Source organism: Mesorhizobium prunaredense, assembly GCF_900156895.1.
Lineage (GTDB): Bacteria > Pseudomonadota > Alphaproteobacteria > Rhizobiales > Rhizobiaceae > Mesorhizobium > Mesorhizobium prunaredense.
Window position 1 is genome coordinate 77994 of the sequence record NZ_FTPD01000034.1, and the last position, 57109, is coordinate 135102.

Annotated in this window: 49 protein-coding genes and 1 pseudogene (1 of these 50 running past the window's edge); 23 read left to right on the forward strand and 27 right to left on the reverse strand. The window is 63.6% G+C overall.

Features of this window, described 5'->3' with window-relative positions:
• Window positions 1–149: 149 nt before the first annotated feature.
• The 6 genes from BQ8794_RS21935 to BQ8794_RS21960 form a co-directional block, all read right to left on the reverse strand.
• Window positions 150–557, reverse strand: coding sequence for a F0F1 ATP synthase subunit epsilon (locus BQ8794_RS21935; protein ID WP_077380753.1), 408 nt, complete (start codon window positions 555–557; stop codon window positions 150–152).
• 98 nt (window positions 558–655) lie between these two features.
• Window positions 656–2227: a F0F1 ATP synthase subunit beta gene (atpD, locus tag BQ8794_RS21940; RefSeq protein ID WP_167378807.1), complete on the reverse strand. Its 1572-nt coding sequence runs from the start codon at window positions 2225–2227 to the stop codon at window positions 656–658.
• A gap of 72 nt (window positions 2228–2299) precedes the next feature.
• The gene (locus tag BQ8794_RS21945; RefSeq protein ID WP_077380754.1) at window positions 2300–3184 is read right to left on the reverse strand and encodes a F0F1 ATP synthase subunit gamma; all 885 of its coding nucleotides are present in this window, start codon (window positions 3182–3184) and stop codon (window positions 2300–2302) included.
• A 33-nt stretch (window positions 3185–3217) separates the two neighbouring features.
• On the reverse strand, window positions 3218–4747 hold the full coding sequence (gene atpA, locus BQ8794_RS21950; protein ID WP_077380755.1) for a F0F1 ATP synthase subunit alpha: 1530 nt from the start codon (window positions 4745–4747) through the stop codon (window positions 3218–3220).
• The gene (locus BQ8794_RS21955; protein WP_077380756.1) at window positions 4747–5307 is read right to left on the reverse strand and encodes a F0F1 ATP synthase subunit delta; all 561 of its coding nucleotides are present in this window, start codon (window positions 5305–5307) and stop codon (window positions 4747–4749) included. The genes atpA and BQ8794_RS21955 overlap by 1 nt, the downstream gene beginning before the upstream one ends.
• A gap of 246 nt (window positions 5308–5553) precedes the next feature.
• Window positions 5554–5949, reverse strand: coding sequence for an AGROH133_08824 family phage infection protein (locus BQ8794_RS21960; protein ID WP_077380757.1), 396 nt, complete (start codon window positions 5947–5949; stop codon window positions 5554–5556).
• A 210-nt stretch (window positions 5950–6159) separates the two neighbouring features.
• On the opposite strand from BQ8794_RS21960, the gene BQ8794_RS21965 reads away from it, so the two are divergent.
• A complete protein-coding gene (locus BQ8794_RS21965; protein ID WP_077380758.1) occupies window positions 6160–6405 on the forward strand; it encodes a type II toxin-antitoxin system Phd/YefM family antitoxin in 246 nt (81 codons plus the stop codon).
• Between the two features lie 223 nt (window positions 6406–6628).
• Here the strand turns inward: BQ8794_RS21965 and BQ8794_RS21970 are convergent, their stop codons facing one another.
• On the reverse strand, window positions 6629–8812 hold the full coding sequence (locus BQ8794_RS21970) for a primosomal protein N' (RefSeq protein ID WP_077380759.1): 2184 nt from the start codon (window positions 8810–8812) through the stop codon (window positions 6629–6631).
• Window positions 8813–8904: 92 nt separating this feature from the next.
• On the opposite strand from BQ8794_RS21970, the gene fsa reads away from it, so the two are divergent.
• The gene (gene fsa / locus BQ8794_RS21975; protein ID WP_077380760.1) at window positions 8905–9558 is read left to right on the forward strand and encodes a fructose-6-phosphate aldolase; all 654 of its coding nucleotides are present in this window, start codon (window positions 8905–8907) and stop codon (window positions 9556–9558) included.
• A 126-nt stretch (window positions 9559–9684) separates the two neighbouring features.
• Here the strand turns inward: fsa and lptE are convergent, their stop codons facing one another.
• Both lptE and leuS read right to left on the reverse strand, forming a co-directional pair.
• Window positions 9685–10272: an LPS assembly lipoprotein LptE gene (gene lptE, locus BQ8794_RS21980; RefSeq protein ID WP_077380761.1), complete on the reverse strand. Its 588-nt coding sequence runs from the start codon at window positions 10270–10272 to the stop codon at window positions 9685–9687.
• A complete protein-coding gene (gene leuS, locus BQ8794_RS21985) occupies window positions 10259–12883 on the reverse strand; it encodes a leucine--tRNA ligase (RefSeq protein ID WP_077380762.1) in 2625 nt (874 codons plus the stop codon). Before leuS ends, lptE begins: the two co-directional genes overlap by 14 nt.
• A 146-nt stretch (window positions 12884–13029) precedes the next feature.
• Between leuS and BQ8794_RS21990 the strand changes: the two genes are divergently transcribed.
• The 4 genes from BQ8794_RS21990 to BQ8794_RS22005 all read left to right on the forward strand — a co-directional run bounded on the left by BQ8794_RS21990 (window position 13030) and on the right by BQ8794_RS22005 (window position 15587).
• On the forward strand, window positions 13030–13692 hold the full coding sequence (locus BQ8794_RS21990; RefSeq protein ID WP_077381001.1) for a YggS family pyridoxal phosphate-dependent enzyme: 663 nt from the start codon (window positions 13030–13032) through the stop codon (window positions 13690–13692).
• 75 nt (window positions 13693–13767) lie between these two features.
• Window positions 13768–14022, forward strand: a complete 255-nt coding sequence (locus BQ8794_RS21995; RefSeq protein WP_077380763.1) for a type II toxin-antitoxin system Phd/YefM family antitoxin — start codon at window positions 13768–13770, stop codon at window positions 14020–14022.
• Window positions 14022–14423 (forward strand): type II toxin-antitoxin system VapC family toxin, encoded by a 402-nt coding sequence (locus BQ8794_RS22000; protein WP_077380764.1) that lies wholly within the window; start codon window positions 14022–14024, stop codon window positions 14421–14423. The genes BQ8794_RS21995 and BQ8794_RS22000 overlap by 1 nt, the downstream gene beginning before the upstream one ends.
• Window positions 14424–14537: 114 nt before the next feature.
• Window positions 14538–15587, forward strand: coding sequence for an aldo/keto reductase (locus BQ8794_RS22005; RefSeq protein WP_077380765.1), 1050 nt, complete (start codon window positions 14538–14540; stop codon window positions 15585–15587).
• Between the two features lie 52 nt (window positions 15588–15639).
• On the opposite strand, the gene BQ8794_RS22010 is transcribed toward BQ8794_RS22005, so the two are convergent.
• Window positions 15640–16548: a LysR family transcriptional regulator gene (locus tag BQ8794_RS22010; RefSeq protein ID WP_077380766.1), complete on the reverse strand. Its 909-nt coding sequence runs from the start codon at window positions 16546–16548 to the stop codon at window positions 15640–15642.
• 137 nt (window positions 16549–16685) lie between these two features.
• Between BQ8794_RS22010 and BQ8794_RS22015 the strand changes: the two genes are divergently transcribed.
• Both BQ8794_RS22015 and BQ8794_RS22020 read left to right on the forward strand, forming a co-directional pair.
• Window positions 16686–17864, forward strand: coding sequence for an MFS transporter (locus BQ8794_RS22015; RefSeq protein ID WP_077380767.1), 1179 nt, complete (start codon window positions 16686–16688; stop codon window positions 17862–17864).
• A gap of 38 nt (window positions 17865–17902) precedes the next feature.
• Window positions 17903–18937 carry an aldo/keto reductase gene (locus BQ8794_RS22020; RefSeq protein ID WP_077380768.1) on the forward strand — a complete coding sequence of 345 codons (1035 nt, stop codon included), beginning with the start codon at window positions 17903–17905 and terminating at the stop codon, window positions 18935–18937.
• Between the two features lie 128 nt (window positions 18938–19065).
• Here the strand turns inward: BQ8794_RS22020 and BQ8794_RS22025 are convergent, their stop codons facing one another.
• A complete protein-coding gene (locus tag BQ8794_RS22025) occupies window positions 19066–19338 on the reverse strand; it encodes an usg protein (RefSeq protein ID WP_077380769.1) in 273 nt (90 codons plus the stop codon).
• 305 nt (window positions 19339–19643) lie between these two features.
• Here BQ8794_RS22025 and acs point away from each other — a divergent pair, with 305 nt between their 5' ends.
• Window positions 19644–21599: an acetate--CoA ligase gene (gene acs, locus BQ8794_RS22030; protein WP_077380770.1), complete on the forward strand. Its 1956-nt coding sequence runs from the start codon at window positions 19644–19646 to the stop codon at window positions 21597–21599.
• Window positions 21599–22345, forward strand: coding sequence for an MOSC domain-containing protein (locus BQ8794_RS22035; protein WP_077380771.1), 747 nt, complete (start codon window positions 21599–21601; stop codon window positions 22343–22345). Before acs ends, BQ8794_RS22035 begins: the two co-directional genes overlap by 1 nt.
• A 219-nt stretch (window positions 22346–22564) precedes the next feature.
• Here the strand turns inward: BQ8794_RS22035 and BQ8794_RS22040 are convergent, their stop codons facing one another.
• The 4 genes from BQ8794_RS22040 to BQ8794_RS22055 form a co-directional block, all read right to left on the reverse strand.
• The gene (locus BQ8794_RS22040) at window positions 22565–23956 is read right to left on the reverse strand and encodes an FAD-binding oxidoreductase (protein ID WP_077381002.1); all 1392 of its coding nucleotides are present in this window, start codon (window positions 23954–23956) and stop codon (window positions 22565–22567) included.
• Window positions 23957–24352: 396 nt separating this feature from the next.
• Complete coding sequence (locus tag BQ8794_RS22045) at window positions 24353–25621, reverse strand: SAM-dependent methyltransferase (RefSeq protein WP_077380772.1); 1269 nt, start codon at window positions 25619–25621, stop codon at window positions 24353–24355.
• A 433-nt stretch (window positions 25622–26054) separates the two neighbouring features.
• Entirely contained in the window at window positions 26055–27416 is a 1362-nt protein-coding gene (locus BQ8794_RS22050) for a pilus assembly protein (RefSeq protein ID WP_077381003.1), read from the reverse strand.
• A 336-nt stretch (window positions 27417–27752) separates the two neighbouring features.
• Complete coding sequence (locus tag BQ8794_RS22055) at window positions 27753–28622, reverse strand: transglutaminase-like domain-containing protein (RefSeq protein WP_077380773.1); 870 nt, start codon at window positions 28620–28622, stop codon at window positions 27753–27755.
• Window positions 28623–28794: 172 nt separating this feature from the next.
• Here BQ8794_RS22055 and BQ8794_RS22060 point away from each other — a divergent pair, with 172 nt between their 5' ends.
• The gene (locus BQ8794_RS22060) at window positions 28795–29460 is read left to right on the forward strand and encodes an HAD-IA family hydrolase (protein ID WP_077380774.1); all 666 of its coding nucleotides are present in this window, start codon (window positions 28795–28797) and stop codon (window positions 29458–29460) included.
• A gap of 6 nt (window positions 29461–29466) precedes the next feature.
• On the opposite strand, the gene BQ8794_RS22065 is transcribed toward BQ8794_RS22060, so the two are convergent.
• Window positions 29467–29706 carry a DUF1674 domain-containing protein gene (locus tag BQ8794_RS22065; protein ID WP_077380775.1) on the reverse strand — a complete coding sequence of 80 codons (240 nt, stop codon included), beginning with the start codon at window positions 29704–29706 and terminating at the stop codon, window positions 29467–29469.
• 140 nt (window positions 29707–29846) lie between these two features.
• Between BQ8794_RS22065 and htpX the strand changes: the two genes are divergently transcribed.
• The 4 genes from htpX to purH all read left to right on the forward strand — a co-directional run bounded on the left by htpX (window position 29847) and on the right by purH (window position 35814).
• Window positions 29847–30857, forward strand: a complete 1011-nt coding sequence (gene htpX / locus BQ8794_RS22070) for a zinc metalloprotease HtpX (protein WP_077380776.1) — start codon at window positions 29847–29849, stop codon at window positions 30855–30857.
• Window positions 30848–32248 carry an RsmB/NOP family class I SAM-dependent RNA methyltransferase gene (locus BQ8794_RS22075; RefSeq protein WP_167378808.1) on the forward strand — a complete coding sequence of 467 codons (1401 nt, stop codon included), beginning with the start codon at window positions 30848–30850 and terminating at the stop codon, window positions 32246–32248. Before htpX ends, BQ8794_RS22075 begins: the two co-directional genes overlap by 10 nt.
• 133 nt (window positions 32249–32381) lie before the next feature.
• Window positions 32382–34106 carry a heparinase II/III family protein gene (locus BQ8794_RS22080; RefSeq protein WP_077380778.1) on the forward strand — a complete coding sequence of 575 codons (1725 nt, stop codon included), beginning with the start codon at window positions 32382–32384 and terminating at the stop codon, window positions 34104–34106.
• Between the two features lie 91 nt (window positions 34107–34197).
• The gene (gene purH / locus BQ8794_RS22085; protein WP_077380779.1) at window positions 34198–35814 is read left to right on the forward strand and encodes a bifunctional phosphoribosylaminoimidazolecarboxamide formyltransferase/IMP cyclohydrolase; all 1617 of its coding nucleotides are present in this window, start codon (window positions 34198–34200) and stop codon (window positions 35812–35814) included.
• Between the two features lie 45 nt (window positions 35815–35859).
• Here purH and BQ8794_RS22090 read toward each other — a convergent pair whose 3' ends face one another.
• Both BQ8794_RS22090 and BQ8794_RS22095 read right to left on the reverse strand, forming a co-directional pair.
• Window positions 35860–37239 (reverse strand): MFS transporter, encoded by a 1380-nt coding sequence (locus tag BQ8794_RS22090; RefSeq protein WP_077380780.1) that lies wholly within the window; start codon window positions 37237–37239, stop codon window positions 35860–35862.
• A gap of 92 nt (window positions 37240–37331) precedes the next feature.
• On the reverse strand, window positions 37332–42140 hold the full coding sequence (locus BQ8794_RS22095; RefSeq protein WP_077380781.1) for an NAD-glutamate dehydrogenase: 4809 nt from the start codon (window positions 42138–42140) through the stop codon (window positions 37332–37334).
• Between the two features lie 135 nt (window positions 42141–42275).
• Here BQ8794_RS22095 and BQ8794_RS22100 point away from each other — a divergent pair.
• Together BQ8794_RS22100 and BQ8794_RS22105 are read left to right on the forward strand one after the other, a co-directional pair.
• Window positions 42276–42398 (forward strand): annotated as a pseudogene (locus BQ8794_RS22100) (peroxidase-related enzyme); the annotation flags it as partial.
• A gap of 123 nt (window positions 42399–42521) precedes the next feature.
• The gene (locus tag BQ8794_RS22105) at window positions 42522–42845 is read left to right on the forward strand and encodes a YciI family protein (protein ID WP_077380782.1); all 324 of its coding nucleotides are present in this window, start codon (window positions 42522–42524) and stop codon (window positions 42843–42845) included.
• 9 nt (window positions 42846–42854) lie between these two features.
• Here BQ8794_RS22105 and BQ8794_RS22110 read toward each other — a convergent pair whose 3' ends face one another.
• On the reverse strand, window positions 42855–43469 hold the full coding sequence (locus BQ8794_RS22110) for a LysE family translocator (protein WP_077380783.1): 615 nt from the start codon (window positions 43467–43469) through the stop codon (window positions 42855–42857).
• Window positions 43470–43894: 425 nt separating this feature from the next.
• Window positions 43895–45724, reverse strand: coding sequence for a translational GTPase TypA (typA, locus tag BQ8794_RS22120; RefSeq protein ID WP_027154593.1), 1830 nt, complete (start codon window positions 45722–45724; stop codon window positions 43895–43897).
• Between the two features lie 200 nt (window positions 45725–45924).
• On the opposite strand from typA, the gene BQ8794_RS22125 reads away from it, so the two are divergent.
• Complete coding sequence (locus BQ8794_RS22125) at window positions 45925–46206, forward strand: hypothetical protein (protein ID WP_077380785.1); 282 nt, start codon at window positions 45925–45927, stop codon at window positions 46204–46206.
• Between the two features lie 272 nt (window positions 46207–46478).
• On the opposite strand, the gene BQ8794_RS22130 is transcribed toward BQ8794_RS22125, so the two are convergent.
• Together BQ8794_RS22130 and BQ8794_RS22140 are read right to left on the reverse strand one after the other, a co-directional pair.
• Window positions 46479–48047 (reverse strand): alkaline phosphatase D family protein, encoded by a 1569-nt coding sequence (locus BQ8794_RS22130; RefSeq protein WP_077380786.1) that lies wholly within the window; start codon window positions 48045–48047, stop codon window positions 46479–46481.
• A gap of 278 nt (window positions 48048–48325) precedes the next feature.
• Window positions 48326–49609 (reverse strand): MFS transporter, encoded by a 1284-nt coding sequence (locus BQ8794_RS22140; protein ID WP_077380788.1) that lies wholly within the window; start codon window positions 49607–49609, stop codon window positions 48326–48328.
• Window positions 49610–49691: 82 nt separating this feature from the next.
• On the opposite strand from BQ8794_RS22140, the gene BQ8794_RS22145 reads away from it, so the two are divergent.
• Both BQ8794_RS22145 and BQ8794_RS22155 read left to right on the forward strand, forming a co-directional pair.
• Window positions 49692–50297 carry a TetR/AcrR family transcriptional regulator gene (locus tag BQ8794_RS22145; RefSeq protein ID WP_077380789.1) on the forward strand — a complete coding sequence of 202 codons (606 nt, stop codon included), beginning with the start codon at window positions 49692–49694 and terminating at the stop codon, window positions 50295–50297.
• A gap of 533 nt (window positions 50298–50830) precedes the next feature.
• Window positions 50831–51421 carry a hypothetical protein gene (locus BQ8794_RS22155; RefSeq protein ID WP_077381004.1) on the forward strand — a complete coding sequence of 197 codons (591 nt, stop codon included), beginning with the start codon at window positions 50831–50833 and terminating at the stop codon, window positions 51419–51421.
• Window positions 51422–51660: 239 nt separating this feature from the next.
• Here the strand turns inward: BQ8794_RS22155 and ppa are convergent, their stop codons facing one another.
• The 5 genes from ppa to BQ8794_RS22185 form a co-directional block, all read right to left on the reverse strand.
• Window positions 51661–52194: an inorganic diphosphatase gene (gene ppa / locus BQ8794_RS22165; protein ID WP_023800478.1), complete on the reverse strand. Its 534-nt coding sequence runs from the start codon at window positions 52192–52194 to the stop codon at window positions 51661–51663.
• Window positions 52195–52306: 112 nt separating this feature from the next.
• Window positions 52307–52813 (reverse strand): GNAT family N-acetyltransferase, encoded by a 507-nt coding sequence (locus tag BQ8794_RS22170; RefSeq protein ID WP_077380791.1) that lies wholly within the window; start codon window positions 52811–52813, stop codon window positions 52307–52309.
• A gap of 117 nt (window positions 52814–52930) precedes the next feature.
• Window positions 52931–53569: a TPM domain-containing protein gene (locus BQ8794_RS22175; protein WP_077380792.1), complete on the reverse strand. Its 639-nt coding sequence runs from the start codon at window positions 53567–53569 to the stop codon at window positions 52931–52933.
• An 8-nt stretch (window positions 53570–53577) separates the two neighbouring features.
• A complete protein-coding gene (locus BQ8794_RS22180; RefSeq protein WP_244555069.1) occupies window positions 53578–54375 on the reverse strand; it encodes a TPM domain-containing protein in 798 nt (265 codons plus the stop codon).
• A 100-nt stretch (window positions 54376–54475) separates the two neighbouring features.
• A complete protein-coding gene (locus BQ8794_RS22185) occupies window positions 54476–55108 on the reverse strand; it encodes a LemA family protein (RefSeq protein WP_023800481.1) in 633 nt (210 codons plus the stop codon).
• Between the two features lie 162 nt (window positions 55109–55270).
• Here BQ8794_RS22185 and BQ8794_RS22190 point away from each other — a divergent pair, with 162 nt between their 5' ends.
• The 3 genes in view from BQ8794_RS22190 to BQ8794_RS22200 are tightly spaced (at most 7 nt apart) and all read left to right on the forward strand, a layout consistent with a single transcriptional unit that may run on beyond the window.
• Window positions 55271–55513: a hypothetical protein gene (locus BQ8794_RS22190; RefSeq protein WP_077380793.1), complete on the forward strand. Its 243-nt coding sequence runs from the start codon at window positions 55271–55273 to the stop codon at window positions 55511–55513.
• Window positions 55514–55520: 7 nt separating this feature from the next.
• On the forward strand, window positions 55521–56405 hold the full coding sequence (gene pdxY / locus BQ8794_RS22195; protein ID WP_077380794.1) for a pyridoxal kinase PdxY: 885 nt from the start codon (window positions 55521–55523) through the stop codon (window positions 56403–56405).
• On the forward strand, window positions 56402–57109 hold the 5' portion of the coding sequence (locus tag BQ8794_RS22200) for a DUF429 domain-containing protein (RefSeq protein ID WP_077380795.1). The gene runs 48 nt beyond the window's last position; 708 of the gene's 756 nt are visible here — the first part of the coding sequence; the start codon lies at window positions 56402–56404; its stop codon lies off the right edge, out of view. Before pdxY ends, BQ8794_RS22200 begins: the two co-directional genes overlap by 4 nt.

Sequence of the window (57109 nt, forward strand, 5' to 3'; positions counted from 1 at the left end):
GGATCAGTCTCCCCACCTGTGGGGGAGATGTCCGGCAGGACAGAGGGGGGCGCGAAGGATCGCTGCAGAACACTCATTCTGCGCGACCAATCGCATGTATCCCAAGAGCTGCTCTCCGCCTTGGCATGGCTAAGGGATGGCCCTGCCCTCTATGCCGGCAGGATGGCGCCTTCGAGTGTGGTGAGCTGGCTAAGGAACTGCTCGGCCTTGCTGCGGGTCTCGTCGTCCTTCGCGTCGGCGACGTCTTCCCTGGCTTCCTGGATGCGGCGGGCGAGGTCGGCGCGGTCGATGTCGCCGACGGCTACAGCCGATTCCGCGAGCAGCGTGCAACCCGCCGGAACGATGTCGGCGAAGCCGCCGAACACGACGTAGCGCTCTGCCCTGCCTTCCGCGGTCTTCACGGTGACGACGCCGGGCTTGATCGTGGTCATGACCGGCGCGTGATGGGCCATGACGGTCATTTCGCCTTCGGCGCCAGGAATGACGACGGCTTCGACCTGCTCGGAGACCAGCAGGCGCTCCGGCGAGACCAGTTCGAATTGGAAAGCTTCAGGCATGATCAACTTAGCGAATAGCGAGTAGTGAGTAGCGAATAGACAAAAACGCTCGGCTCACATCGCCCCTATTCGCTACTCCCTATTCGCTATTCGCTTGATTATGCCGCTTCGGCCGCGAGGCGCTGTGCCTTCTCGACTGCTTCCTCGATGCCGCCGACCATGTAGAAGGCAGCTTCCGGAAGATGGTCGTAGTCGCCGTTGCAGAGACCCTTGAAGCCCTTGATGGTGTCGGCGAGGTCGACCAGCTTGCCCGGCGAACCCGTGAACACTTCGGCGACGAAGAACGGCTGCGACAGGAAGCGCTCGATCTTGCGGGCGCGGGCCACCGTCTGCTTGTCCTCTTCCGACAGTTCGTCCATGCCCAGGATGGCGATGATGTCCTGCAGCGACTTGTAGCGCTGGAGGATCGACTGCACCTGGCGCGCGACCTGGTAGTGCTCCTCGCCGACCACGATGGGGTCGAGCATGCGCGAGGTCGAATCCAGCGGATCGACAGCCGGGTAGATGCCCTTCTCCGAGATCGCACGGTTGAGCACGGTCGTCGCGTCCAGGTGGGCGAACGAGGTCGCCGGCGCCGGGTCGGTCAGATCGTCGGCTGGCACGTAGATCGCCTGCACTGAGGTGATCGAACCCTTGGTCGTCGTGGTGATGCGCTCCTGCAGCGCACCCATGTCGGTGGCCAGCGTCGGCTGGTAGCCCACGGCCGAAGGAATACGGCCGAGCAGCGCCGACACTTCCGAACCCGCTTGCGTGAAGCGGAAAATGTTGTCGACAAAGAACAGCACGTCCTGGCCCTGGTCGCGGAAATATTCGGCAACCGTCAGCCCGGTCAGGCCGACGCGGGCGCGCGCGCCCGGCGGCTCGTTCATCTGGCCAAAGACAAGTGCTGCCTTGGAGCCTTCGCCGCCGCCCTTCTTGTTGACGCCGGACTCGATGAACTCGTGATAGAGATCGTTGCCCTCGCGCGTGCGTTCGCCGACGCCGGCAAACACCGAGAAGCCGCCATGCGCCTTGGCGACGTTGTTGATCAGTTCCTGGATCAGCACCGTCTTGCCGACGCCGGCGCCGCCGAACAGGCCGATCTTGCCGCCACGGGCGTAGGGTGCCAGCAGGTCGAGAACCTTGATGCCGGTGACCAGGATCTGCGCTTCCGTCGACTGCTCGACATAGGACGGCGCCGGTTGGTGGATCGCACGCATCTCGATGCCATCGACCGGACCTTCCTCGTCGACCGGCTCGCCGATGACGTTGATGATGCGGCCGAGCATGCCCGGGCCGACCGGCACGGTGATCGGCGCGCCGGTGTCATAGACATCCTGGCCGCGGACCAGACCTTCGGTCGAATCCATGGCGATGCAGCGCACCGTGTTCTCGCCAAGATGCTGGGCGACCTCGAGCACCAGGCGGTTGCCGACATTGACCGTCTCCAGCGCGTTCAGGATCGCCGGCAGATGTTCGCCGAACTGCACGTCGACAACGGCGCCGATGACCTGGCGGACCTTGCCGGCAAGGCCGGTTTTCTTGATGGAAACGCTCGGCGCCTTGGATGCGGCGGCCTTGGCGGGCGCGACCGCCTTCGTGGCCGGTGCGGCCTTCGCTGCTGCTGCCGGTGCCACTGCCTTCGCGGCGGCCTTCGGAGCCGCCTTCTGGGGGGTCGCTGCTTTCGCCATCGTCTTTACCCTTCTCGTCCTTTGTTTCTCACGCGATCCGCTTGAAGGCCGGTGACCTTCATCGGAGCGCGGCTAGAGCGCCTCGGCGCCCGAAATGATTTCGATCAATTCCTTGGTGATCTGCGCCTGCCGCTGGCGATTGTAGGTGATCGACAGTTTGTTGATCATGTCGCCGGCATTCCGCGTCGCATTGTCCATGGCGCTCATCTTGGCGCCCATCTCGCCGGCGGCGTTTTCGAGCAGAGCGCGAAAAACCTGGACGGAAATGTTGCGCGGGATGAGGTCGGAAAGGATTTCGCCCGGCTCCGGCTCATATTCATAGACGGCGTTGCCGCCATTCGTCGTCTCGGCGGCGGCCGATGGCACGCCGGCCGGAATGATCTGCTGCGCCGTCGGGATCTGGCTGATCACCGACTTGAACTGCGAATAGAACAGCGTGCAGATGTCGAAGCCACCCTCGTTGAAAAGTTGGATGACTTTCTTGGCAATGGCATCGGCATTGACGAAGCCGAGCGTCTTCACTTCGCGCAAGTCGACACGCTCGAGGATCAGCGCCGCGTAGTCGCGACGCAGGATGTCGAACCCCTTCTTGCCGACGCAGATGATCTTGACCTGCTTGCCGTCGGCCAGAAGCTTGCGGATGTGGTCGCGGGCAAGGCGCGCGATCTGCGAATTGAAGCCGCCGCACAGACCACGCTCGGCGGTGCAGACGACGAGCAGATGCACATCGTCCTTGCCGGTGCCGGTCATCAGCGCCGGGGCCTCGCCGCCGCCGCCGATCGCCTGGGTGATGTTGGCCAGCACCGCGCCCATGCGCTCCGAATAGGGGCGCGCGGCTTCCGCCGCCTCCTGCGCGCGGCGCAGCTTCGCCGCGGCGACCATCTGCATCGCCTTGGTGATCTTCTGCGTCGCCTTGACCGAGGCGATACGGTTACGAAGGTCTTTTAGTGAAGGCATGCTTCAAACCTGATCCCGTCCATCCGGCCTCGTTCAAGCAAAGGTCTTGGCGAAGGTATCGATCTCCGCCTTCAGCTTGGCGCGCAGATCGTCCGACAGTGCCTTCTCCTTGCGGATGCCGTCGAGCACCGCCTTGCCAGCCGAGCGCATGTGGCTGAGCAAACCATGCTCGAATTTGCTGACCTGGTCGATTGCCAGCTTGTCGAGATAGCCGTTGACGCCGGCGAAGATCACCGCGACCTGTTCTTCGACCTTGAGCGGCGAGAATTGCGGCTGCTTCAGGAGTTCGGTCAGGCGCGCACCGCGGTTGAGCAGGCGCTGCGTGGCGGCGTCGAGATCGGAGCCGAACTGGGCGAAGGCCGCCATTTCGCGATACTGCGCGAGCTCGCCCTTGATCGAGCCGGCGACCTGCTTCATCGCCTTGATCTGCGCGGAGGAGCCGACGCGCGACACCGACAGGCCGACATTGACCGCCGGGCGGACGCCCTGGAAGAACAGATTGGTTTCCAGGAAGATCTGGCCGTCGGTGATAGAGATGACGTTGGTCGGGATGTAGGCCGACACGTCGTTGGCCTGGGTCTCGATGATCGGCAGCGCAGTCAGCGAACCACCGCCATTTTCGTCATTGAGCTTGGCGGCCCGCTCCAGAAGGCGCGAGTGCAGGTAGAACACGTCGCCCGGATAGGCTTCACGGCCAGGCGGGCGGCGCAGCAACAGCGACATCTGGCGATAGGCGACCGCCTGCTTCGACAGATCGTCATAGGAGATCAGCGCGTGCATGCCGTTGTCGCGGAAATATTCGCCCATGGTGCACGCGGTGAACGGCGCCAGGTACTGCATCGGCGCCGGGTCGGACGCGGTGGCGGCGACGATGATCGAGTAGTCGAGCGCGCCGCGCTCTTCGAGAACTTTCACGAACTGCGCGACGGTCGAGCGCTTCTGGCCGATGGCGACGTAGACGCAGTAGAGCTTTTCCTTCTCCGGGCCGTGCTCGTGCACCGATTTCTGGTTGAGCATCGTGTCGAGGATGATCGCGGTCTTGCCGGTCTGGCGGTCGCCGATGACCAGCTCGCGCTGGCCGCGGCCGACCGGGATCAGCGCGTCGATGGCCTTGAGGCCGGTCGACATCGGCTCGTTCACCGATTTGCGCGGAATGATGCCGGGCGCCTTGACGTCGACGCGCTTGCGCTCGGTCGCCTGGATCGGGCCCTTGCCGTCGATCGGGTTGCCGAGCGCATCGACGACACGGCCGAGCAGGCCCATGCCGACCGGCGTGTCGACGATGGCGCCGGTACGCTTGACGATATCGCCTTCCTTGATGTCGCGGTCGGCGCCGAAGATGACGACGCCGACATTGTCAGCTTCGAGATTGAGCGCCATGCCGCGGATGCCGCCGGGGAACTCGACCATCTCGCCGGCCTGGACATTGTCGAGGCCATAGACGCGGGCGATGCCGTCGCCCACGGACAGAACCTGGCCGACTTCGGAGACCTCGGCCTCCTTGCCGAAATTCTTGATCTGATCTTTCAGAATTGCGGAAATTTCCGCGGCGCGGATGTCCATCAGCCGACCTCTTTCAGTGCAAGCTTGAGCGAATTGAGTTTTGTTTTGAGCGACGTATCGATCTGGCGCGAGCCTATCTTGACCACCAGCCCGCCGAGCAGCGACGGATCGACGGTCACGGTGATCGCGACATCCTTGCCGGCAACGCTTTTCAGCGCCGCCTTCAGCTCGGTTTGCTGGGCGTCGGTCAGCGCATGCGCCGAGGTCACTTCAGCGGCGGTCTCGCCACGATGCTCGGCGGCGATCTGGCGGAATGCCTTGATCATGCCGGGGATGGCGAAAAGCCGGCGGTTCTGGGCGACGACGCGCAGGAAATTGCCGGTGAGGCCGGTGATCCCTGCCTTGTCGGCGATCGCCGCAATGGCCTTGGCCTGGTCCTCGCTGGAGAACACCGGGCTATTGATCAGGCGGGTCAGATCCGCACTGCCTTCGAGCATCGCCGCGAAACTGTTGAGGTCGGCCTCGACCTGGGCGACCGAATTCGCCTGGAGCGCGAGTTCGAACAGCGAACCCGCATAGCGCTCTGCGACACCTGAGATTGGCGATGACGATTGGGCCACGGACCGTCTTTTCTCTTGTCTGACAGGCCGCAGATTATTGGCGCGAGCGAAAACTCTGGCTAAATCTTTGACCTTACTGCATTTTTCCAAGCACGAAGACGCGGCTTCCGCTATCCCCGGCCGAAAGTCGATTGCCGTCTAGCACAGGCATTTTAAGACCGCAATGCGTCGTCCTGCATGGTTTTCAGGCACTATTGTCGCATCCGGCGGCGCGGTTCGACCGCCGGTCCCGAATTAGCCTTTGATTCAAGGCACAAAGCCGAAGGCGAAGGCAAGCGGCAGCGCCGCCAGCACCAGTTCCACCACGATGGAAGCCCAGTTGAAAGGCGTATTGGCGCCATCCGACATCATCGACAGCAAACGGCCGAAGGCGGTGAACAGCCAGGAAAAGCCAAGCGCCATGTAGAGCAGCGGTTGCGCCAGCAGAATGCAGCACAGGCCGACGCCGAGATAAAAACCCGACATCCTGCCGCGCCCTTCGGCGATCGCCGCCGCCTTTTCGGGCTTGACCTGCAGCCTGAGAATTCGGAAGCCAAGCCTTGGCGCCAGGAACAGCAGCAGGCCCAGCAGCAAGGTCACGACCGCGCTCGACCACGCCAGCCATTCGCCCTGGCTCATCGGCCACGGAAACGCAAATTCCATACTGTCCCCTCGCAAATGGCTGTTTCGAAATTTCGGGCATTCTAGCGAAGCAAGAGACATGCGCCAGATGGCCTCGCGAATTACGGGCGCGCATCAGTCCAACGCGAACGCGACCGCTGCCTCGACCGGGCTAACAGAACGTACAAGATGGGCTGTTTTTTCTGCACAATTCCCATACTATGACTACATGGGACCACAAGGGTTCGGCGCATGAAGACGCTGCAACTACGTGAGGCAAAGGCCAGCCTTTCCGCGCTCGTGGAGGCTGCTGAGAACGGTGAGCCCACGGTAATCACCAAGCACGGCAAGCCCGCAGTCATGGTGGTGCCAATTGGCGAGGGACGGAAACTTTATCCGCAGAACAGCCAAAAAGACTTCGTGGATTTCCTGCTTCAGTATCCAGGCGGCATCGAGCTTGAGCGAAACGAATCGCCGTCGCGGGAAGTGGAGTTTTGACCGGCTATCTGCTTGATATTTTTCGCTCGGCCTTTGCACCTGGTCGGCCTCTGCTTCCGTCACACGTGCAGAACTGGCGGGTCTGGCGGATATCCTGATCGCAGCCACTGCCCGTTTGAACGGCCTGTCAGTTTTGACGGCCGACACCCGGCATTTCGCGATTCTCGACGTGCCTTACCTGAACCCATTCACCGAACGCGCCTCGGAAGCATAATTCGACGCCTCACAAAAAGCTCTGCGGGTCGATGTCGACCTGCACGCGCACCGAGCCCCGTAGCTTCGGTCCGTCGGCCAGCATGGCGCGAATGAACCCCTGCATGTCGGCGCGCCGCTCGGCTTGGATCAGCAGGCGAAAGCGATGGCGGCCGCCGATCAGCGACAGCGGCGCCTCGGCCGGGCCGAGCACGAACAGGTCGGCGGCCTGAGGCGCGGCGCGCCGCAAACCCCGCGCATGGCCCTCCGCTTCCGCTCGTGTCGCCGCACTGATGATGACGCCGGCGAGCCGGCCGAAAGGCGGCAGCACCGCCCGCTCGCGCTCAGCGATTTCGCGCTCGTAAAAAGCCTCGGCGTCGCCGGAGACGATCGCCCGCATCACCGGGTGGTCAGGCTGGAAGGTCTGCAGCAGGCCAAGGCTCTTCTTGCCGGTGCGGCCGGCGCGGCCGGTCACCTGGCTGAGCAGCTGGAAGGTGCGTTCGGCGGCGCGCGGATCGCCATTGGCCAGGCCGAGGTCGGCGTCGACCACGCCGACCAGCGTCATGTCAGGGAAATTGTGACCCTTGGCGACGAGTTGCGTGCCGATGACGATGTCGGCCTCGCCATTGGCGATGGCTTCAAGCTCCAGCCTCAGCCGCCGCACGCCGCCCATCAGGTCGGACGACAGGACGATGGTTCGGGCGTCGGGGAAATGCGCGACGACCTCTTCAGCGATGCGCTCGACGCCCGGCCCGCAGGCGACCAGATGGTCGAGCGTGCCGCATTCCGGGCAGGCCTCGGGCCGCCGCTCATTGTGCCCGCAATGGTGGCAGACGAGCTGGCCGCGAAAGCGGTGCTCGACCAGCCAGGCCGAGCAGACCGGGCAACCGAAGCGATGGCCGCAGACCCGGCACAGCGTCAGCGGCGCATAGCCGCGTCGGTTGAGGAACAGCAGCGACTGTTCCTTCTTCTCCAACGTCTGCCGCATATGGCCAAGCAGCACCGGCGACAGGAAGCCGCCGCGAGCCGGCGGGGCGCGGCGCATGTCGATCGTCTTCAGGTCGGGAAGCGCCGCCTCGGCAAAGCGCGCCGAAAGCACCGCCCTGTTGTAGCGGCCCTGGCTCGCATTGACCCGGCTTTCGACCGACGGCGTCGCCGAGGCAAGCACCACCGGAAAGCCGCCGATATGGCCACGCACCACCGCCATGTCGCGGGCATTGTAGAAGACGCGGTCCTCCTGCTTGTAGGCCGGGTCGTGCTCCTCATCGACAACGATCAGCCCGAGTTCCCTGAACGGCAGGAACAGCGCCGAACGCGCGCCGGCAACGACACGCACGCCACCTTCCGCCACTTGCCGCCAGACACGCTCGCGCATCCTTGGCGGCAGGTCCGAGTGCCATTCCGCCGGCTTGGCGCCGAACCGTTCCTGGAAGCGCTCGAGGAAGGCGTGGGTCAGCGCGATCTCCGGCAGCAGGATCAGCACCTGCTTGCCGCGGTCGAGCGCCGCCGCCACCGACTCGAAATAGACCTCCGTCTTGCCTGACCCAGTCACCCCGTCGAGCAGCGTGACGCCGAATACGCCGGCCGCGACATTGGTGCGCAGCATCCCGGCCGCATCGCTCTGGTCCGGCATCAGCGAAGGCTGGGCGTAATTCGGATCGGGTGCTGCGACCACCGGTCGCGGCGGGATCATGACGGTCTCGAACACGCCTTGCGCCTTCAGCCCATCGATGACGGTCGACGACACGCCGGCCGCATGCGCCAGCCCGGACCGCGTCCAGGCGAGCCCGCCTTCGGCTGTTTCCAGCACGCGCATCCTCGCGCTCGTCATCCGGTCGGGGTTGGCGAAGGTGCGTTGCAGCCCTTCGATCCACGGTTCCGGGTCGAAGGCCTCCGGCGCCCGCAGCAGCATGCGCGCCACCATGCCGGGCGGCGACAGCGTGTATTGCGCGATCCAGTCGACGAAGCGGCGCATAGCGCGGTCGATTGGCGGGCAGTCGAAGACCTGCTCGATCGGGCGCAGTTTCTTGGCATCGACCTTTTCGACAACGCCGTCCCAGACGATGCCGGCAACCTGGCGCGGACCGAGCGGCACGCGCACGATCGAGCCCGGCACTACGCGCATGCCGGCGGGCACGGCATAGGTGTAGGGCCGCTCGGCGGGCATCGGCACCAGCACCGGTGCGGCCGCGACAAAGGGCGAATCTTCGATCATGAGGCGTGACCTTGCCCCGACTTTCGTCTAGATCAAAGTCCGACCCCAAAGGTGCATGAACATGCACATGAAAAAATCTACAGGAGACCGTCATGAAATTTTTTGTCGACACCGCCGATGTCAAGGAAATCCGTGATCTGAACGATTTGGGGCTGCTCGACGGCGTTACCACCAATCCTTCGCTGATCCTCAAATCCGGCGGCAAGATCGCCGACGTCACCAGAGAGATCTGCGAGATCGTCAAGGGCCCGGTTTCGGCCGAAGTCGTCGCCACCGAATACAAGGACATGATGGCCGAGGCCAAGATCCTGGCCAGGATCGCGGATAACGTCTGCATCAAGGTGCCGCTGACGCTGGACGGCCTGAGGGCCTGCAAGGACATCCGGTCGGACGGCCGCATGGTCAATGTCACGCTGTGCTTCTCGGCGACCCAGGCGCTGCTCGCCGCCAAGGCCGGCGCCTCCTTCATCTCGCCCTTCGTCGGCCGCATCGACGACAGCGGCTGGGACGGCATGGAGCTGATTGCCGATATCCGCACCATCTACGACAATTATGATTTCCAGACCGAGATCCTGACCGCCTCGGTGCGCACGGTGAACCATGTCAAGCAGGCCGCACTGATCGGCGCCGACGTCATCACCGCGCCGCCGGCGACGCTGAAGGCGCTGGTCAAGCACCCGCTGACCGACAAGGGCCTGGAGCAGTTCCTCGCCGACTGGGCCAAGACCGGCCAGACAATCGGCTGAAATCAAGAAGGTCGGCTGAAATTAAGACGCCGCGTTCCCGTAAAAAGGCCGAGCAATCGGCCTTTTTGTACGCCAGCAACCAGGCCTCGGCGGTAACCGGAACGTCTCGATCCGGCCGAAAAAGATTTAACCCGCCACCGTCTTGCCGTGCTTGACCAGATCCTGGGCGATCGACAGGCGCAACAGGTCCGCCAGTTCACGCGCCGCGCGGTTCTCGGCGTCGATTTGCGCCCGGTAGGAGGCAAACTCCTGACGGGGCTTGTCGTAGGACGACGCTATCGAGCGCTTGCCGGTGGCGATGGTCGTGCCGGTCTTGGCGTCGGTCAGCACATAGTTCGCGGTCAGTGTCACCGTGCCCGCGGTTGGCTCGTCGTCATCGGTCGAGACCTGCACGGTTGCAGAGGATTCAACAAGTTCGGTAACGCCGAGATCGAGCGAATAGGCGGGCGAAGCCGGCTCGCCCGCACCCTGGCCGAGCGCGAAGATCAGATTGTTGCGGACCTGCTGGGCGTAGCGGGTGTTGACCGGCTTGACCGAGATGGACCCGAGTTCGGCTGCAGCGCCAACTTGCGAACCGGCCGACAGCGGCGCGCTCGAATAGAGCGGGCGCACCGTGCAGGCCGAAACCAGCGCAAGCGAAGCGACCAGCCCATACAAGGCGGCACGGCGCAGCAAATGCGTCACTTCTGTCTTCCTCGGATCAGGCAACGACATTGACGATCCTCTGCGGGACGATGATCACCTTGCGCGGCGCCTTACCTTCGAGCGCTTTCTGCACGAAGTCGAGAGCCAGAACCGCTTTTTCGACGGCACCTTGGTCCGCGTCGCGGGCAATTGTCAAATCGCCGCGCTTCTTGCCGTTGACCTGGACCGGAAGCACGATCTCGCTGTCGACGACAAGCGACGGGTCATAGACAGGCCAGGGCCGTTCGGCGACCAGATCGGTACCGCCGAGCGTCTGCCAGCATTCCTCGGCCAGATGCGGCATGACCGGCGCAATCACATGCACGAGGATGTCGACGGCTTGCCGGCAGGCAGCCTTGAGCGCCGGATCGGCCTTGCCTTCGGCCGCCTCGTTGAGCGGCGTGGTGAGCGCATTGGCGAGTTCGTAGATGCGGGCGATGGCGCGGTTGAAGGCGAGTTTTTCGATGTCCTCGCCGACCGATTTCAGAATCTTGTGCGCGGCCTTGGAAACTGTCCCTGCCTCGCCCTGCTTCGCCGCTGCCGGCTGGATTCCGGCGAGCGATTCGGCAGCCGTCGACACCAGGCGCCAGATACGCTGGATGAAGCGGTGCGCGCCGGCGGCGCCCTCGTCGGTCCATTCGACGTCACGCTCGGGTGGCGAGTCCGACAGCATGAACCAGCGCGCGGTATCGGCACCGTAGCCGTCGGTGATCTCTTCCGGGCTCACCGTGTTCTTCTTCGACTTCGACATTTTTTCGAGCGGCCCGATCACCGCCCCTTCGCCGGTCGCGATTTCGATGGCGCGGCGCTTGCCGTCGACGTCCTCCAGCCGAACCTCGCTGGGCGCAAGCCAGCGGCTGTTCGCGCCACTGCCGACCCGATAGGTCTCGTGCACCACCATGCCTTGCGTGAACAGGCCCTTGAACGGCTCGGCGAGATCGACATGGCCGGTCTCGCGCATGGCGCGGGTGAAGAAGCGCGAATAGAGCAGGTGCAGAATGGCGTGCTCGATGCCGCCAATATACTGGTCGACCGGCAGCCATTCGGTAGCTGCCTTGGGATCGGTTGGGTCGTTCGCCCAGGGCGCGGTGAAGCGCGCGAAATACCACGACGAATCGACGAACGTATCCATCGTGTCGGTTTCGCGGCGTGCATCCTTGCCGCATTGCGGGCATTTGACGTGCCGCCAGGTCGGATGGCGGTCGAGCGGATTACCGGGGCGATCGAACTCGATGTCGTCCGGCAGCCTGACCGGCAGGTTCGCTTTCGGCACCGGCACCACGCCGCAATCCTCGCAGTGGATCATCGGGATCGGACAGCCCCAGTAGCGCTGGCGCGAAATGCCCCAGTCGCGCAGGCGGAAGTTGACCTTGCGCTCAGCCATCGGCCGGTTGCCGATGGTCTTTTGTTCCAGCAGCTTCGCCACCTCGTCGAACGCCTGATCAGGCTTCATGCCGTCGAGGAAGCGCGAATTGATCATCACGCCATCGCCGACATAGGCCTCGTCGATGATCTGGAAGTTTCCCTGATTCTCGCCTTCCGGCATCACCACCGGAATGACCGGTAGGCCGTATATGTTAGCGAAGTCGAGGTCGCGCTGGTCACCAGACGGGCAACCGAAGATGGCGCCGGTGCCGTACTCCATCAGCACGAAATTGGCGACATAGACAGGCAGCGTCCAGTTCGCTTCGAACGGATGGACGACTCGTATACCGGTATCCATGCCCCTTTTTTCGGCCGTTTCCAGCGCCGCCACCGACGTGCCCATGTGGCGAACCTCGTCGATGAACTTGGCCAGCGCCGGATTGCTTTCGGCCGCCTTCTTGGCCAGCGGATGATCAACTGCGACCGCCATGAAGGAGGCGCCGAAGATGGTGTCCGGCCGCGTCGTGTAGACCTCCAGCTCATCCTCGCCAGCAATCGGCGCGACCAGCGGCCAGCGGATCAGCAGGCCTTCCGAACGGCCGATCCAGTTCGCCTGCATCAGCTTCACTTTTTCCGGCCATTCGTCGAGGCCTTCGAGCGAGTCCAGCAGATCCTGCGCATAGTCGGTGATCTTGAAGAACCACTGCGTCAACTCGCGCTGTTCGACCAGCGCGCCCGAGCGCCAGCCGCGTCCGTCGATGACCTGCTCGTTGGCAAGCACCGTCATGTCCTCCGGATCCCAGTTGACCTTGGAGGATTTGCGCGTCACCAGCCCCTTCTCGACGAAATCGAGGAACAGCATCTGCTGGCGGTGGTAATAGTCGACATCGCAGGTGGCGAATTCGCGTGTCCAGTCGAGTGACAGGCCCATGACCTTGAGCTGCTCGCGCATGGCGGCGATGTTCTGATAGGTCCAGTCCTTGGGATGGACCTTGTTCTGCATCGCCGCGTTCTCGGCCGGCATGCCGAAGGCGTCCCAGCCCATCGGGTGCAGCACGTTGAAACCCTTGGCCCGCTTGTAGCGCGCCACCACGTCGCCCATCGTGTAGTTGCGGGTATGGCCGATATGGATGCGCCCCGAAGGATAGGGGAACATCTCGAGCACGTAGTATTTCGGACGCGGGTCGTCGTTGTCAGCCTCGAACAGCTTCTTGGCGTCCCAGGCCTTCTGCCATTTGGGCTCTGATGCGCGCGGATTGTATCGTTCGGTTGCCATCGGGTGTTTTTCACTTAAAAAGCATGCGCGAACAGCCGGACATGCCCGGCGGCTCAGGAAATGTCGTCGCGGTGTTCACCATGGATTGCCGGACCCGTCAACTGCGACGCTCCGGCCAGGACAAAAACCAGAGTCAGGATATAGGCATGGCGAGCGCCGTCGAACAGTTTTTCACGGTCAAGGCGAGGATCGCCGCCGCCGAGCGCGAAGCGGGACGGCAAGCCGGCGCGGTGACGCTGGTCGCGGTCTCGAAGACCTTCAGCGCCGACGATATCATCCCGGTCATCGAAGCCGGCCAGCGCGTCTTCGGCGAGAACCGCGTCCAGGAAGGACAGGCCAAATGGCCGGCGCTGAAGCAAGCTTTCCCTGACATCGAGCTGCATCTGATCGGTCCGCTGCAATCGAACAAGGCGAAGGAAGCGGTCGCGCTGTTCGACGTCATCGAGACGGTCGATCGCGAGAAGATCGCCGCCGAACTCGCCAAGGAGATCGCCAGACAAGGCCGGTCACCAAAACTCTATGTTCAGGTCAACACCGGCTCGGAACCGCAAAAGGCAGGGATCGAGCCGCGCGAAGCCGTACCCTTCGTTACGCGCTGCCGCGAGGTCCATGGCCTCGCCATCGAAGGCCTGATGTGCATTCCGCCGGCCGACGAGAATCCCGGCCCGCATTTCGCGCTGCTGGAAAAGCTCAGCAGGGAGGCAGGGATGGAGGAGCTTTCGATGGGCATGTCCGGCGACTACGAAACCGCGATAGCCTTCGGCGCGACAAGTGTCAGGGTCGGCTCGGCGATCTTCGGCAGCCGCTAGCGGCAGTTTAGCGATCAGCCTTGATAGTCGGGCGCGTCAGGCATATATCTAGCCAAGCTAGCTATGAGAGGACCCATGAACTGGCATCTTCAGGATGCGAAAAACAACTTTTCCAAAGTTGTTCAGCGCGCGCGCAGCGAGGGACCGCAGACGGTGACCCTGCGTGGCGAGCGCGCGGCCGTAGTGCTTTCTGCCGAAGACTATGACCGCTTGTCGGGAAAAAAGAAGTCACTGGCAGAATATCTTCTGAGCGGTCCGGTCTGGGATGATGATTTCGCCGAGGAGGTCAACCGTCGCTCGGATACGATGATCCGCGACATCGACCTCTGATGTACCTGCTCGATACGAACATCGTTTCGGATGTGGAACGACGCTTGCCCAAGCCGACCGCCTGGCTGGCTTCAGTGGATCCGGCTTCGGTCAATCTCAGCGTCATCACGCTCGGCGAGATCGAACGCGGGATCGTCAAACTGCGCAAGGTCGATCCCGAACGGGCAACGCGCCTCGATCTGTGGCTGCGAGAGCTTCGGCGCGACAATGCCGACCGCATCCTTGCGGTTACTGAAGATGTCGCGTTGTCGTGGGGTCGCATCTCGGCTGGCCGTACGCGAGGCAGCGCCGACACGCTCATCGCCGCCACCGCGGTCGTCCACGACCTCATTCTGGTTACGCGCAACGCCGCCGATTTCGACGATATCGGGGTGACGGTCCTTAACCCTTGGACAATCTGACCTTCGCGTCGCGGAACTTGGTCCAGAACCACTAGGCCGTTACGCCAACAAGTGGAAACGAAACGTATCGTTCCTATATCGGCCGGATCATTCCAAAACTCCCGGAGCCGCACCATGCGCTACAATCAACTTGGAAACACGGGGATGTTCGTCTCCGAACTTTGCCTGGGCACCATGACCTTCGGCGCCGCCGGCGAAAACGCCCAATGGGGCCTGATCGCCAGCCTCGACCAGGATGGCGTCGACAGAATCGTCGAGCGCTCGCTCGCCGCCGGCGTCAATTTCTTCGACACAGCCGATGTCTATTCCTTCGGCGCATCGGAACGGCTTCTCGGCCAGTCGCTGCGCAATCTCGGCATCAAGCGGCAGGACGTGATCATCGCCACCAAGGTCCATAGCGCCATGGGCGACGGCCCGAACCAGCGCGGCTCCTCGCGCGGCCACATCATGGACTCGGTCGACGGCAGTCTCGAGCGGCTGCAACTGGACCATATCGATCTCTATCAGTTGCACGGCACCGACGCGGTGACGCCGATCGACGAGACGCTGCGGGCGCTCGACGATCTGGTTACCAGCGGCAAGGTCCGCTATGTCGGCGTCTCGAACTGGGCGGCCTGGCGCATCGCCAAGGCATTAGGCATCGCCGAACGCAAGGGCTTTGCCCGTTTTGAGACGGTCCAGTCCTACTATTCGATCGCCGGCCGCGATCTGGAGCGCGAGATCGTGCCGTTGCTCAACGAGGAGAAGCTTGGGCTGATGGTCTGGTCGCCGATGGCGGGCGGGCTGCTTTCTGGCAAATACGGGCCCGGCGCGCCCGGCAATGGCGAGGGCCGCCGCGCCAGCTTCAATTTCCCGCCGGTCAATGAAGACCGCGCCTGGGCGGCGGTCGCCGTCATGCGCGAGATCGCCGGCAAGCACGGCGTCAGCGTCGCCACGGTGGCGCTTGGCTATGTCTTGGCCAAGCCTTTTGTGATGAGCGTGATCATCGGCGCCAGCCGCATGGAGCAGCTCGAACAGAACCTTGCCGCCACCGAGTTGAAGCTCGACAGCGACGATCTTGCTCGTCTCGACGAAGTCAGCGCGCTGCCATCCGAATATCCGGGCTGGATGCTCGAGCGCCAGGCGGCTGGCCGGCGTCCGGCGCCCTTTGCGCCGAAAAAGTAAGTCAATCTCATCTTCGATTTCGGGAGCCGGCGGGCTCCCGATCTTTTTGGGCTCAGCTCAGCCGGACCGTCTCGACCAGAAAGTCGAGAAATGCCCGCACTCGCGCCGGCAAATGTTTGCCCTGGCCGACGTAAACAGCGTGGGTAAGCTCCTCGTCGCCGGGGTTGAAGTCCTCCAGAAGCGGGACCAGCCGGCCGGCGGCGATGTCGGGCGCCACATGCCAGCGCGCCAGCCGGGCGATGCCAGTGCCCGAGAGCGCCATCAGCCGCATCGCCTCGCCGTCGCTGACCAGCGCGTTTCCGGTGATCGGGACGATGAAGGCCTCGCCGGCCGCACCGACGAAGGGCCAGCCGTCGACATGGCGCACGAAGCAGAAACCCATCCGGTTGTGACGATCGAGATCGGCCGGCGTTTGGAGCGCGCCATGCGTCCTGATGTACGATGGCGCGGCGACGACGACCAGCCGGCTCTGCCCGAGCTTGCGCGCCACCAAACGTGATTCGCCGAGCGGCCCGGCGCGGATGGCGACATCGGCGCGCTCCTCCATCAGGTCGATGACATTGTCGGTCAAAACCAGATCGATGGCGATTTCCGGATAGCGTTCGAGAAACCGCGGCAAGAGCGGGATCAGCCGGTGCTGCCCGAACGGCACGTAGCTGTTGACCCGCAGCCGACCGCGCGGCGCAGCACCGGCCGCCGCCTCGCGCTCGGCTGCCGCCATGTCGGCCAGGATGCGCACGCCGCTGCCGAAGAAGGCCGCTCCCTCCGGTGTCAGTTGCAGCTTGCGCGTCGAACGGCTGATCAGCCGCGCGCCGAGACGCGCCTCCAGCCGCGCAATCAGCTTGCTCACCGCCGACGGCGTCATCCGCAGCATCCGCGCCGCAGCCGAAAAACTGCCCGCTTCGACGACACGGACAAACACTTCGATCTCGCCGGAGCGGTTGATGTCAGGCCTCGCCATTCGTGAATCTATTTCACAGACAATGTGCCCGACGCAAGGCTGGTTCACAGCACATGGCAACACGATCTTCCGGGTCGGGGCACAGGAGGACACGGCGTCCTGTCGTCAAAACTGCTGTCATCGAAGTGGGACCCGCGATGCCTCTTGCTCTTTATGCTCTCGCCGCTGGTGCGTTCGGCATCGGTGTCACCGAATTCGTCATCATGGGCCTGCTGCTCGACGTCAGCACCGATCTCGGCGTCTCGATCTCGGCCGCCGGCCAGCTGATCTCCGGCTATGCGCTGGGCGTCGTCATCGGCGCGCCGCTGTTGACGATCGTCACCGGCCGCTGGCCGCGCAAGACCGTGCTTCTGGCGCTGATGGCGGTCTTCACGCTGGGCAACCTCGCCTGCGCGCTGGCCCCCGACTACTGGACGCTGATGGCTGCCCGCGTGCTCGCCGCCTTCGCCCACGGCACCTTCTTCGGCGTTGGTTCGGTCGTTGCGACCGGGCTGGTGGCGCCCAACAGGAAGGCCTCGGCGATCGCCCTGATGTTCACCGGCCTGACCATCGCCAACATCCTCGGCGTGCCTTTCGGCACCTGGCTCGGCCAAGCCTTCGGCTGGCGGGCGACCTTCTGGGCTGTAACCCTGGTCGGCATCGTCGCCTTCGCCATCATTCTCCTGCTGGTGCCGCGCAGCCCGGCAGCGCTGGAAAAGAGCCACCTGCGCAGCGATCTCGTCGTGCTCGGCCGCGCGCCGGTTCTGCTTGGCTTCGCCACCACCGTGCTTGGCTATGCCGGCGTCTTCGCCGTCTTCACCTATATCGCCCCCTTGCTGACCGAGATCACCGGTTTTTCGGAAGCAGCGGTGTCGCCGATCCTGCTTGTTTTCGGCGGCGGCCTCATCGCCGGCAATCTCGCCGGCGGCAAGTTCGCCGACCGCTGGCTGGTGCCTTCTGTCCTCGGCAGTCTCGTTGTGCTGGCGCTGGTGCTCGGCACGATGACCTTCGCCCTGCACAACCAGGCGATGGCCGTGATCTATGTCGGCCTGCTCGGCGCCGCCGCCTTCGCCACCGTAGCGCCGCTGCAGATGTGGGTGCTGGAAAAGGCTGAAGGCGCCGGCCAGAGCCTCGCCTCGTCCTTCAACATCGCCGCCTTCAACCTCGGCAACGCCGCCGGGGCCTGGCTCGGCGGCATGGTCATCGCCCATGGCCCCGGCCTTGGCGCCGTCACCTGGGTCGCTGCCCTGCTGCCGCTCTCGGCGCTCGCCGTGGCGTGGCTGGCGCTGCGCCTCGATCGCCCGACGCTTGGAGAACCGGCATCTGCCCGCTCGTAGCAACCCGACGAACCCCTTAGACATCACAGGAGAAAAAGATGGATTATCGACGTCTTGGCGCCTCGGGCCTGAAGGTCCCGGCGCTCTCGTTCGGCGCTGGAACCTTCGGCGGTTCGGGGCCGCTGTTCGGCGCATGGGGCAACAGCGATGCGACAGAAGCGCGGCGGCTGGTCGACATCTGCCTGGAGGCCGGCGTCAACCTGTTCGACACCGCCGACGTCTATTCGAACGGCGCCTCCGAGGAGGTGCTCGGCGCGGCCATCAAGGGCCGCCGCGATGCCGTGCTGATTTCGACCAAGACCTCGCTGCCGATGGGCGACGGACCCAATGATGCCGGCTCCTCCCGTTCGCGCCTCATCAATTCGGTCGAGGACGCGCTCAAGCGGCTCGGCACCGATTACATCGACCTGCTGCAGCTGCATGCTTTCGACGCCGCAACGCCGATCGAGGAGGTGCTGTCGACGCTGGACAGTCTCGTGCGCGCCGGCAAGCTGCGCTATATCGGTGTCTCCAACTTTTCCGGCTGGCAAGTGATGAAATCGCTCGGCCTGGCGGACAAGCACGGCTACCCGCGCTACGTCGCCCATCAGGTCTATTACTCGCTGGTCGGGCGCGACTATGAATGGGAGTTGATGCCGCTCGGCCTCGACCAGGGCGTTGGCGCGCTGGTGTGGAGCCCGCTCGGCTGGGGCCGCCTGACCGGCAAGATCCGCCGCGGCGAGCCACTGCCGGAAACAAGCCGGCTGCATGACACCGCAAGCTTCGGGCCGCCGGTCGAAGACGAGTTGCTCTACCGGGTTGTCGATGCGCTCGAGGCCGTGGGCAGGCAAACCGGCAAGACCGTGCCGCAGATCGCCATCAACTGGTTGCTGCAGCGGCCGACCGTCGCCTCTGTCATCATCGGCGCGCGCACCGAGGAACAGCTGCGCCAGAACCTCGGTGCAGTTGGTTGGTCATTGACATCAGACCAGATCAAGAAGCTCGACGCGGCAAGCGCAGTGACCGCAGCCTATCCGTATTTCCCCTATCGCCGGCAGGAGGGTTTTGCCCGGCTCAGCCCGCCCGCGGTTTAATTGCGCGCGGGCCGACAGGCCGCGGGACAGCGCCCCCCTCTGTCCTGCCGGACATCTCCCCGACAGAGGAGGGCGCCGTAAAGCGCCGCCCTCAGCAGACACTGCCAGCTAACGTCCTGCGCCGTTGCCTAATGCAGCACGAACTCGCCGTCGAGCTTCCGCCACTCATTGGGCGCGATCAGCTTCTGGTGGGTATAGCTCACCGAATGCAGTGGACCATCGAGCTTGGCCTGCCAGAACTCGATGAACCGGATCAGCACCGGAAATTTCGGGGCGATGTCGTAGTCCTGCCAGATAAAACTCTGCAGCAGATGCGGGTGATCGGGAAAGTGATAAAGAATCTTGGCCGTGGTCAAGCCGTAGCCCTTGAGCATCAGGTCCATCTCGGAATGGTCACGCATCGCGGTCCCCTGGTTGATTCTCCTTTCCTCCCAGTTTGAAATTGTGCGCGCAATTTGCTTAATCGTCTATTGATATTTCGTAGTTAGTCGCCAGATTTACGACGCAAAAACATGTGGTTAGCAGCGATCGTAGTCGAGTGCTGATAGCGGTGAGAACGACGTCTGCGGCATCCCGCCGCGCGAATCCAACGTCTAATGTTGCCGTCACCGCAGAACTGTTAATAATGCGCGCGAATTCGCGGCCGCTGCGCCACGATGCTGCTCGGCGAGCAAGCTGGCAGTTGGTCTTGGGAGGGAATGGAAAAATGTCCGAGGTTCATGTCCATCGCGTCCAGCCGGCGTGGAAGAAGAATGCGCTGATCGATAATGACACTTATTTGAAATGGTACGCCGAGAGCGTGAAGAACCCGGACAAGTTCTGGGGCAAGCACGGCAAGCGCATCGACTGGTTCAAGCCCTACAGCAAGGTCAAGAACACCTCCTTCAACGGCAAGGTCTCGATCAAATGGTTCGAGGATGGCGAGACCAATGTTTCCTGGAACTGCATCGACCGGCATCTGAAGAAGCGCGGCGATCAGACTGCCATCATCTGGGAAGGCGACAATCCCTACGACGACAGGAAGATCACCTATAGCGAGCTTTACGAGCATGTCTGCCGGCTCGCCAATGTGATGAAGAAGCACGGCGTCAAGAAGGGCGACCGCGTTACCATCTACATGCCGATGATCCCTGAAACGGCCTACGCGATGCTTGCCTGCACGCGCATCGGCGCCATCCATTCGGTGGTCTTTGGCGGCTTCTCGCCGGATGCATTGGCCGGCCGCATCGTCGACTGCGAATCGACTTTCGTCATCACCACCGATGAAGGCCTGCGCGGCGGCAAGCCGATTCCGTTGAAAGACAACACCGACAAGGCGATCGACATCGCCGCGAAGAATTTCGTGATGGTCAACAAGGTCGTCGTCGTGCGCCGCACCGGCGGCAAGGTTGGCTGGGCTCCGGGGCGCGACGTCTGGTACCACGACGAGATCGCTTCGGTGAAGGCGGAGTGCAAGCCGGAGAAGATGAAGGCCGAGGACCCTTTGTTCATCCTCTACACATCAGGCTCGACCGGCAAGCCGAAGGGCGTGCTGCACACCACGGCCGGCTATCTCGTCTATGTCTCGATGACCCACCAATATGTCTTCGACTACCATGACGGCGATATCTACTGGTGCACCGCCGATGTCGGCTGGGTCACCGGCCACAGCTATATCGTCTACGGGCCGCTCGCCAACGGCGCCACCACGCTGATGTTCGAAGGCGTGCCGAACTATCCCTCGCAATCCCGCTTCTGGGAGGTCATCGACAAGCACAAGGTCAACATTTTCTACACCGCGCCGACGGCTTTGCGCGCCCTGATGGGCGCCGGCGACGCCCATGTCACCAAAACCTCGCGCAAATCGCTGCGCGTACTCGGTACGGTCGGCGAGCCGATCAATCCGGAAGCCTGGGAGTGGTATTTCAACGTCGTCGGCAACGGCAAGGTGCCGATCGTCGACACGTGGTGGCAGACCGAGACCGGCGGCATCCTGATCACGCCGCTGCCCGGCGCCACCCCGCTCAAGGCAGGTTCGGCGACGCAGCCGTTCTTCGGCGTCAAGCCGCAACTGGTCGACGGCGACGGCAAGGTGCTGGAAGGCGTTGCCAGCGGCAACCTCTGCATCGCCGATTCGTGGCCGGGCCAGATGCGCACTGTCTATGGCGATCACGAGCGCTTCGTGCAGACTTATTTTTCGACCTACAAGGGCAAGTATTTTACCGGCGACGGCTGCCGCCGCGACGCCGACGGCTACTATTGGATCACCGGCCGCGTCGACGACGTCATCAACGTCTCCGGCCACCGCATGGGCACGGCCGAGGTCGAATCCGCGCTGGTTTCGCACGACAAAGTCTCCGAAGCCGCCGTCGTCGGCTATCCGCACGACATCAAGGGCCAGGGCATCTACTGCTACGTCACATTGATGGCTGGCGAAAAGCCGAACGAGGAGTTGCGCAAGGAACTTGTCGCCCACGTCCGCAAGGACATCGGCGCCATCGCCACGCCCGACAAGATCCAATTCGCTCCGGGCCTGCCGAAAACCCGCTCGGGCAAGATTATGCGTCGCATCCTGCGCAAGATCGCCGAGGACGATTTTGCCGCACTCGGCGATACCTCGACGCTGGCCGACCCGGCGGTCGTCGACGACCTCATCGCCAACCGGCAGAACAAGCGGGCCTGATGCAGGCCTTGACGGAGATCGGCACTGTCAGCGAGCTCTGGCGCTATCCGGCGAGTTCGCTCGCCGGCGAACGCCGGGATGTGATCTCCGTCGGCTCTGAAACCATCGACGGCGACCGCCTGTTCGGCCTTGTCGACGCCTCTGACGGTGAGATCGCGCGGCCTGACCGCGAGGCGAAATGGCACAAGGTGCCGCTCATTCGGGCCCGGTTGTCGCAAGCCCGCCAACTCGAGATTGCTACACCGCAGGGTGATTGGCTGCCAGCGCCCGGAGCCGAATGTGACGGGGCCGTTTCCGCCTTTCTCGGCTTCGCGGCCTCGATCCGGCCGTTTCGCCAGAAAGATGCGCCGGACTACGCCGGCCTTCTGACCGCCGAGCGTTACCGCAAGGCGCCCATCCACCTCTTGACCACCGCTTCGCTGGCGCGCCTGAAGGCGTTGCATCCGGAAGGCGTCGCCGACCCGCGCCGCTTCCGCCCCAACATCGTCGTCGACGTGGCGGCGATCGAGGGATCATTCCCGGAGACGGAATGGATCGGACGCAAGCTGGCGATCGGCGATCTGCTGCTGACCATTTCCGAACCATGCCGGCGCTGCGGCTTCACCATCATCGCCCAGGACGGCTTCGACCACGATGCGGCGATCCTGCGCAATCTGGTCCGCCACAACGCGCACAATTTCGGCGTCTATTGCACGGTCGACCGGCCAGCCAGTGTCGGGGTGGGCGAGATGATGCGGTTGGTCTAGTCCGGTTGGGCCATGCCCAACGCGCGACGAGCCGGACGATTGCCTTCTCGCGCGACCTCACCTTCGCGCCCGTACAGCCGAGCAAGCTATCACACCCTGCTCTCACGTTCGTATCCAGAAGCTTGGGCCAATACCAACCGAACGGCACCACAATGAGCGCAGCAAGGATCAAAATCTTTGGCAACCATTGGCCTATGTCGGCGACTTGGCAGCCGGCAGCTAGTGTGCCGCGGCCGAGATGTTTTGGTTGAGGCTGAAAAAATTCATGGGATCATATTTCCGCTTTACCTCGGCAAGCCGACTGTAATTGTCACCGAAGGAGGCACGGATCACCTGGTCCGCGGGTTCGCTCTGAAAGTTGAGAAGGTGCATGCCACTCGAATGCGGCTCGAACGCATCGTACATGGCCTGCACCCAGGCTATATGCCTTTCGCTTTCGGCCGGATCGGTCCACTGCGCAGTCATCCCAATGTTGTATTCCGCGTTCCGCTGGGCGAAGGCAGAGTCCGTGCGACTGACCCGGCCCGGCGCGCCGCCGTAGAACTCCACGAGACAGGCCGAGAGAGGCGACTCCATGCGGTTTCCATGCTCAACAAGCAGGTCGATGACCGTATCGGTAAGTTGCGGAACGAAGCTCGCCTTCCAGTAATTGTGGGTGCCGTCCGGGAATGCCCCGTCCAGCAGTTTCTGCATCGACGGGTAGGGCATTGGCTGTATGGCGTCGAGCAGCGGCGGACCGAAGGCTCGCAGCGGCGCCAGCACGCGTGCGCCTTCTTCCATGTCACCGCACCAGCATGCGATTATGCCGACCGCCGGCATGCCGTCCGGCGTCGTCAACATGGCCGCGTAGGCAGTGAGTTCCTCCGGTGCCGTGGCCATGAAGTCGCGATAGAAGCGCAGCACCTCGCGAGCCTTGTCGCGGCCATGAACGATCAAGCCGCCGAACACCGACGATATTCGCTGCGCGCGGAAGGTGAAGCAGGTGACGATGCCGAAATTGCCGCCTCCGCCGCGTAAGGCCCAGAAGAGGTCGGGGTGTTCTTCTGCGCTGGCCGCCAGCAGGCGTCCCTCCGCCGTCACCAGCTCAAACGAGATCGCGTTGTCGCAACTCAGCCCGTGCTTTCGCACCAGCCAGCCTACGCCACCGCCGAGTGTCAGCCCGGCAACGCCGGTCTTCGATACGACGCCGACCGGCACCGCCAGCCCATGCAGATGTGTCTCGCGGTCGAGGTCGCCAAGCGTCGCGCCGCCTTGCACCCGCACGGTGCGCGTCTTGGGTTCAACCAGCACGCCACGCATGGCGGAGAGATCGACAACAATGCCGTTGTCGCATAGTGCCCGCCCGGCGACATTATGACCGCCCCCACGCACCGCGACGAGAAGGTTGTTTCTAGCGGCGAATTTCACCGCGTGGATTACATCGGCGACGCCGAGGCAGCGTGAAACCAATCCAGGATACCGGTCGATTGCCGCGTTCCAAATCCGACGCGCCTCGTCGTAGTCGGCATCAGCGGGCCGGATCAAGCGTCCAGCCAACCCGACGGCGAACTCATCGATAAGATCAGTACCAATCCGCACGCCACTGCGATTTTGAAGCTCCGTCGCTGCCATGTCCTCCTCCTCGGCCTCGTCGCACGTCAGCATTGACCAAGCCTCGGAGGCGAAAGGCAGCATAACACCAGCGGGCGGGCTTGTGATGTGCCAAAACACCTCGATCAGATCAGTGCACCCGTTAGTCGCTAGCGTTGCCGTCGCAGACGCGCCACCTTGTCTGGTGCGCGGCCACGCGGCACGATTTTGGCCTATGGCTGCAGCCGGCTGTCATCGACCGATTTGCTGTTCGAAAAGCAGCGGGGCAATGCGGAGTTCGATATCCTCGAACGCTAGCGACATCGCCGGCGACGCTCTCCAAAATGACCCCAGCAGACTTCGCAGCGCTTCTCGCAGCAACCAGAGGCGTCAAACACTAGCCGCTAAGCCGTTGCCTTTATGAGTTCACGAAACCAACTACCGATACAAATCCGCTCGCGTCGACGGCAGTCCGCTCGGGCCCCGCGCGCGCTTGGTGACGACGGTCTGGAAAATCTGCGTCGAGGCGCGTTCGAAAGTGATCGAACAGCCGGTGAGATAGAGCAGCCAGAGGCGCGCCTTGGCTTCGCCGACCTCGGCGATCGCTTCGTCGAAGCGTGCGTGGAGGCGTTCGGCCCACAGACGGCAGGTGCGGGCGTAGTGCTCGCGCAAATTCTCGACATCGTAGACGAGGAAGCCGTGCGCTTCGAGATTGCCGAGAGTCATGCCGATCGTGTCGAGCTCACCGCCGGGAAAGATGTATTTGATCAGCGCTTTGAACTCCGGGCCCTTGCGCAAGGTCTTCTTGATGCTGCCCTTGTCGCGCCGGGTGATGGCGTGATGCAGATAGATGCCGCCCGGCTTGAGCAGGCGATGAATGGTCGAGAAATAGGCGGCGTGGTTGGCCAGCCCCAGATGCTCGAACATGCCGATCGACGAGATCTTGTCGAAGGAGCCGGACAGCTCGGCATAGGACTTTATCTCGATGGTGATGCGATCCTCCAGCCCCTCAGCGCGGATGCGCTCGCGGGCGAGTTGGGTCTGGGCTTCCGACAGCGAGACGCCATGGCCGACGACGCCGTAATTTTTCGCGGCATGCATGAGCATCGCTCCCCAGCCGCAGCCGATGTCGAGCAGCCTTTCGCCGGGCTTCAGCCGGAGCTTGCGGCAGATATGGTCGAGCTTGTCTTTCTGCGCCTGGTCGATGCCATTGGCGAAATCGGTGAAATAGCCGCAGCTATAGACCATGCGTTCATCGAGGAAGAGCCGGTAGAAGGCGTTCGAAATGTCGTAGTGGTGCTGGATTGCTTGCCTGTTCGACCCGCTGACGAAGGGGTTGCGCCCGGAAAGGTCGGTCCGCGCCGTCATCTGTTTTCTCGAAAACAGCACGGCCGGCAGGTCGCGCAGGACCGCGAGCTTGGGCAACGACTTGAGCTTCGTCCTGAGCTTGCCGTGCGCAGGCAGAGCGTAGAAATCGAACAGCGACCCGTCTTCCACGTCGATGGTCTTGGAGATCCACATTTCGATCAGCGTCGAGAGGTTGGGCCGGCGCATCACCTGCCAGACGATGTCCTGGTCGTTGATGGTGACCACGGGGCCGGTGGCGGGGCCGATCCGCTCGCCGTTCCACAGCTTGACCGCGAAACCCGGCTTCAACGTCTCGATAACCGTTCGAACGATCCGTGCGGCTCTGTCGGCTGCCTCCATCCCCGTTCCTCCTGCTCAGCCCCCTGGCGGTCCGGCAGCGACTTTGCCTGTCCGATCGGATAGCCGCAAGCAGTTAGCGGCAAACGCGCACCGCATTTTCGCGATGGCGGCTTGCCATTTGCAGATCGACACCCCATCATTAGGGCGTGTTCAACAAATCGAAAGGAGGTGATCCGATGTCGAGTGATTTCGTTTTCCAGAACGTGGCCTCAGCGGATTGCACTTTCGGGAAGCAGTCTTCCCGTTAAGGCGCGAGATGCGCGGCTGGCGACGCCTGGAGCGCCGCGCGTCCTTTGGATGCGCAAAGGACGCTCCGGCACTTTAAGTCACGTCGCTGCCATGAGCCGCGCCATGGACGGAAACACGGAAGGCCGCCGGCTTCGCAAGAAGCGGCGGCCTTTTCCCTGTCCGGATCCTCTCTGGTCAATGCCCTCTATTTGGTCAATGCCAGGATTTCGATGTTGCGCGCTATGTCCTGGAAAGCCTGGTTGAGTTCCGTCCCGTTCGCGGCCTGATAGAAGTGCTTGATCTTGGCGGTATCCGGGCTCGCGCAATTCTGCAGTGTCGCCTGGGCATTCTCCTCGTTGAGATCGAAACCGATGGTGAAGATTTCGATGCCCTTGTCGCGCATAGCGGTGCAGAGCGTCTTGGCTGCCGCGCGGGTCGGTTCCTTGCCGGCATCATTGTAGACCTCACCGACAGTGCTGGCATCGAAATAGGACAGGTTGAACTCGCCGTCGGTCATCAGGATCGCGATTTTGGCGACCTTTTTCGGATCCGCTTTGGCCGGCCGCTGCGACGCGTTCATCACACTGCCCCAGTTTTCCGAAAGCATGTACCAGGTCCACTGCACGCCGATATGGCCCGCGGTGCCGCCCGATGCGACAAAGGTCTTGATGACGTTCTTGAGCGCCGCGGCGTCCGCCGTCAGCGGCTTCAACGCGGCGACCGGGCAGGCAGCCGTGCCGGTCGGCCAGGCGAAGAACGACAACAGGTAATCGCGATTGACCATGCTGATGTCGGGACCCACATCCGAATATTGATAGGCGCCCTTGCGCTCGGTGGCGCAATTGTCCGGACGCGTTAAGCCGGAGACATACTGTATAGCGCCATTGCCGGGCGCCTGCTTGCGCTGGCTGGCCGAGGCTTCGACGTAGACGCTGCTGCCGGCAAGCGCGCCGGCATTCACCGAATTGGCGTAGGGCACGATGGAGACTCGCACCCGGGGGTTGGCGGAGTCCTGACCGCCCAGGAAGCTGTCGACCGCGTTCGCTGCGGCCGTCCTCAGGTCGATTATTTTCTGGCCGGCCATTGAACCTGTGACGTCGAGCATCATCGCCACTTCGATCGTCTTGTCCGAATAGACTGCCGTCGTCGATGCGGCAATGCGCTTCATGTCGCCCATGCCGAAGATTGGAAAATAGAGGCCGAGATCGACATGGATCTCCGCCTGAACCGTCTTGGCGATTTTGTCGACGGTCAATTTGTCGAGGACGATCCGATCAGCCTGCAGGATGCCCGCTCGGCTGTTGGCATCGAGAAACGCCTGCACCGACATGCTGGCGTCGGCCTCCTTGATGGCGCCGGTAGTCAGGTCGCGTGCCGTCGAGGTCACCGCCGCATCGACCACGCCCTGCAAGCTCGACTTGGCGTTATAGAGCTGGGAAACATTGACGGCAAAGCCGACGCCAAGCGCCAGCACCGACGCAACCATGCCGAACAGAACCGCCAAATTTCCGCTTCGATCTCCGGCAAAGCTGCCGATCGCGTGAACAAGACCCCCAAAACGCCGCATGCTCGCCTCCATTCGCCACGACTCGAGCCGTGTGAATGCCGCATTGCAGGATTCCGGCCGGACGGCGTCGTCATCGCAGAAAAAGCCGGCGACTCGTCGTCAAACCATTGTTTTTGCTTGGTTTCGAAATGCGACAAGGTAAACATCCGGTAAACGACAGGCCGCTGCGGCAGTTTCGTTTACGAAGCGCTTACCATGATCTCGACGTCTGCCGTGGAGCACAAGAGCCCGATCCCGATCCGGCACAGAGGTTCTGTGCCGAAGCGGATCAGGCGCATCAGATCCATAGGACAGCCCGGTGATCGTAACCCGAACGCGCCGTTCGCGCTTGCGCTTCTATGCCAGCATCTGCGCGCTGGCCGTCCTGTCGACGCCGCGATGGGGCGGGTTGAACAGATTGCTTTCCTGCTCGTAGGTCCAGACCTTGAACAGGCTGAGCCGGTGCGGGCCGAAACTGTGCAGCAGCGGCACGTCGGTCGCGTCGCGGCCGCGCGCGATGACGACGCGGCCGATCCTCGGCATGTTGTGGCGGGGGTCGAACGTGTACCACTTGCCGTCGAGGAACACTTCCAGCCATGCCGAAAAATCCATCGGTGCCGGGTCGACCGGCACGCCGATGTCGCCGAGATAACCGTTCACGTAGCGGGCTGGGATGTTCATGCAGCGGCAGAGCGTGATCGCCAGATGAGCGAAGTCACGGCAGACGCCGACGCGCTCCTCATGCGCCTGCGCCGCCGTGCGGGTCGGGCGCGCATAGCCGTAGCCGAACGACAAACGGTTGTGGACATAGTCGACGATCGCCTGCACCCGGGCCCAGCCGGATGGAACAGACCCGAAAAGCTGCCAGGCCAGATCGCTGAGATGATCGGTTTCGCAATAGCGGCTGCCGAGCAGATAGCAGAGCACCTCGTCGGGCAATTCTGCCACCGGCACTTCCCTGGCCAGCGTGTTGACCTCGTCGGTCTCGCCGCTGTCCTCGACGACGGCGTCGTAAAGAATGCGAAAGCCTCCGCCAGGCGCGGTGAAGCGGCGGCAGGTGTTGCCATAAAGATCGTGATAGAGCCTGGTTGGGACGGAAGGCGAGGTCAGCACGCGCGTCTGCCGCTTGATGTCGGCCTGGCGCTGCTTGTGGATCTCGAGCAGCGAAATCACCGGGGTGGATTCAGCGCAGTCGATGGCGATTTCGTAGCCGAGCCGAATCAGCATCGCGGTTCCCCTCTCTTGAGTGTCGTGGAAGACGGTTGGGTTAACGCGAGATGGCCGGCCGTGGTTCCCTGGTCTGTCGAAAAAGGCGATCTCGCGCCTTCCCATGCCGCCGATGCGACGTTACGGTCGATCGACAAGCTTTGGTTCCTTCCGAAACAACTTGGGATAGCAGATGTTCGCAGGCAGAAAATTCGCAGCCTTGCTGTTCGACATGGACGGCACGGTGGTCAATTCGATCGCCGCGGCAGAAAAGGTCTGGGCAGATTGGGCACGCCGGCAAGATCTCGACGTTGCTGCATTCCTGCCAACGATCCACGGCGTGCGGGCGATCGAGACCATTGCTCGGCTGGCGCTTCCAGGCGTCGACCCGATGCGTGAAGCCGATGCGCTTCTACAGGCCGAGGTGGCCGATATCGACGGCATCCTTCCGATCGCCGGCGCCGCGGCGTTTCTGGCGTCGCTGCCTCCCGAGCGCTGGGCAATCGTCACTTCGGCGCCGCGCGAGCTGGCTCTGCTGCGCATCGCGGCCGCCGGCATCCCGCTTCCCGCCACCCTTGTCGCGGCCGAGGACGTTTCCCGCGGCAAGCCGGCGCCGGATTGCTTCCGGCTGGCGGCCGAGCGGCTGGGCGTCGACGCGCGCGACTGCCTGGTTTTCGAAGATGCGCCCGCCGGCATAGCGGCGGCCGAGGCCGCAGGAGCCACCGTCGTGGTCATCAGCGCCACGCACCAGCATCCGTTGCAAACGCCGCATGCCGCGATCACGGGTTATGACGGGATCGCCGTCACCATCGACGACCGCGGCTGGATTGTCCTCGCGGCGGAGCGGGCTGCGGCTTAGGGTGTCTTAGAAATCGCTGGTCAAGCCCTTCACTTCCCAGTCGCCATAGCGGCCGGGTTCCCTGCCGCCACGGCCGCCGATCTCCCGGGGCACCGCGGCCTCCTGCCGTCGATAGTGTTCGCGCCGTGCTTCCGCTTCCGCCAAAGCGCGGCGGGCTGCCGGTGTCAGCGTCCTTTGCGGCGCGTCGTGACCGGGGCCGGCGTTTGCATTGCTGGTTTCGCCTGTTTTATTGGTTTCGTCGATCATGCGATATTCCCGGCGGATTGAAACTTGGCCCAATTGAAACAGGGTCCAATTGAAACAGGGCCACACGTTTCCCATCATATAGCGATGAGCCGACAAGGATCGACCCTTTTTCCGGAAGGCCGGCAGAAACGGAGCAGACAATGAACACACTTCGCACCGCCATGCTTTTGGCAGCGATGACCGCGCTGTTCATGGGCGTCGGCTATCTGATCGGCGGATCGGGCGGCATGGTGATCGCCTTGCTGATTGCCGCCGCTATGAACCTGTTCAGCTATTGGAACGCCGATAAGATGGTGCTGTCGATGAACCGCGCCGTCGAGGTCGACGAAAGGAACGCCCCGGAATATTACGCCATCGTGCAGAGCCTCGCCAGACAGGCCGGCCTGCCGATGCCGAAAACCTATCTGATCGACAGCCCGCAGCCCAACGCTTTCGCCACCGGCCGCAACCCGCAGAATGCCGCGGTCGCCGCCACCACCGGACTGTTGCAGCAACTATCGCACGAAGAGGTCGCGGCGGTGATGGCGCACGAGCTCGCCCATGTGCAGCACCGCGACACGCTGACCATGACGATCGTCGCCACGCTTGCCGGCGCGATCTCGATGCTCGGCAATTTCGCCTTCTTTTTCGGCGGCAACCGCGACAACAACAATTCCCGTGGCATTATCGGTGTGCTGGTGGCGATGATCGTGGCGCCCTTTGCCGCGATGATCGTGCAGATGGCGGTCAGCCGCACCCGCGAATACGAGGCCGACCGGCGCGGCGCCGAGATCTGTGGACAGCCGCTCTGGCTTGCCTCGGCCCTTGACAAGATCGCCCGTGGCGCCGAACGCATCCGCAACCCGGATGCCGAACGCAACCCGGCGACCGCCCACCTCTTCATCATCAATCCCCTTTCCGGCGAGCGCATGGACAGCCTGTTTTCGACCCACCCGAGCACTGACAACCGCATCGCCGCCCTGCAGGCGATGGCGCAGGACATGGCATCCGCCCCTGCTCAGCGGCGAGCCCCTATGCCGGGGCAGGCGGGCGGGCAGCGGCCATCAGGCCCGTGGGAGAGACCAGCCGAGCAGCCTGAGCAGCCGCCGGCCACGCCGAAATCGAATCCCTGGGGCCGCAATCCGACCGGACCCAAGGGTCCGTGGTCGTGAGCGAAGCGAAACGCCGGCACCGAATTTCAGGCGATCATGAAAACAATGCAGCGAGCCCCGGCGAACTTGTTGCCGGCCTTGCCGCGCGCAAGGCCGCGGCACGATTGCTTGCCGCCGTCATTGATGCGAGGACGCCGCTAGACGGGCTGACCGACCACGAGAACGGCCATCCGCAATACAAGGCGCTCGACCTGCGCGACCGGGCGCTGGTGCGCGCCATACTGGTCACTGCGCTGCGCTTCCGCATGACCATATCAGGGTTGCTGGCCCGCCGCCTGGAAAAGCCGCTGCCACCCAACGCCACCGCGCTTTCGCATATTCTGCATGTAGCAGCGGCACAGATCCTGTTCCTCGATATTCCCGACAGCGCCGCAGTCGACCTTGCCGTGACCCACGCTAAGTCCGATCCGCGCACGGTGCGCTTCTCCGGTCTCGTCAATGGCGTGCTGCGCACGCTGGCGCGGTCCAAGCAGGCCGAACTGGCTGCAGCGCTTGCCGCCACCGACGAAGCGCCGAAATGGTTTTCCGACCGGCTGAAAGCCGCCTATGGCACCGAGAAAGCCAGGCAAATTCTCGCCGCCCACAGGCACGAGGCGCCGGTCGACTTCACGGTCAAGACCGATCCTGCGCTGTGGGCCGAGCGGCTCGGCGGCATCGTGCTGCCGACAGGCACTGTGCGGGTGGAAAAACTCAGCGCCTCGGTCACTGAACTGCCCGGCTTTGAAGACGGCGCCTGGTGGGTCCAGGATGCCGCCGCCAGCCTTCCGGCCCGGCTTTTCGGCGACGTCAGGGGTTTGCGCGTCGCCGATCTCTGCGCCGCCCCCGGCGGCAAGACCGCTCAACTCATTCTCGGCGGCGCCACGGTCACCGCGATCGATTCCTCGAAGAACCGGTTGGCGCGGCTCTCGCAGAATCTCGAACGGCTCGGTTTGTCCGCAGAAATTGTCCAGGCCGATCTGCTCAAATACGAGCCGGAACAACTGTTCGACGCCGTCCTCCTCGACGCGCCCTGCTCCTCGACCGGCACGGTGCGGCGGCATCCCGACGTACCCTGGACGAAGACGGCGGCCGACATCGAAAAACTCGCCGATCTGCAACGCAGGCTGCTCGCCCGCACCGTCAGCCTGGTCAGGCCTGGCGGGCGCATCGTCTTTTCCAACTGCTCGCTCGACCCGCTCGAAGGTGAGGCGCTTCACCGCCCCTTCCTCGCCGGGACGGCTGACATCGTCGATGATCCGCTCCGCCCGGGCGAGATCGCCGGCATCGATCCGTTCCTGACGCCGCAGGGCACTCTGCGCACCACGCCCGCAGATCTGGAGCTCGGCTCACCGGAACGGTCCGGGCTGGATGGCTTCTTTGCCGCCCGCATGCGCAGAGCCGGCCAACGCTGAAAATTTGAGGACTGTTTTAGGAAGAATCCTGCGGAAAACAGGCTGAATTTCAAGGCCTCGGTGGAATTCGCCTTCGCATAAGTTCTTGAATCATATAAGCTTGTCTTCGGATTGGGCGCTATGAGGAGGGCTTTTGGCGATCGCTGCCGTCAGCACGACGCGTCTATGGACGCTTGTCGCGAAGGAGTTCTGGCGCAAGACGCGCCGGCGCCTGCGTGCCGGGCCGATCCATCGCTGGCGCTACTCCGGCCGCACTCCGGAACGCGTGTTGATCGCTCCGCCGGACCTGCGCCTGGCCGACCGGCAGATCGCGCTCGAGATTTATTATGGCCGCTATCCGCTGTCGGGACATCTGGTCGAGACCGGCGGCAAGTCGCCCTTCCAGATCGCCGTGGCCAATCCCGGCTGGCAAAAGGCCCTGCACGGCTTTCGCTGGCTGCGCCATATGCGCGCCGCGGGCACCGAGCTTGCCGCAGCCAATGCCCGCGCGCTGGTCTCCGACTGGATCACCATCCATGGCAGCAATATTTCCGGTGTCGCCTGGGAGCCCGGCACGACGGCCAAGCGCGTCATTGCCTGGCTGCAGCATTCCTCGGTGGTGCTGCAGGGTGCTGAATTTCCCTTCTACCGGGCCTTCCTGAAATCGCTGGCCATGCAAATCCGCTATCTCAGGGCGATGGCACGCGAGATGCCGGACGGCAAGGACAGGCTGCGCGCCCGCATCGCGCTTGCCTTTGCGGCTCTGTCGCTACCGGCGCCGGCATCGGCGCTGCGCGGCGCGACCCGCAACCTCGCCGAGGAGCTCGACCGTCAGATTCTGCCGGATGGCGGCCATATTTCCCGCAATCCGATGGCCGTGCTTGAAATCCTCGCCGACCTTCTGCCGCTGCGCCAGACCTATGCCAATCAGGCCGAAACGCCGCCGGCGGCGCTGATGGGCGCCATCGATCGCATGCTGCCGGCGCTGCGTTTCTTTCGCCACCAGGACGGCAGCCTCGCCCGCTTCAACGGCATGGGCGCGACCATCCACAACCGCATCGCCACCATTCTGCGCCACGACGACACCGCCGGCGCGCCATTGCTGCACGCACCGCATTCGGGCTACGAGCGCCTCTCCATGGGCGGCGTCACCGTGATCGCCGATACCGGCCCGCCGCCGCGCATCGAGGTTTCCAACGTGGCGCACGCCGGATGCCTTTCATTCGAGCTGTCTTCCGGCCGCCGCCACTATGTCGTCAACGCCGGCGTGGACACCTATGGCGCCGCCGAATTCCGGCCGCTTGCCCGCGCCACGGCCGCTCATTCGACAGCCACCATCAACGACACCTCGTCAGCGCGTTTCAGCCACTCGCTGCGCGTCAATGATCTGCTCGGCACGCCATTGATCGGCGGCCCGCAGCATGTGCCTTGCAAGCGCACCGACCAGCAAGGCATTCAGGGTTTTCTGGCTCGCCATGACGGCTATGTCGCGCGCTTCGGCTTGCTGCATGAGCGCGAACTGAAATTGTCGACGAACGGCAATGTGCTCGCCGGCAGGGATCGCCTTCTGCGGCCGGGTAATGCTGCGATCCGCAACAACGGCCGCGATTTCGTCACCGTGCGCTTCCACATCCATCCAGACATAGGCCTGCTCCAGGACGAGCACGACCGTCTGGTGCTGACCGCCGATGAATCCGACACATGGGTGTTCACCTGCACCGAGGTGGCGCCCGAGGTCGAGGAATCCATCTATTTCGCCGGCCTTGGTGGCCCGCGCCGCAGCCGGCAGATCGTGCTGGCCTTCAAGGCATCGCAGGTTTCGGAAGTCCATTGGCAACTGACGCGGACGGCCATCGCCGATCATTCGGCAAAAAGCTGAGACTGCGGTTAGTCCCGCAGTTTGATTTCCGGGCCTCATGTGCTACGGCGCGCGGACACTTTCCCAACCAGCCGTGAAAGGCCGCCAGCCCATGGCCGTCGCCGCCAAGAACATTCCCGCGCCCGACCTCGTTCCCATTCGTCGCGCGCTGCTTTCCGTTTTCGACAAGACCAGGCTGATCGATTTCGCCAGGGCGCTGGCCGCGGCCGGCGTCGAGCTGGTCTCCACCGGCGGCACGGCAAAGGCGATCGCCGAGGCAGGCATGGCTGTGCGCGACGTCTCCGAACTCACCGGCTTTCCCGAGATCATGGACGGCCGCGTCAAGACCCTGCATCCGTCCGTGCACGGCGCGTTGCTTGGCGTGCGCGACGATCCCGAACACGCCGCGGCGATGCGCGATCATGGCATTGAGCCGATCGATCTCGTCGTCTCCAATCTCTACCCTTTCGAGGATGTCCGCCGCTCCGGCGCCGCTTACGCCTCGATCGTCGAGAACATCGACATAGGCGGCCCGGCGATGATCCGCGCCGCCGCCAAAAACCACGCCTATGTCGCCATCGTCACCGACCCCGAGGACTATGCCTCGGTGCTCAACGCGATTGAGATGAATTTCGGCTCGCTCTCGCTGGATTTCCGCAAGAAGCTGGCGGCCAAGGCCTTCGCCCGCACCGCGACCTATGATGCGGCGATTTCCGGTTGGTTCGCCGAAGCGCTGGAGATCGAGCATCCCACCTGGCGCGCCTTCGGCGGCAGGCTCGACCAGGTGATGCGCTACGGCGAGAACCCGCACCAAAGTGCCGGCTTCTACGTCGACGGCGACAAGCGGCCGGGCGTCGCGACGGCGCGCCAGCTTCAGGGCAAGCAGCTTTCCTACAACAACATCAACGACACCGACGCCGCCTTCGAACTGGTCGGCGAGTTCGATCCGGCCCGCTCCGCCACCGTCGCCATCATCAAGCACGCCAACCCGTGCGGCGTCGCTGAGGGCGCTTCGCTGAAGGCGGCCTATGCCAAGGCGCTTGCCTGCGATCCGGTCTCGGCCTTTGGCGGCGTCGTCGCGATGAACCGCACCCTCGAGGCCGAGGCAGCCGAAGAGATCGTCAAAACCTTCACCGAGGTCATCATCGCGCCGGGCGCCTCGGACGAAGCAATCCGCATCGTCGCCGCCAAGAAGAATCTGCGCTTGCTGGTCACCGGCGGCTTGCCCGATCCGCGCGCGGCCGGCTCCACTGTGAAGTCTGTTTCCGGCGGGTTGCTCGTCCAGGGCCGCGACAATGCGGTGGTCGACGACCTCGACCTGAATGTGGTGACCCGGCGCGCGCCGACGCCAGCCGAAATGGCCGATCTCAAATTCGCTTTCCGCGTCGCAAAGCACGTCAAGTCGAACGCCATCGTCTATGTCAGAGGCGGTGCCACCGTCGGCATCGGCGCCGGCCAGATGAGCCGGGTCGATTCCTCGCGCATCGCCGCGCGCAAGGCCCTCGACGCGGCCGAGGCAGCCGGCCTGGCCGAGCCGCTGACCAAGGGGTCTGTTGTCGCGTCCGACGCGTTCTTTCCCTTCGCCGACGGGCTGCTGTCGGCGATCGAAGCCGGTGCTACCGCCGTCATCCAGCCGGGCGGCTCGATGCGCGACGACGATGTCATCGCCGCCGCCGACGCCCACGGCATCGCCATGGTGTTTACCGGCGTCAGGCATTTCAGGCATTGAGCACTTCTTCCCTTCTCCCCTTGTGGGAGAAGGGAAGGCGCGCCTCTACTCCGCCGGCCGCTGGTCCGCCGGATACGGTGTGCGGACCAGGATCGCCAGGCCGATGCCGAGGAACAGCACTATTACAGCCATGCCTAGCCGATCCGAGCCGCTGACCAAACCGATCGTTGCCACCATGACGGGCGCCAGAAAACTGGTCGCCCGCCCGGCCAGCGCGTAGATGCCGAAATAGCGGCCCGACTCTGCCGCGGTAACACTACGCGCCATGTAGGAGCGGGACGACGCCTGCACCGGCCCGAAGGCCAGCCCGATCAAAAGCCCGTAAAGGATGTAGGCCTTCTCCGCTGCCGTGCCGAACAGGCCGCCAGAATCGGCGGTAGAGAGCTGTATGAGGCCGAGCAGCGTGAAGCCCGGCCCAGTCGACACAATGCCAATCGTGGCGACAATGAGCAATACAAGCGAAATCATCACAATGGCTTTGGAACCGAGCCGTGTATCCAAATGGGCTGCACCCCAGCAACCGACGATGGCGACGACGTTGAGGATGATGCCGAACAGGCCGCCCTCGGTGATCGACCAGTGGAACATCTTCGCGGCAAAGGGCGCGCCCAGCGCAAGCAGCGCGTTGACGCCGTCCTGATAGATCATGCGGGCGACGAGAAAGCGGAAGATGCCGCTGCGTTTGCGTATTTCGCCCAGCGTCGACTTCAGTTCCGACAGTCCCTCGCGCACAGCAGGCCTGATTGGAAGGCCTTTGACGGCGTCGGGCGTGAAGAAGAACATCGGCAGGATGAATAGAAAATACCAGGCCGCCGACAGTGGTCCGGTGGCGCGCGCGTCCTCGCCGAGCTTCGGATCGAGGCCGAAGAGCGGGTCAAGGCCGATGATCGTCTTGCCGGTCTCCGGCGAACCCGCCATGAAGGCGACGACGAAGATCAGCGCGATCATGCCCCCGAGATAACCAAGACCCCAGGCCATGTTCGAGATGCGGCCGATTTCGCTCTTCGGAACCAGGCGCGGCATCATCGAATCATTGAACACGGTCGAGAATTCCGCCGCCACCGACGCCAGCGAAAACAAAGCCGCGACTAGGAATAAATTTGAGCCCGGCGCGGCGAACCATAGCAGGCAAAGACTGGTGATCTTGACCGCAGCGAAGAACGCGATCCACGGTTTTCGCGGGCCGGTCTGGTCGGCGATCGAGCCCAGGATCGGCGACAGCACGGCAATGGCCAGCCCCGCCGCGGCGATTGCATAGCCCCACACAGCCAAGCCCGTTTCTGGATCACTCGCCATGCGCGAGACGAAGTAGGGACCGAAGATGAAGGTGGTGATGACGGTGAAGAACGGCTGCGCCGCCCAGTCGAACAGCATCCATCCCCAGATGCCGCGTTCCGGCGCTCGCTGCACTGCTACCTCGGCCATATGCCCTCCCACGAACGGCGCCGCCAAGTAAGTCACCGTTTCGCTCTATAGCGCAGTTCCTGCCGGCAATCCCAAGCGATGTGGGAGACTCCTCACAGCGCTGTCAGGTCGCTGATCAGCCCCGATGCCACCGACAGCCGCGACACGGTGATGTCGCCGCCCTCGGTCAGCGCCTGCAGCCGATCGCGGATGCGCCCGACCCTCTCGCTGCCGGCTTCCAGCCACGCCGCCACCGGGTCCGCCGCCTTGGGATGGCTTGTGAGCGCCGCCACCGCGATGCCGCGCCTGGCCGCGTCAATCGTGTCGGTGGCGCGGGAAAGCGCCAATTGATCGTAGTAGTCGGACGGCGCGATCGAGCGCGCTGCATCCTCGACGCGCGGAATGCGGAAGGCATCGCTGACCGCGAAAAACGCCTTCGCAGCGACGACAATGTCGGCATTCGCCGTTCGGGCCGTCAGCGCGATGTCGGGGACGACGCCCACCACATCGGTCAGCGCCAGCTGTTCGGCCAGTCTTTCCGGCGCGCCGTCCTTGGCCAGACCATGCCTCCGCTCCTCGATCCGCTCGCGCGAGAAGGCCGGCAGCAGCGAAACGAGCTTCGGCTCCAGTGCCTTGCGCGCGTCCTGCAACTCGGCGATCCGTTGGCCGAGCGGTGCGGTGCTGGTATCGTTTTTGAGATACCAGCCGCTGGTCACATAGATAAGCCGGCTAACAGCCTGATAAAGGTCGAGCTGCACCTGTCCGTCGATCTGGTTGTCGAGCGCGTCGATCTCGCGATAGAGCGCCGGCAACCCAAAGCCGTCACGCACCACGGCGAAGGCACGGACCACGTCTGCAGCACTTTGGCCGCTCGCTTCCAGCAGCCTGTTGACGAATGACGGGCCGCCGCGATTGACCAGATCGTTGGCGACGACACGGGCGATAATTTCGCGGCGCAGGCGATGGCCATGGATCTCGGCCGCGTATTTCTTCGCCATACGGTCCGGAAAATAGCCCATCAGGTCACGGTCGAAATGCGGATCGTCCGGGACGTTGCTGGCGACGATGTCGGAAAACAGCACGATCTTGGCATAGGCCAACAGCACGCCGAGCTCGGCCCTGGTCAACGGCTCACCGCGCGCCTCGCGCTCGGCAAGGGCTGCCGGCGACGGCAGAGCTTCGACATTGCGGTCGAGCAGGCCGCGCGCCTCGAGCGCTGCCATGAAACGGCTCTGATGGGCGATATCGGCAAGGCCGCGCTTGCGGGCAAGGGACAGCGCCAGCGTCTGCTCGTAATTGTTGGACAGCACCAGCGCGCTCACGTCGTCGGTCATTTCGGCGAGAAGCTTGTTGCGCGCTGGGCGGGTCAGCGCCCCCTTGCGCATGGCGGAAGCCAGCGCGATCTTGATGTTGACCTCGACGTCGGAGCAGTTGACTCCGCCCGAATTGTCGATGGCGTCGGAATTGCAGCGCCCGCCATTCAGCCCGAACTCGATGCGGGCCCGCTGCGTCGCGCCAAGATTGGCGCCCTCGCCGATGACCTTGGCGCGCACTTCGAGCGCAGTCACCCGAATTGCATCGTTGGCGCGATCGCCGGCGTCCTGGTTGGTTTCCGTCGAAGCCCTGAGATAGGTGCCGATGCCGCCGAACCACAAAAGGTCGACCGGCGCCTTGAGGATGGCGCTCATGATCTCGACCGGCGAGGCGGTCGTCTTGCCGAGGCCGATCGCCGCGGCCGCGGCCGGCGGCAGGGTGATCGATTTCTGGCTGCGCGAGACGATGATGCCGCCTTCGGACAGTTTTGTCTTGTCGTAGTCCTGCCAGCTCGAACGGGCGAGGGCGAACATGCGCCGGCGCTCGGCCATCGAAGCTGCCATGTCGGGAGCGGGATCGATGAAGATGTCGCGATGGTCGAAAGCGGCGATCAGCCGGGTCTGCTCGGACAAAAGCATGCCGTTGCCGAACACGTCGCCCGACATGTCGCCGACACCAACGACGGTGAAGGGCATGGTCTGGATGTCGCGGTTCATCTCGCGGAAATGCCGCTTGACCGCTTCCCAGGCGCCCTTGGCAGTGATGCCCATCTTCTTGTGGTCGTAGCCGGCCGAGCCGCCGCTGGCGAAGGCGTCGTCGAGCCAGAAGCCATGCTTCTCGCTGATGGCATTGGCGGTGTCGGAGAAGGTCGCGGTGCCCTTGTCGGCGGCGACGACGAAATAGGGATCGTCCTGGTCGCGCCTGATCACACCGGCTGGCGGAATGACGCCGTCGAGGCCGATATTGTCGGTGATCGACAACAGGCTGGAGACGTAATTCTTGTAGGCGGACGCGCCGGCTTCGAAGATGGCGTCGCGGCCGGCGCCCATCGGCAACTTCTTCGGATAGAACCCGCCCTTGGCGCCAACCGGCACGATCACCGCGTTCTTGACCTGCTGCGCCTTGACCAGGCCGAGCACCTCGGTGCGGTAGTCCTGGGCGCGATCCGACCAGCGCAGGCCGCCGCGGGCGACCGGGCCGAAGCGCAGATGCACGCCCTCGACTTCGGAGCCGTAGACGAAGATCTCCCGCCACGGCCGCGGCGCCGGCAGGCCGTCGACCGCTTGCGAGTCGAGCTTGATCGCCAGCGACTGGCCCTTCTCCTTCGTATCGGCAACGAAATGATTGGTGCGTAGCGAGGCTTCGATCAGGTTGAGGTAGCGACGGATGATGGTGTCGTCATCGATGTTGGGAACCTCTTCCAGCGCATCCCTGATCTTGGCCTTGAGGTGCTTGGCGGCGACCAACCCTTCCGTCTCCGCCATCGGCCCGAGGCGGGCGACGAACAGCTCATGCAGGCCACGCGCGATCTCCGGATAGCGGTTGAGTGCGGCGGCAATGAAATCCTGGCTTTGCGGAATCCCGGCCTGCTGCAGATAGCGGCCATAGGCGCGCAGGATGGTGACCTCGCTCGACCACAGGCCGGCGGTCTGGGCAAGGCCGTTATAGCCGTCATTGTCGATGTCGCCGCGCCAGACGGAAAGGAACGCGTCCTCGAACAGCGCGCCGCGGTCGCCAAGGTCGATCGGCTTGCCGTAGCTGTTTTCGAGCTCCATGTCGTGGATGAAGACCATGCCCGGCTGATCACTATTGATCATGCCGGAAGCCTCGTCCCCGACCTCGAAGGTGCGCTCGCTGATCACGCGGAAACCGATGTTCTCCAGCACCGGCACCCGTCGCGACAGCGCCACCGGGCTGCCATGGTGATAGATCTTCAGCGCCGCCTGATGCGGTTCCTGGTTGGCATGACGGTAGTAGTCGATGGCGATCGGATTGGCCGCGCTGATCCTGGCGATGCGCCCGGCATCGGCCAACGCCTCCGCCGGCGAGAAGCTGTCGCGATAGCTCCCCGAGAAGCGCGAAGCGATCGCCGTGAGCGCCGCATCGGCGCCGGTCTCGGCCGCGGTTTCGCGCAGAATGTCGTCCCAGGTCCGTACGATGGCGCGGATCGCTGCCTCGACCGTCGCCTGGTCGATCTTCGGCGTCTTGCCGCCGGAACGGCCGATGATGAAATGGACTCGCGCCAGTCCGCCTTCCGGAAAGGCGGGGTAGTAGGCCGACAGCCGGCCTTGGAACACCGTCTTCAGATAGGTGCCGATCTTCTCGCGTACGACGCTGTCGTAGCGGTCGCGCGGCACGAAGACGAGGATCGAGACGAAGCGGTCGAACTGATCGGCGCGCACCAGCGCCCTGACGCGCGGCCGCTCGATCAGCCCCAGAATGGCTTCGGCGTGCTTGCGCAGGATCGGCACCGGAACCTGGAACAGCTCGTCGCGCGGATAGCTCTCCAGCACGTTGATCAATGCCTTGCCGGAGTGATCTTCAGGGTTGAAACCGGATTTGGCGATGATGGTTTCGGCTTTCGACCTGAGATAAGGGATCTTCATCACCGAGCGCGTGTAGGCGGTCGAGGTGAACAGGCCGACGATGCGCAGCTCGCCGGCAAGCACGCCCTTGGCGGTGTAGGTCTTGACGCCGATGTAATCGAGATAGATGCGGCGATGGACCGACGATTTGGCGTTTGCCTTGGTGACGATCAGCGGTTCCGGCCCGTGCAGGAAGGCGCGGATTTCCGGCGTCGTCGTCACCGCTTCGGTGCCGCGCCGCAGCACCAGCACGTCGGGATCTGAGAGGATGCCGAGGCCGGGCTTTTCCGTGCGCTCCAGCGTGCCGCTCTTCTCGCCGCCGGTGTATTTGAACTCGCGCATGCCAAGGAAGGTGAAATTGTCGTCACGCAGCCATTCGAGGAAGGCGATCGCGTCGGTGACGTGGGCCTTGTCGAGCGGCACCGGGGCGTAGCGGAACTCCGAGATCGCCTGGTCGAGGCGGGCCAGCATCGGCTTCCAATCGGTGACCGCGGCGCGTACCTGGCCCAATATTTTTTTCAGCCGCTCGGCCAATGCCTCGGCCTGCTCGGCCGAAAGACGGCCTATATGGACGTGGATGATACTCAGCCGTTCATGGCTGTGATCGCCCTTGGCAAAGCCGCCATCGCCGAGGATTTCGTCGACGCCGTTCTTGCCGTGCCTGACGACGATGACCGGATGGGTAACCAGCAGCGGTTCGCCGGCGCTCTCGGTGATCTCGCCGAGGATGGAATCGAACAGGAACGGCATATTGTCGTTGACGACGGTGATCACGGTCATCGGCCTGCCCTGGCGCACGACACCGGAATCGACGTCTATGGCGACGACGCAATCGCCCTTCTTGTGCCTGGCGACGGCGCGTCCGGCGAGATCGGCGGCGCGTTCGAGGTCGGCGACGTTATAGGCGGCGACATCTTCGGCCGGCGCTCGGGCCAGCAGGTAGTCGGCAAGCCTGCCGGGCTTTTCGCTGCCCTTGGCCGTGCTGATCTTTTTCAACTGGCTTGCGGATTTCAGGCTGGCCATGTCGCTAATCCCTCCCGTCATATGTTTTGCGACTATGGTAGCAGATGACCGATATTTGGCGACAAAGGTTTGACCGCTTGCGACGAAATGTCGGGATTCGCCGGTGGGTCACCGAAAATGAGGAGAAAATCCGCCATGAAAGACAAAATCATCGCACTTGACCTCGCAGCCGCGGAACTGAGCGAAGCGACGAAAGCCTATTTCGCCAAATGCGAGCAGAAGCTCGGTCTCGTTCCCAACGTGCTTTTGGCCTGCGCTTAGCCAACCGGACCTCACATTAGTGATTCGCATTCTCGTTGCGTCTTTGCCGGTTTGGTCCGATGATTACCGCTGCGGCGTGACCGCATGTCGGTTCGACGCCGCTGATCAACGGAGGAGAACATGGCGAAATTTCTCTATGTCTATCACGGCTCCGGCAAGATGCCGACCGACGCGGCCGAACGGCAAGCAGCGATGGATGCCTGGAGCGGCTGGTACGGCAAGCTTGGCTCGGCCGTGGTCGACGGTGGCAATCCGGTCGGCATGTCGAAGACCGTACTGCCCGGCGGCAAGGTCGAGAACAATGGCGGCAGCAATCCGACCGCCGGTTACACAATCATCGAAGCGAACGACATCGACGATGCCGTCGAAAAGGCAAAGGATTGTCCCATCCTGACGGACCCGGGTTTCAGCGTCGAGATCGCGCCGATCATCGAAATGGGCTGACGCACCGGCTCAGGATCGAGCCGCTATCGCCGCCGCGGCGCCGGCCATGGTGCCGGCGCTGACGCGGTTGGCGATCTTCATCGCCCGCCTGCTCTTCAAGAGTTTTCGCGCCTGCGCTGCCGCCAGCACCCAGGCCAGATCGATGGCGACCAGAACCACGACCATGGTCAGCGTCAGCTCGATCCAGCCGACCACCGTCACCGAGGCGAGATCGATGATGGTCGGCAGCAGCGCCAGGTAGAACATCATGATCTTGGGATTGCCGAGCGTCACCGCCATGCCGGCAAAGAACAATTTGACGGCCGATTCCTCGCGCGGCATCTCGCCCTCGCGCGCCTCGACCGGGGCCGTCCACATCTTCCAGGCGAGGTAGGCGAGATAGGCGACGCCGACCCATTTCAGCACGACGAAGGCGAGATGGAAGGTCTGCGCCACCACCGCCAGCCCGAACACCGCCAGCGACAGCCAGATGCCTTCGCCGATCCACATGGCGAGCAGGAATGGAAACACGTCGCGAAAGCCCTTTGCGATAACCCGCGCCACCAGGGCGGCAATCGAGGGGCCGGGCGAGCCCGCGGCGACGAAAAGGGCGGCGGCGAAGATGAGGAGAGAGGTGAGGTGCATGTGAGTGCCTTCGAGCGTCAGAAAGCTAAGGATATCCGATCGGCGGCGATTTGGCACCCCTGCAGCTTGCTGAGAACTTTGCCCTCTGAAGAGGCGCCGGCGCTGCCCCTCATCTGGCTGCCGCCATCTTCTCCCCGTGAACGGGGAGAAGGGCGCCGTCATCGACGGTTCCGCCAGTTACCAGCGTTGCAAAAAATGAACGCCGGGTGCGGTCAGCGGTCTTCTCCCCGTTCACGGGGAGAGGTGCCGGCAGGCGGATGAGGGGCAGCGCCGACCTCCATGGGATCAGGCCAAGCCCGCCTACGTCGGAAATATGCGTCGCGAGAGCATAGATCCCTTGCGCACTAACCATCGAGACGCAAACTTCAGCCTCGGGTCGATTACCGTATGCGACAGCCGTGAGGAGTTTGCCGCCGACATCCCGCCTACGCCGCGCCGACCACTTTCGCCGACTTCTCAAAACGCTTGCGCTCGTTCGGGTCGAGGTAGAGCTTGCGCAGGCGGATGGTCTTCGGCGTCACCTCGACCAGCTCGTCGTCCTGGATCCAGGCCAGCGCGCGTTCCAGCGTCATGCGGATCGGCGGCGTCAGCTTCACGGCCTCGTCCTTGCCGGCGGCGCGGATGTTGGTCAGCTTCTTGCCCTTCAGCACGTTCACTTCGAGGTCGTTGTCGCGTGAATGGATGCCGATGATCATGCCCTGATAGACCTTGACGCCTGGATCGATGACCATCGGACCGCGATCTTCCAGATTCCACATGGCATAAGCCACTGATTCACCCTGTTCGTTGGAGATCAGCACGCCATTGGTGCGGCCCGGCAGCTCACCCTTGTAAGGCTCGTAGGCATGGAACAGCCGGTTCATGACTGCTGTGCCGCGCGTGTCGGTCAGCAGTTCCGACTGATAGCCGATCAGGCCGCGCGTCGGCGCGTGGAAGACGATGCGCTGGCGGTTGCCGCCTGACGGGCGCAATTCGACCATCTCGGCCTTACGCTCCGACATTTTTTGCACGACGACGCCGGCATGCTCCTCGTCGACGTCGATGACGACTTCCTCGACCGGCTCGAGCAACTCGCCGTTCTCGCCCTTCTGCATGACGACGCGCGGCCGCGACACGGCAATCTCGAACCCTTCGCGGCGCATCGTCTCGATCAGCACGGCAAGCTGCAATTCGCCGCGGCCGGACACGAAAAACGAATCCTTGTCCGGCGATTCCTCGATCTTCAGCGCGACATTGCCTTCGGCCTCGCGCAGCAGGCGGTCGCGGATGACGCGGCTGGTCACCTTGTCGCCCTCGGTGCCGGCCAGCGGACTATCGTTGACGAGGAACGACATCGTCACCGTCGGCGGATCGATCGGCTGCGCATGCAGCGGCTCGGTCACCGACAGGTCGCAGAACGTGTCGGCGACGGTGCCCTTCGACAGGCCGGCGATGGCGACGATGTCACCCGCCTGCGCCTCGTCGATCGGCTGGCGCTCGAGCCCGCGGAAAGCCAGGATCTTCGAGATACGGCCGGTTTCGACCTGGGTGCCGTCATGATGCAGCACCTTGACCGCCTGGTTGGATTTCAGCGTGCCGGATTCGATGCGGCCGGTGATGATGCGGCCAAGGAACGGATTGGCTTCCAGGATGGTGCCGATCATGCGGAACGGGCCGGGATGGACGGTCGGCGCCGGCACATGCTTGATGACGAGGTCAAACAGCGGCGCCAGACCCTGGTCCTTCGGACCTTCGGGGTTTTCCGACACCCAGCCGTCGCGGCCCGAGCCGTAAAGGATCGGGAAGTCGAGCTGCTCGTCGGTGGCGTCGAGCGCTGCAAACAGGTCGAACACTTCGTTGACCACCTCGACGTGGCGGGCGTCCGGCCGGTCGATCTTGTTGATGACGACGATCGGCTTCAATCCGACCTTGAGCGCCTTGCCGACGACGAATTTTGTCTGTGGCATCGGCCCTTCGGCGGCGTCGACCAGCACGATGGCTGAATCCACCATCGACAGGATGCGCTCGACTTCACCGCCGAAATCGGCGTGGCCAGGGGTGTCGACGATGTTGATGCGGGTGTCCTTCCAGTCGACCGAGGTCGCCTTGGCCAGGATGGTGATGCCGCGTTCCTTTTCGAGGTCGTTCGAATCCATGGCGCGTTCGGCAACGCGCTGGTTGTCGCGGAACGATCCCGACTGTTTCAGGAGCTGGTCGACGAGGGTGGTTTTCCCATGGTCGACGTGCGCGATGATCGCGATATTACGAATTTTCATGTTGTGGTCTCGGGAGCGTTGCAGGCAGCAGGCCAAAAGGCGCTGCCTCTTTCGGTTGGGCGGCTCATACAGGGTTTTTCGCAATTGCGAAAGAGGAGGCGTGCCACCAAATACATGGTCACCAAATCTTAAGCGTCTTGGTGTGAAATTGAATTATTAACCAAAGCGGAACCTTTCACGGTCGGGACAGTTCGAATTTCATGAGCAAAACGGGCATCAGATACCGGCCAATCCTCGCATGGGCTGCCCTCGCCGTTCTGCTTGCGGCAGGCATGGCACAGTCGGCCGCGACGTCGAAGGAGGCACGGCCTGCCCTGCCGTCCGACACCCGAACGGCGGAGCAGTTGTTTGCCGACGCTCCCGATGGCGTCGACCCGGTGGTGACCGGGCCGGTCAGCGCCGCCTTCAAGCAAAGGCAGGAGGCCGCCAACTGCGACAGCGCTGTTTGGCCCAATATTCCGACCGTTTGCTATCCGGATTAGGATTGCTTTGGCACATTGTCGGAAAGCTCGGATCGACCCTTCCTGAAAGTCTTGCCAACGCCGGCGCAGCCCCTCATCCGCCTGCCGGCACCTTCTCCCCGTAAACGGGGAGAAGACCGCTGCGCGAAATGTCGGCTCTCCTCCTGCAACGTTCGCGATTAGCGAAATCTTCGATGTTGGCCACTTTCTCCCCGTTTACGGGGAGAAATGCCCGGCAGGGCAATGAGGGGCAGCGCGACGTCACCCATGCTTGATACAAGGTGACCCAGTCCTCACGCCGAATGCACCGGATCGAGCGTGACCTTGTAGAGTTCATTGTCGTCGCGATCCATCAGCCGCACCGTCATCTGTTCAGTGGCGCCGTCGATGTCGACGAGGCCGAAGAACTGCAGGCCGGCCGAGGGTGGCAGGTTCTGCGCCTGCTCGGCGGTTGGCGCCTTGATGAATTTCAGCTCCGGGCCGAAGGTCATGTCGAAATCATTGGGTCCATAGGTGCCGGCATGGAGCGGACCCGAGACGAATTCCCAGAACGGATTGAAGTCCTGGAACTGCGCCCTGTCGGGATTGTAGTAATGCGCCGCCGTGTAGTGCACGTCGGCGGTCAGCCAGACGGTGTTGGTGATGCCGGCATTCCTAATGTAGCGAAGGAGGTCGGCAATTTCCAGCTCGCGGCCCTTGGCCGGGCCATTGTCGCCATTGCTGATGGCCTCGGCGCCGGCCTTGTTGGTGGCGTCGTTCCAGACGACGAGACCGAGCGGCATATCGGCGGCGATGATTTTCCAGGTCGCGCTGGAGTTTGCCAGTTCGCGCTTCAGCCACCTCGTCTGCTGTTCGCCGAGGATGCGCGATTGCGGCGTCACCGTATCCTGCATACCAGGACCATTGGCGCCGCGATAGGAACGCATGTCGAGGAAGAACACGTCGAGCAGCGGCCCGTAGGCGATCTTGCGATAGACGCGGCCCGGTTCCGAGGGCTCGTAGCGGATCGTCGTCATCTCGTGGAAGGCGCGTGCCGCGCGTGCCGCCAGCACATGAATGTTTTTTTCCGAGTAGCGGTCGTCGGCGCTCAGGTCCTTCGAATCCGACCAGTTGTTGACCACCTCGTGGTCGTCCCACTGGTAGAAGGTCGGGCAGATGGCGTTGAGCCCCAGCACATGTCCGTCCATCATGTTGTACTTCCACTGGCCGCGGTACTCGTCCAGCGTCTCGGCAACCTTGCGCTTTTCGTCGATGAGGACCTTGTTCTTCCACTTGCTGCCGCCCGGAAGCTCGACCTCGTCCTTCATCGGGCCGTCGGCATAGATGGTGTCGCCGGAATGCAGGAAGAAGTCGGGCGTATGCTTGCCGATCGTGGCATAGGTCTTCATGCCGGTGTCGTCGATACCCCAGCCCTGGCCGGCGGTATCGCCCGACCAGGCGAAGCGAATGTCGCGTTTCGAGGCCGGCGCCGTGCGGAAGCGGCCGACGATCGGCTCGGAGACGGCGTTGATGTCGGCAAGATCGGCCGCGACCATGCGGTAGAAGATGTCCTGGTCGGAAGTGAGGTCGGTGAGCAGCCGCTTTACCGTGTAATCGCTGGCCGGCGACGTATCGAGCGGCGCAAGGCGGACGGCGTTGGCGAAATTTTCCGTCGACGAGACTTCGAACGTGACGCGCGAAGGGCGATCGGTCCGCGTCCACACCACGCCGCTGGTGGCGTCGACATCGCCCGACTGGATGCCATGGGTGAAGGCGGGCCGCTGATTGGCGCGCGAATAATAGGGAAGCGCGAGGCCCGATACGCCGACGAAGCCGGCGGCGCTCGCCGACGTGACAAAAGCGCGGCGTGAAATCTTGTTCATGGCTGTCTCCTGGATGGCTTAAACGTCACCGCCAAGGTCCAGCCTCAATGTTTCACGCACATCTCGAAACCATGAAGGTTTTCTGACGATCAACAGGCTGGCGAATCTCCCCCTCGAGGGGGAGATGTCGCCGAAGGCGTCAGAGGGGGTCGTCTCGCGTGGAGCGCCGACCTCCTGTATCTGCGATAAGGGGCCGAGCCCGGTCGGACCGACCCCCTCTGGCCGCTTCGCGGCCATCTCCCCCTCGAGGGGGGAGATTAGCGCTCGGCCGTCACAGCTCAAGCCGCCTGCGGGTTCGGCTCGAAGGCCGGCCGGCTGGTGTTGATCAACAGCGAGATGCAGGCTGCGGCTATTGCCGTCATGCCGGCGATCAGGAAGGCAAGTTCGTAATTGCCCTGCAATTCACGCATGGTGCCGCCGAAGAAGGCGGCCGCCGCCGCACCCACCTGATGGCCGGCGACGATCCAGCCGAAGACGATCGGCCCGCTGCGGTCGCCGAACGCCTCGTTCGACAGCCTGAGCGTTGGCGGCACGGTGGCGATCCAGTCCAATCCGTAGAGCACGGCGAAGATGATCAGGCTGGTCGACGAAAAGCCGGAATAAGGCAGGTAGATCAGCGACAGGCCGCGGATGCCATAATAGACGCCGAGCAGCTTGCGCGGGTCGAAACGGTCGGTGAGCCAACCCGACAGCGTCGTGCCGATCAGGTCGAAGATGCCCATCAGCGACAGCAGGCCGGCGGCTTGCACCTGGCCGATGCCCATGTCGCCGCAAAACGCGATCAGGTGCGTGCCGACCAGTCCGTTGGTGGTGAAGCCGCAGATGAAGAAAGTGGCGAACAGATACCAGAACACGCGGGTGCCGGCGGCACGACGCAGCGTGCTGAGCGTGTGGGTGAGGAAATTGCCCTGCGAGGCCGGCGGAACCGGCGGCACGTCGTCGGCTTCAGCGCCGTAGCGCACCATGCCGATCGAGGCCGGACGCTCCGGCACCAGCAGCCAGACCAGCGGCACCAGGCAGGCGGTGGCGACCGCAATGGCGATGGCGACCGGCTTCCAGCCGCCCCACTGCGCGAGCGCGGCGAGCAGCGGCAGGAACACCAGCAGGCCGGTGGCGGCGGAGGCCGACATCAGCCCCATCACCAGGCCGCGATTGGTCTTGAACCAGCGGTTGACGATGGTGGCGCCGAGCACCGTGGCGACCGCCCCGGAACCGACGCCGGAGAATACGCCCCAGGTGAGAAGCAGGTGCCACGGCTGGGTCATCAACAGGCTGAGCGCCGTCGAGCCCGACATCAGCACCAGCGACGCCAGCAGCGTGCGGCGCAGCCCGATCCGTTCCATCAGTGCCGCGGCAAACGGCCCGGTCAGGCCGTAGAGGAAGATGCCGATGGCCGCGGCGAGCGAGACGACATCGCGCCGCCAGCCGAAACTCTCCTCCAGCGGCAGCATCATGACGGCCGGTGCCGACCGCAGGCCCGCCGCGATCAGCAGGCACAGGAAAATGACGGCGACTACGACAAATGCATAGCGCTGGCCAAACGGGCGGGATCGAGCTATCATGTTACTGACCGGTACGTTGCAATTGCACCGAGGTATACGTACCGATCGGTAACATTGTCAAGCAGGCCACGGCACATTCTAGATGAAAAGTATTGAACCAACGATCAAAGCGGATGACGTGGCACAGCCCCGCGCGGGCGAAAAAATCCTTCGCGTTGCCCGCGACCTGTTCTACCGGCAAGGCATCAGGGCGATCGGCGTCGACGAGATCGTGCGGCGCGCCGGCGTCACCAAGCCCAGCCTCTATCGCAGCTTTCCGTCCAAGGACGAATTGGCCGCGTCCTATCTGCGGCAATACGACCTCGAGTTCTGGGCCCGCTTCGACGCGGCGGCGGCTGCCCATCCCGGCGATCCGCGCGCGCAGATCGCCGCCTTCCTGACCCGCATCGGCAAGCGCACGCAAAACCCCGACTATCGCGGCTGCGGCATGACCAATGCGGCCGTCGAATATCCCGAACACGGCCACCCGGCCCGCGTGGTGAGCGAGGCCAACAAGCAGGAATTGCGTCGCCGCCTACGTACCATGGCAACCGCTTTGGGCGCGAACGACGCCGACACGCTGGGCGACGGGCTGCTGCTCCTGATCGAGGGCGCCTATATCAGCGGCCAGCTGTTCGGCGCCGGCGGACCGGCGAAGTCTGTGGCCCGCAACGCCGACCTGCTGATCGAGGCGAGCTTGAAGAAATAGACCTCTTGCGGTCCTTTCCAGCCGGAAGCAGTATGTCGTCACGCTCGTGGTCTGCTGACAATTGCCGGTAACGACTTGAACCTTGCTCGAACGTTTTTAGACGACCTCGAAAAGATGTTCCTGCTTCACTACCTGAGGCGAGGGAGCTCGAGTTTAATTGGCGAGCAAGAGAAAAGAGACATTCGGACGGTCCTTGACCTGAACGAGTATACGGTCAAGGAAGCCGTACTGCGCAGATTTTTGTTTCTCATACTTATTTCATCAGCCGTTGCCTATTTCTTATTTAAGGCTCCCGACTTTAGTCCCACAGGGAGCGCTCTTATCGTCTTGATATCGGCCTCGGCTTTGATTTTCCTGTACACCGGCGTCGCTGTGCCGGTAACGCTGTTTGCAACCTTCGTGTCGCTCGTCGCAATTTGCTGGATGGACTACCAAACGTCCGTCGTATCCATTTGTTTTTCCGCGTTGTACGCCCTGTATTTTTTTGCGAAGCTTAGAGCTAGGCAGCGAAAATGACCCCAGGGGTGTATCGCGTGAGTGCGCTTCTGATCCCGCTTGCCCTTGCCGGCCTCTGCCAACCTACTCAGGCCGGCGACATTTCCAGCGCCTACACCGATCTCGACTGGAAGAAGGACTGCGTGACCTACGCGCAGGCGGAGGAAGGCGAAGGCGACTGGGCCAGTCTTGCCTGCTCGGGCTATCGCGGCTACCCGGTGCTGATCTCTTACGACGATGCCCGGGAATCGCTGTTTTATGGTTTTCCGCCCAGCGACATGACCGCGGTCTGGGAAAGTTTTGTCGCCTTCAACTCGGTTGCACCCAAACTCGAGTGGCGCATCGAGACGAGCGGCGATCGCGCCGTCCCGTTTGCGGTCATCCATCGGCGCTCGATCAGCAATCCCGAGGCGGAGAACAAACCGACCGACGTGCTGATCGTCGCCAAGGTCGCCCAGCCGGAGACCTATGAGGGCTGCACCGTCGGCCTGGTGCTGGCCACCGGCAACCCCGGCGCCAACGACCAGGCCCGCAAGCTTGCCGACGAGAAGGCGCGGACCTTTGCCTGCGGCAAGGACAAGCGCGTGGTGATCGGCAACGCGCCCGATTTCGGCCGCGTCGATAATTAGGCGCGCGTCGCATTGAAAAGTATCCTCGGCCCGCGCTGCCCCTCATTGCCCTGCCGGGCATTTCTCCCCGTATAGTGACGGGGAGAAAGACGCCGCCATGAATGGTTTCGCCTATTACCAGCGTTGCTGAATGGGCGCCAAGGTCGAGGTCAGCGGGCTTCTCCCCGTTCACGGGGAGAAGGTGCCGGCAGGCGGATGAGGGGCGGCGCTACGCTAGCCCGCAAACTTCAGGAGTTCGGCTACTTGCTTGCCTTGGCCCGTTCGATCGCCTCGACGATCATCTTCTTGGCGTAGGCGGCGTCGTGCCAGCCCTCGATCTTCACCCATTTGCCGGGTTCGAGATCCTTGTAGTGCTCGAAGAAATGCTGCACCTGCTGGCGGGTGATGTCGGGCAGGTGCGTGTATTCCGTGACGTTCTCGTAGCGCAGCGTCAGCTTGGGCGACGGCACCGCGATGATCTTTTCGTCGAGGCCGGAATTGTCCTCCATCACCAGCACGCCGATCGGCCGCACATTGATGACGCAGCCCGGCACCAGCGCGCGCGTGTTGCAGACCAGCACGTCGATAGGGTCGCCGTCACCCGAAAGCGTGTGCGGCACGAAGCCGTAATTGCCGGGATAGCGCATCGAGGTGTGCAGGAAGCGGTCGACGAACAGCGTGCCGGCCTCCTTGTCCATCTCGTACTTGATCGGCTCGCCGCCGATCGGCACCTCGATGATGACGTTGATGTCCTCCGGCGGGTTCTTTCCGATGGCGATGGCTTCGATACGCATGGCTTTTGTCCCTCTTTCGATTGGAGACCGATAGCGGGCGGCGGCGCATGGTGCAATGCGGCGAATGGTACTGAAAGCAGCTGAGGGTGCTGGCGAGAGGCGTGTCGAGCCGTCATTCCCAGACGAAGGCGACCTTCTTCAGAGCCTTCTGCTCGAAGACCTCGACGCCCTCGGCGACGTCGCGGCCGCCGGCGCCGGCATAGAAGGTGAGCGCGCTCTGGTTGTCCTCCAACGCCCACACCACCATGCCTTTCAGCCCGTGGTCTGCCAGTCGCGCCCGTGCGGCCGAGAATAGCCGGCTGCCGAGCCCGATGCCCTGATATTCCGGGCGCACGTAAAGTTCGTAAATTTCGCCCTGCTGCTTGAGCTCGCGGGCGCGGTTCTTGCCGATCGTGGCGTAGCCGGCAACCTTGCCGCCGATTTCGACGACCAGGACGGTGGCGGCGCGGCGAATGGCGTTCGCCCACCAGTCGGCGCCGCGGCGGTTGATCATCGATGTCAGCGTGCGATGCGGGATGATGCCGGAGTAGGCGCCGCGCCAGGCCAGCAGGTGCACGTCGGCGATGGCGCCTGCGTCGCGCGGCTCGGCTTTCCTGATGTCGATGCTCAGCGTCTTCATGGTTGGTTAACCATAAACCCGCATCGCCCGATTGCAAGAGTCCGGTCAGCGGCTCCCAAGCTTTCGCACAGACGATAGACGTGCCGTTGAGTGCTGAAGGAAGCCGTTCGTAGCGACTCAGATTTCGACCAGATGGTCGTCCAGCTCGTTGCTGTCGCCGGAAGAAACCGGGAAATGCTCGGCCAGCACCGCACCAGTCGCTTCGATCGCCTTGATGAAGCCGTCGGCGAGACGATCGTCGCTTGCATGCGCGGTAAGGTCGCGGACGACGCTGTCCCAGACATGCTGGCCGACACGGCTGTCGATGCCGCTGTCGGCGATCACTTCGGCGTAATGCTCGGCAATCGAAACGAACACCAGCACGCCGGTGCGCGCCGCGGTGCGATGGACGTTGCGGGCGAGGAACTGTTTTAGCGCATTGGCGTGCGCGGCCTGGTAGCGCAGCCGCCTCGGCACCAGGTGGATGCGCAATCCGGGCAGCGCCGACAACAGCACAAGCACCGAGGCCATCGCCAGAAGCTGGGCGATGACGAAATGCGGCAAGCGGATCGACAGCCACCACGCTTCCAGCCCGTAACTGACGGCGAGGCTGACGACGAGCATGGCCAGCGTCGCCATGAAGGCGGCCGGAAAGAAATAGCCGTCGCTGGCATAGGCGACGACGCAGTAGATTTCGCCGTCGGTCTTCGATTCGGCGACGCGGATCGCCTTGGCGATGCGGTCATGGTCCTCGCGGCTGATCGGTCGAGTTGCCATATTGTGTCTCACCAGCTTCCTGAAGAACCGCCGCCACCGGACGAGCCGCCGCCGCCCGAAAACCCGCCACCGCCTGAGCCGCCGCCGCCCGACGACCAGCCTCCCCCGCCGGAACCACCCGACCAGCCGCCAGATGATTGCCGGCCCGGCTCGAACGTCATGCCCAGCCAGCGATAGCGACCGGGACCGATCTTCCGGCCGAAGATCGGCGGCAGGATGGAGGCGGCGATGCTGCCGAAGAAGATGATCGCCCAGATGCTTATGAAGATCGCAAAGAACAGATCGTCGGTGTTGAATGGCGGCTGCTGGTTGCGGGTCCCGCGCGCTTCCAGCTCTTCCGGATTGCCTTCCAGCACCATGACCATGTCGTCGACAGCCTTGGCTATGCCGCCGGAGAAATCGCCGGCGCGGAAGGCCGGCACCATGTCGTTTTCGATGATCAGCCTGGTGTGCAGGTCGGTCAGCATGCCTTCCAGCCCGTAGCCGACCTCGATGCGCATCTTGCGGTCGTTGCTGGCGACCAGCAAAAGCACGCCATTGTCCTCGCCGGCCTGGCCGAGCCTCCAGGCGCGGAACAGACGATTGGCGTAGGACTCGATTTCCTCGCCGTCGAGGCTAGGAAGCGTCGCGACGACGATCTGGTCGGAGCTCTTGGCCTCGAAATCCGCAAGTTTTTGGGTCAGCGCCGCCTCGGTCGCGGCATCGATGATGCCGGCATTGTCGACGACCCGCCCGGTCAGGGCAGGCAATTGGGCGGCAAGGGCGGCGAGGGGGAGGAAGAGAAGGCTTAGGGCGATGAACAGGATTGCAAGGCTGGCGTTCCGTCGCGCCCCCCTCTGTCCTGCCGGACAGAGGGGGGCGCGACGGAGTGCAAGGCTAACAGGGACCACGCTCACCAAGCGTCGATCACCCGCCCTGCTGCGTGCCGAAATCGACCTTCGGCGTCTGCATCTTGTCTTCCTCGATGGTGAAATTCGCGAACGGCTGATTGTCGCGGAACCACAGTGTCGCCCAAATCACCGACGGGAAGGTCCGCAGCGTCAGATTATACTCCCGCACCGCCTCGATATAGTCGCGGCGGGCGACCGAGATGCGGTTCTCGGTGCCTTCGAGCTGCGCCTGCAGCGCCAGAAAATTCTGATTGGCCTTGAGGTCGGGATAATTCTCCACCACTGCCAGCAACCGCGACAGCGCGCTGGTCAGGCCGGCTTGACTGTCCTGGAATCTCTTGACCGCTTCCGGATCGCTCAGCGTGTCGGGCGTCACCGTTACCTGCGTCGCCTTGGCGCGCGCCTCGACCACGGCATCGAGCGTATCCTTCTCATGCGCCGCATAGCCCTTGACCGTCTCGACCAGGTTGGGGATGAGATCGGCGCGGCGCTGGTACTGGTTCAGCACCTGGCTCCATGCGGCCTTGGCGTTTTCCTCCGCCGTCGGAATGGTGTTGTAGCCGCAGCCGGCCAGCAGCGGCAGCACGATCGCCATCATCAGCAAGGCTGGCAGGTTGCGGAAGACGAAAGGGGAGGAAAGGGCAGGCATGGAAAAATCCCTCAACAAGACTGACGGGCGAAGCATTACCACAATCCGCGCGCAAGAACATGACCTCAACCTGGCGCGCTGCTGGTGCTTTATCATTCACTGTCAGGCCCTGTAACTGGCCGGGCGAACAGGTTAAACTCGCTGCGAAAACAGGGCATAGCCATGGCGGGACGCCAGGACAGCGACGACGAATCGCGCCGCATCATCGAGCGCGTGGCACGTGAAACCGACCCGGCCTCGTCCGTTGCGCGGACCGCGAAGGGCGCGCGCGATGACGTCACTGCTGCAGACGCCGACCGGGCGGACCCGATCGAATATTGGGGCACGCGCATCGGCCGGGCGCTGGGGCTCATTGTCGGCATTGGCCTGTTGATCTGGCTCGTGCTTTTCATCATCCAGGGTTAGGAACCTCGTGAGCACCGAAGAACACGACGCGCCGCGCGCGGTCATCGTCATTTCCAGCCATGTCGCGCGCGGCTCGGTCGGCAACCGCGCCGCGGTCTTTGCGCTGGAGACGCTGGGCTTTCCGGTGTGGGCGGTGCCGACCGTCATCCTGCCCTGGCATCCGGGCCATGGACGGGCGACACGCATCGTGCCGCCGCTCGATCAATTCAGGGCACTGATGGCCGATCTCGAGCGCGCGCCATGGCTGGGCGAGGTCGGCGCGGTGCTGTCCGGCTATCTCGGCGAAGGCGGCCAGGCCGACGCCGTCGCCTCGCTGGTCGGCGCGGTCAAGGCGAAGACGCCGGACGCCGTCTATATCTGCGACCCGGTGATGGGCGATTCGGGCGGGCTCTATGTGCCGGAGACGACCGCCATCGCCATGCGCGACCGGCTGATGCCGATCGCCGACATCGCCACGCCCAACCGCTACGAGCTGGAATGGATGGCGGGAGCGCCGTTGCCCGACCTCAAAGCGGTGATGGCGGCCGCCCTTCATGCCGGGCCGTCGACCATGCTGGTCACGTCGGCGCCGGCGATGATGGCCGGCGGCACCGGCAATCTGCTGCTCGACGGCAACCAGGCGCTGCTCGCCGAGCATCGCCTCATCGACAAGCCGCCCAATGGGCTCGGCGACCTGACGGCGGCCGTCTATCTGGCGCGTATCCTGTCCGGCCAGCCGGCGATCAAGGCACTGCAGTCGACCACGGCGGCGGTCTACGAGATCCTGGCGCGCACCGCCAAGCGCGGCGGCGACGAATTGCAGCTCGAAACCGACGCACAGAGCCTATCGCACCCGATGGCCATGGTGCAGCTTCGCCATCTCCTGCATCCGGGGCGGGACAAAAGAGCGTGACTGTCGTCGGTGTCGATGGCTGCAAGGCCGGCTGGATCGCCGTTCGCCGCGATCCGGGCGCAGCACCCTCGGCAGCCGTTTTTGCCAGCTTCGCAGCACTGCTCGACGCATTGCCGGCCGATGCGACAGTCGCCGTCGACATGCCGATCGGCCTGCCCGATCTTTCGCAAAAGGGCGGCCGCGGGCCGGAAGCGCTGGTGCGGCCGCTGCTTGGCAACAGGCAGTCCAGTGTCTTCGCCATCCCCTCGCGTGCGGCGCTTTACGCGCATACGGATGGCTTCACCACAATCGAGGCCTGGCATGTCGCGCATCGCCAGGCAAGCGAAGTGGCCAAGGCGACCTCCGATCCGCCGCGCGGCGTCTCGATTCAGGCTTTTGGCATCTTTGCCAAGATCCGCGAGATCGATGCCGTGCTGATCGCGCGTCCCGAACTGCGCCGCCGCGTCTTCGAATCGCATCCGGAAGTCGCCTTCTGCCGGCTGAACGACGACCAGGCGATGCGCCTGCCGAAGAAGATCAAGGGCGCCGTCAACCCGGCCGGCATGGCGGAACGCAAGGCGCTGCTTTGCCGGCACGGTTATATCAGGGGCTTTCTCGACCGGCCGCCGCCGCGAGGCGCTGCTGCGGACGACTTTCTCGACGCCGCAGCGATGATGCTGATCGCCGGCCGCATCGCCAGCGGCGAGGCAAGGCCGTTTCCGGAT

What these genes read in the sequence shown, in the direction of transcription:
- BQ8794_RS21935 (WP_077380753.1), bottom strand. Translation starts at nt 557, where the DNA reads ATGCCTGAAGCTTTCCAATTCGAACTGGTCTCGCCGGAGCGCCTGCTG.
- atpD (WP_167378807.1), bottom strand. Translation starts at nt 2,227, where the DNA reads ATGGCGAAAGCAGCGACCCCCCAGAAGGCGGCTCCGAAGGCCGCCGCG.
- BQ8794_RS21945 (WP_077380754.1), bottom strand. Translation starts at nt 3,184, where the DNA reads ATGCCTTCACTAAAAGACCTTCGTAACCGTATCGCCTCGGTCAAGGCG.
- atpA (WP_077380755.1), bottom strand. Translation starts at nt 4,747, where the DNA reads ATGGACATCCGCGCCGCGGAAATTTCCGCAATTCTGAAAGATCAGATC.
- BQ8794_RS21960 (WP_077380757.1), bottom strand. Translation starts at nt 5,949, where the DNA reads ATGGAATTTGCGTTTCCGTGGCCGATGAGCCAGGGCGAATGGCTGGCG.
- BQ8794_RS21965 (WP_077380758.1), top strand. Translation starts at nt 6,160, where the DNA reads ATGAAGACGCTGCAACTACGTGAGGCAAAGGCCAGCCTTTCCGCGCTC.
- BQ8794_RS21970 (WP_077380759.1), bottom strand. Translation starts at nt 8,812, where the DNA reads ATGATCGAAGATTCGCCCTTTGTCGCGGCCGCACCGGTGCTGGTGCCG.
- fsa (WP_077380760.1), top strand. Translation starts at nt 8,905, where the DNA reads ATGAAATTTTTTGTCGACACCGCCGATGTCAAGGAAATCCGTGATCTG.
- lptE (WP_077380761.1), bottom strand. Translation starts at nt 10,272, where the DNA reads ATGTCGTTGCCTGATCCGAGGAAGACAGAAGTGACGCATTTGCTGCGC.
- leuS (WP_077380762.1), bottom strand. Translation starts at nt 12,883, where the DNA reads ATGGCAACCGAACGATACAATCCGCGCGCATCAGAGCCCAAATGGCAG.
- BQ8794_RS21990 (WP_077381001.1), top strand. Translation starts at nt 13,030, where the DNA reads ATGGCGAGCGCCGTCGAACAGTTTTTCACGGTCAAGGCGAGGATCGCC.
- BQ8794_RS21995 (WP_077380763.1), top strand. Translation starts at nt 13,768, where the DNA reads ATGAACTGGCATCTTCAGGATGCGAAAAACAACTTTTCCAAAGTTGTT.
- BQ8794_RS22000 (WP_077380764.1), top strand. Translation starts at nt 14,022, where the DNA reads ATGTACCTGCTCGATACGAACATCGTTTCGGATGTGGAACGACGCTTG.
- BQ8794_RS22005 (WP_077380765.1), top strand. Translation starts at nt 14,538, where the DNA reads ATGCGCTACAATCAACTTGGAAACACGGGGATGTTCGTCTCCGAACTT.
- BQ8794_RS22010 (WP_077380766.1), bottom strand. Translation starts at nt 16,548, where the DNA reads ATGGCGAGGCCTGACATCAACCGCTCCGGCGAGATCGAAGTGTTTGTC.
- BQ8794_RS22015 (WP_077380767.1), top strand. Translation starts at nt 16,686, where the DNA reads ATGCCTCTTGCTCTTTATGCTCTCGCCGCTGGTGCGTTCGGCATCGGT.
- BQ8794_RS22020 (WP_077380768.1), top strand. Translation starts at nt 17,903, where the DNA reads ATGGATTATCGACGTCTTGGCGCCTCGGGCCTGAAGGTCCCGGCGCTC.
- BQ8794_RS22025 (WP_077380769.1), bottom strand. Translation starts at nt 19,338, where the DNA reads ATGCGTGACCATTCCGAGATGGACCTGATGCTCAAGGGCTACGGCTTG.
- acs (WP_077380770.1), top strand. Translation starts at nt 19,644, where the DNA reads ATGTCCGAGGTTCATGTCCATCGCGTCCAGCCGGCGTGGAAGAAGAAT.
- BQ8794_RS22035 (WP_077380771.1), top strand. Translation starts at nt 21,599, where the DNA reads ATGCAGGCCTTGACGGAGATCGGCACTGTCAGCGAGCTCTGGCGCTAT.
- BQ8794_RS22040 (WP_077381002.1), bottom strand. Translation starts at nt 23,956, where the DNA reads ATGGCAGCGACGGAGCTTCAAAATCGCAGTGGCGTGCGGATTGGTACT.
- BQ8794_RS22045 (WP_077380772.1), bottom strand. Translation starts at nt 25,621, where the DNA reads ATGGAGGCAGCCGACAGAGCCGCACGGATCGTTCGAACGGTTATCGAG.
- BQ8794_RS22050 (WP_077381003.1), bottom strand. Translation starts at nt 27,416, where the DNA reads ATGCGGCGTTTTGGGGGTCTTGTTCACGCGATCGGCAGCTTTGCCGGA.
- BQ8794_RS22055 (WP_077380773.1), bottom strand. Translation starts at nt 28,622, where the DNA reads ATGCTGATTCGGCTCGGCTACGAAATCGCCATCGACTGCGCTGAATCC.
- BQ8794_RS22060 (WP_077380774.1), top strand. Translation starts at nt 28,795, where the DNA reads ATGTTCGCAGGCAGAAAATTCGCAGCCTTGCTGTTCGACATGGACGGC.
- BQ8794_RS22065 (WP_077380775.1), bottom strand. Translation starts at nt 29,706, where the DNA reads ATGATCGACGAAACCAATAAAACAGGCGAAACCAGCAATGCAAACGCC.
- htpX (WP_077380776.1), top strand. Translation starts at nt 29,847, where the DNA reads ATGAACACACTTCGCACCGCCATGCTTTTGGCAGCGATGACCGCGCTG.
- purH (WP_077380779.1), top strand. Translation starts at nt 34,198, where the DNA reads ATGGCCGTCGCCGCCAAGAACATTCCCGCGCCCGACCTCGTTCCCATT.
- BQ8794_RS22090 (WP_077380780.1), bottom strand. Translation starts at nt 37,239, where the DNA reads ATGGCCGAGGTAGCAGTGCAGCGAGCGCCGGAACGCGGCATCTGGGGA.
- BQ8794_RS22095 (WP_077380781.1), bottom strand. Translation starts at nt 42,140, where the DNA reads ATGGCCAGCCTGAAATCCGCAAGCCAGTTGAAAAAGATCAGCACGGCC.
- BQ8794_RS22105 (WP_077380782.1), top strand. Translation starts at nt 42,522, where the DNA reads ATGGCGAAATTTCTCTATGTCTATCACGGCTCCGGCAAGATGCCGACC.
- BQ8794_RS22110 (WP_077380783.1), bottom strand. Translation starts at nt 43,469, where the DNA reads ATGCACCTCACCTCTCTCCTCATCTTCGCCGCCGCCCTTTTCGTCGCC.
- typA (WP_027154593.1), bottom strand. Translation starts at nt 45,724, where the DNA reads ATGAAAATTCGTAATATCGCGATCATCGCGCACGTCGACCATGGGAAA.
- BQ8794_RS22125 (WP_077380785.1), top strand. Translation starts at nt 45,925, where the DNA reads ATGAGCAAAACGGGCATCAGATACCGGCCAATCCTCGCATGGGCTGCC.
- BQ8794_RS22130 (WP_077380786.1), bottom strand. Translation starts at nt 48,047, where the DNA reads ATGAACAAGATTTCACGCCGCGCTTTTGTCACGTCGGCGAGCGCCGCC.
- BQ8794_RS22140 (WP_077380788.1), bottom strand. Translation starts at nt 49,609, where the DNA reads ATGATAGCTCGATCCCGCCCGTTTGGCCAGCGCTATGCATTTGTCGTA.
- BQ8794_RS22145 (WP_077380789.1), top strand. Translation starts at nt 49,692, where the DNA reads ATGAAAAGTATTGAACCAACGATCAAAGCGGATGACGTGGCACAGCCC.
- ppa (WP_023800478.1), bottom strand. Translation starts at nt 52,194, where the DNA reads ATGCGTATCGAAGCCATCGCCATCGGAAAGAACCCGCCGGAGGACATC.
- BQ8794_RS22170 (WP_077380791.1), bottom strand. Translation starts at nt 52,813, where the DNA reads ATGAAGACGCTGAGCATCGACATCAGGAAAGCCGAGCCGCGCGACGCA.
- BQ8794_RS22175 (WP_077380792.1), bottom strand. Translation starts at nt 53,569, where the DNA reads ATGGCAACTCGACCGATCAGCCGCGAGGACCATGACCGCATCGCCAAG.
- BQ8794_RS22185 (WP_023800481.1), bottom strand. Translation starts at nt 55,108, where the DNA reads ATGCCTGCCCTTTCCTCCCCTTTCGTCTTCCGCAACCTGCCAGCCTTG.
- BQ8794_RS22190 (WP_077380793.1), top strand. Translation starts at nt 55,271, where the DNA reads ATGGCGGGACGCCAGGACAGCGACGACGAATCGCGCCGCATCATCGAG.